54 protein-coding genes, 1 tRNA gene and 2 rRNA genes (2 of these 57 running past the window's edge) are annotated in these 57671 nt (G+C 44.6%); 45 read left to right on the top strand and 12 right to left on the bottom strand.

The window, feature by feature from the left end; all coding sequences use genetic code 11:
* The 6 genes from IGI82_RS16700 to IGI82_RS16675 form a co-directional block, all read left to right on the top strand.
* Positions 1-304: the 3' portion of an ROK family protein gene (locus IGI82_RS16700; protein WP_438842521.1), read on the top strand. 617 nt of this gene lie to the left of the window's left edge; 304 of the gene's 921 nt are visible here — the last part of the coding sequence; its start codon lies off the left edge, out of view; the stop codon is at positions 302-304.
* A gap of 249 nt (positions 305-553) precedes the next feature.
* The gene (locus IGI82_RS16695) at positions 554-994 is read left to right on the top strand and encodes a MarR family winged helix-turn-helix transcriptional regulator (RefSeq protein WP_438842520.1); all 441 of its coding nucleotides are present in this window, start codon (positions 554-556) and stop codon (positions 992-994) included.
* Entirely contained in the window at positions 991-2427 is a 1437-nt protein-coding gene (locus tag IGI82_RS16690) for an MDR family MFS transporter (RefSeq protein WP_438842519.1), read from the top strand. Before IGI82_RS16695 ends, IGI82_RS16690 begins: the two co-directional genes overlap by 4 nt.
* 156 nt (positions 2428-2583) lie before the next feature.
* Complete coding sequence (rarD, locus tag IGI82_RS16685) at positions 2584-3489, top strand: EamA family transporter RarD (protein ID WP_005230654.1); 906 nt, start codon at positions 2584-2586, stop codon at positions 3487-3489.
* Between the two features lie 278 nt (positions 3490-3767).
* Positions 3768-4610 carry a BglG family transcription antiterminator LicT gene (gene licT, locus IGI82_RS16680; RefSeq protein ID WP_016608476.1) on the top strand — a complete coding sequence of 281 codons (843 nt, stop codon included), beginning with the start codon at positions 3768-3770 and terminating at the stop codon, positions 4608-4610.
* Between the two features lie 138 nt (positions 4611-4748).
* A complete protein-coding gene (locus tag IGI82_RS16675; protein ID WP_115232915.1) occupies positions 4749-6620 on the top strand; it encodes a beta-glucoside-specific PTS transporter subunit IIABC in 1872 nt (623 codons plus the stop codon).
* 187 nt (positions 6621-6807) lie between these two features.
* On the opposite strand, the gene IGI82_RS16670 is transcribed toward IGI82_RS16675, so the two are convergent.
* On the bottom strand, positions 6808-7479 hold the full coding sequence (locus IGI82_RS16670; protein ID WP_115232914.1) for a cyclic nucleotide-binding domain-containing protein: 672 nt from the start codon (positions 7477-7479) through the stop codon (positions 6808-6810).
* A gap of 196 nt (positions 7480-7675) precedes the next feature.
* On the opposite strand from IGI82_RS16670, the gene IGI82_RS16665 reads away from it, so the two are divergent.
* The 5 genes from IGI82_RS16665 to IGI82_RS16645 all read left to right on the top strand — a co-directional run bounded on the left by IGI82_RS16665 (position 7676) and on the right by IGI82_RS16645 (position 11907).
* Complete coding sequence (locus IGI82_RS16665) at positions 7676-8608, top strand: phosphate/phosphite/phosphonate ABC transporter substrate-binding protein (protein ID WP_005230658.1); 933 nt, start codon at positions 7676-7678, stop codon at positions 8606-8608.
* A 160-nt stretch (positions 8609-8768) separates the two neighbouring features.
* Complete coding sequence (gene phnC, locus IGI82_RS16660; protein WP_005230661.1) at positions 8769-9560, top strand: phosphonate ABC transporter ATP-binding protein; 792 nt, start codon at positions 8769-8771, stop codon at positions 9558-9560.
* Positions 9532-10311 (top strand): phosphonate ABC transporter, permease protein PhnE, encoded by a 780-nt coding sequence (phnE, locus tag IGI82_RS16655; RefSeq protein WP_010748971.1) that lies wholly within the window; start codon positions 9532-9534, stop codon positions 10309-10311. Before phnC ends, phnE (IGI82_RS16655) begins: the two co-directional genes overlap by 29 nt.
* On the top strand, positions 10308-11090 hold the full coding sequence (phnE, locus tag IGI82_RS16650) for a phosphonate ABC transporter, permease protein PhnE (RefSeq protein ID WP_010748972.1): 783 nt from the start codon (positions 10308-10310) through the stop codon (positions 11088-11090). The genes phnE (IGI82_RS16655) and phnE (IGI82_RS16650) overlap by 4 nt, the downstream gene beginning before the upstream one ends.
* Positions 11091-11094: 4 nt before the next feature.
* The gene (locus tag IGI82_RS16645) at positions 11095-11907 is read left to right on the top strand and encodes a metallophosphoesterase family protein (protein ID WP_115232911.1); all 813 of its coding nucleotides are present in this window, start codon (positions 11095-11097) and stop codon (positions 11905-11907) included.
* A gap of 69 nt (positions 11908-11976) precedes the next feature.
* Here the strand turns inward: IGI82_RS16645 and IGI82_RS16640 are convergent, their stop codons facing one another.
* Together IGI82_RS16640 and IGI82_RS16635 are read right to left on the bottom strand one after the other, a co-directional pair.
* Positions 11977-12453: an ImmA/IrrE family metallo-endopeptidase gene (locus IGI82_RS16640; RefSeq protein WP_438842518.1), complete on the bottom strand. Its 477-nt coding sequence runs from the start codon at positions 12451-12453 to the stop codon at positions 11977-11979.
* Positions 12454-12458: 5 nt separating this feature from the next.
* On the bottom strand, positions 12459-12791 hold the full coding sequence (locus tag IGI82_RS16635; protein ID WP_015510522.1) for a helix-turn-helix domain-containing protein: 333 nt from the start codon (positions 12789-12791) through the stop codon (positions 12459-12461).
* 163 nt (positions 12792-12954) lie between these two features.
* Here IGI82_RS16635 and IGI82_RS16630 point away from each other — a divergent pair, with 163 nt between their 5' ends.
* Positions 12955-13320: a hypothetical protein gene (locus IGI82_RS16630; RefSeq protein ID WP_074934163.1), complete on the top strand. Its 366-nt coding sequence runs from the start codon at positions 12955-12957 to the stop codon at positions 13318-13320.
* A gap of 41 nt (positions 13321-13361) precedes the next feature.
* Here IGI82_RS16630 and IGI82_RS16625 read toward each other — a convergent pair whose 3' ends face one another.
* The gene (locus IGI82_RS16625; protein ID WP_438842517.1) at positions 13362-15113 is read right to left on the bottom strand and encodes an ABC transporter ATP-binding protein; all 1752 of its coding nucleotides are present in this window, start codon (positions 15111-15113) and stop codon (positions 13362-13364) included.
* A 59-nt stretch (positions 15114-15172) separates the two neighbouring features.
* Positions 15173-16036, bottom strand: coding sequence for a MarR family transcriptional regulator (locus IGI82_RS16620; RefSeq protein ID WP_438842516.1), 864 nt, complete (start codon positions 16034-16036; stop codon positions 15173-15175).
* A gap of 200 nt (positions 16037-16236) precedes the next feature.
* On the opposite strand from IGI82_RS16620, the gene IGI82_RS16615 reads away from it, so the two are divergent.
* From IGI82_RS16615 to IGI82_RS16575, 9 genes are all read left to right on the top strand, one after another.
* Positions 16237-16842, top strand: coding sequence for an NADPH-dependent FMN reductase (locus IGI82_RS16615; RefSeq protein WP_413129604.1), 606 nt, complete (start codon positions 16237-16239; stop codon positions 16840-16842).
* Between the two features lie 36 nt (positions 16843-16878).
* Positions 16879-17400 (top strand): NADPH-dependent FMN reductase, encoded by a 522-nt coding sequence (locus IGI82_RS16610; RefSeq protein WP_421757854.1) that lies wholly within the window; start codon positions 16879-16881, stop codon positions 17398-17400.
* A gap of 225 nt (positions 17401-17625) precedes the next feature.
* Positions 17626-18465: a glycosyltransferase family 8 protein gene (locus tag IGI82_RS16605; protein WP_438842515.1), complete on the top strand. Its 840-nt coding sequence runs from the start codon at positions 17626-17628 to the stop codon at positions 18463-18465.
* Positions 18466-18761: 296 nt separating this feature from the next.
* A complete protein-coding gene (locus IGI82_RS16600) occupies positions 18762-19079 on the top strand; it encodes a PTS cellobiose transporter subunit IIB (RefSeq protein ID WP_015510515.1) in 318 nt (105 codons plus the stop codon).
* A 54-nt stretch (positions 19080-19133) separates the two neighbouring features.
* On the top strand, positions 19134-21167 hold the full coding sequence (locus IGI82_RS16595) for a BglG family transcription antiterminator (protein ID WP_438842514.1): 2034 nt from the start codon (positions 19134-19136) through the stop codon (positions 21165-21167).
* 13 nt (positions 21168-21180) lie between these two features.
* On the top strand, positions 21181-21495 hold the full coding sequence (locus IGI82_RS16590) for a PTS cellobiose transporter subunit IIA (RefSeq protein ID WP_015510513.1): 315 nt from the start codon (positions 21181-21183) through the stop codon (positions 21493-21495).
* Positions 21496-21510: 15 nt separating this feature from the next.
* Complete coding sequence (locus IGI82_RS16585; protein ID WP_015510512.1) at positions 21511-22014, top strand: hypothetical protein; 504 nt, start codon at positions 21511-21513, stop codon at positions 22012-22014.
* 7 nt (positions 22015-22021) lie between these two features.
* Positions 22022-23377 carry a PTS cellobiose transporter subunit IIC gene (gene celB / locus IGI82_RS16580; protein WP_438842513.1) on the top strand — a complete coding sequence of 452 codons (1356 nt, stop codon included), beginning with the start codon at positions 22022-22024 and terminating at the stop codon, positions 23375-23377.
* Between the two features lie 126 nt (positions 23378-23503).
* Entirely contained in the window at positions 23504-23971 is a 468-nt protein-coding gene (locus IGI82_RS16575) for a TspO/MBR family protein (protein WP_005233316.1), read from the top strand.
* A gap of 47 nt (positions 23972-24018) precedes the next feature.
* On the opposite strand, the gene IGI82_RS16570 is transcribed toward IGI82_RS16575, so the two are convergent.
* Entirely contained in the window at positions 24019-25824 is a 1806-nt protein-coding gene (locus IGI82_RS16570) for a M3 family oligoendopeptidase (protein ID WP_422705067.1), read from the bottom strand.
* 399 nt (positions 25825-26223) lie between these two features.
* Between IGI82_RS16570 and arcA the strand changes: the two genes are divergently transcribed.
* From arcA to IGI82_RS16530, 8 genes are all read left to right on the top strand, one after another.
* Positions 26224-27447 (top strand): arginine deiminase, encoded by a 1224-nt coding sequence (arcA, locus tag IGI82_RS16565; RefSeq protein WP_438842512.1) that lies wholly within the window; start codon positions 26224-26226, stop codon positions 27445-27447.
* Positions 27448-27466: 19 nt separating this feature from the next.
* The gene (gene argF, locus IGI82_RS16560) at positions 27467-28486 is read left to right on the top strand and encodes an ornithine carbamoyltransferase (protein WP_016608459.1); all 1020 of its coding nucleotides are present in this window, start codon (positions 27467-27469) and stop codon (positions 28484-28486) included.
* A 17-nt stretch (positions 28487-28503) separates the two neighbouring features.
* Positions 28504-29439, top strand: coding sequence for a carbamate kinase (arcC, locus tag IGI82_RS16555; protein ID WP_438842511.1), 936 nt, complete (start codon positions 28504-28506; stop codon positions 29437-29439).
* 41 nt (positions 29440-29480) lie between these two features.
* Positions 29481-30170 carry a Crp/Fnr family transcriptional regulator gene (locus IGI82_RS16550; RefSeq protein WP_005230704.1) on the top strand — a complete coding sequence of 230 codons (690 nt, stop codon included), beginning with the start codon at positions 29481-29483 and terminating at the stop codon, positions 30168-30170.
* A 63-nt stretch (positions 30171-30233) separates the two neighbouring features.
* The gene (locus IGI82_RS16545; protein ID WP_010748979.1) at positions 30234-31685 is read left to right on the top strand and encodes a YfcC family protein; all 1452 of its coding nucleotides are present in this window, start codon (positions 30234-30236) and stop codon (positions 31683-31685) included.
* A gap of 77 nt (positions 31686-31762) precedes the next feature.
* A complete protein-coding gene (locus IGI82_RS16540) occupies positions 31763-32269 on the top strand; it encodes an arginine repressor (RefSeq protein WP_005230706.1) in 507 nt (168 codons plus the stop codon).
* Positions 32270-32483: 214 nt separating this feature from the next.
* Entirely contained in the window at positions 32484-32999 is a 516-nt protein-coding gene (locus IGI82_RS16535) for a VanZ family protein (protein WP_015510509.1), read from the top strand.
* A 63-nt stretch (positions 33000-33062) separates the two neighbouring features.
* On the top strand, positions 33063-33758 hold the full coding sequence (locus IGI82_RS16530) for a YoaK family protein (protein WP_375820144.1): 696 nt from the start codon (positions 33063-33065) through the stop codon (positions 33756-33758).
* Between the two features lie 33 nt (positions 33759-33791).
* On the opposite strand, the gene IGI82_RS16525 is transcribed toward IGI82_RS16530, so the two are convergent.
* From IGI82_RS16525 to IGI82_RS16515, 3 genes are all read right to left on the bottom strand, one after another.
* Positions 33792-34121: an SdpI family protein gene (locus IGI82_RS16525; RefSeq protein WP_016608455.1), complete on the bottom strand. Its 330-nt coding sequence runs from the start codon at positions 34119-34121 to the stop codon at positions 33792-33794.
* A 160-nt stretch (positions 34122-34281) separates the two neighbouring features.
* The gene (locus IGI82_RS16520) at positions 34282-34764 is read right to left on the bottom strand and encodes a VOC family protein (RefSeq protein WP_375820143.1); all 483 of its coding nucleotides are present in this window, start codon (positions 34762-34764) and stop codon (positions 34282-34284) included.
* Positions 34765-34803: 39 nt separating this feature from the next.
* Complete coding sequence (locus IGI82_RS16515; protein ID WP_438755115.1) at positions 34804-35682, bottom strand: aldo/keto reductase; 879 nt, start codon at positions 35680-35682, stop codon at positions 34804-34806.
* Between the two features lie 97 nt (positions 35683-35779).
* Here IGI82_RS16515 and IGI82_RS16510 point away from each other — a divergent pair, with 97 nt between their 5' ends.
* A complete protein-coding gene (locus IGI82_RS16510) occupies positions 35780-36148 on the top strand; it encodes a winged helix-turn-helix transcriptional regulator (RefSeq protein WP_016608452.1) in 369 nt (122 codons plus the stop codon).
* A 62-nt stretch (positions 36149-36210) separates the two neighbouring features.
* Here IGI82_RS16510 and IGI82_RS16505 read toward each other — a convergent pair whose 3' ends face one another.
* The 3 genes from IGI82_RS16505 to IGI82_RS16495 all read right to left on the bottom strand — a co-directional run bounded on the left by IGI82_RS16505 (position 36211) and on the right by IGI82_RS16495 (position 39332).
* Entirely contained in the window at positions 36211-36510 is a 300-nt protein-coding gene (locus tag IGI82_RS16505) for a hypothetical protein (protein WP_438842510.1), read from the bottom strand.
* Positions 36511-36665: 155 nt separating this feature from the next.
* Positions 36666-38063, bottom strand: a complete 1398-nt coding sequence (locus IGI82_RS16500; protein ID WP_074536490.1) for a L,D-transpeptidase family protein — start codon at positions 38061-38063, stop codon at positions 36666-36668.
* A 285-nt stretch (positions 38064-38348) separates the two neighbouring features.
* Entirely contained in the window at positions 38349-39332 is a 984-nt protein-coding gene (locus IGI82_RS16495; protein ID WP_005230720.1) for an L-lactate dehydrogenase, read from the bottom strand.
* A gap of 355 nt (positions 39333-39687) precedes the next feature.
* Here IGI82_RS16495 and pth point away from each other — a divergent pair, with 355 nt between their 5' ends.
* The 15 genes from pth to IGI82_RS16420 all read left to right on the top strand — a co-directional run.
* Positions 39688-40248 carry an aminoacyl-tRNA hydrolase gene (gene pth, locus IGI82_RS16490; RefSeq protein ID WP_015510502.1) on the top strand — a complete coding sequence of 187 codons (561 nt, stop codon included), beginning with the start codon at positions 39688-39690 and terminating at the stop codon, positions 40246-40248.
* A gap of 11 nt (positions 40249-40259) precedes the next feature.
* Positions 40260-43778 (top strand): transcription-repair coupling factor, encoded by a 3519-nt coding sequence (gene mfd / locus IGI82_RS16485; protein ID WP_438842509.1) that lies wholly within the window; start codon positions 40260-40262, stop codon positions 43776-43778.
* 15 nt (positions 43779-43793) lie between these two features.
* Complete coding sequence (locus IGI82_RS16480) at positions 43794-45425, top strand: polysaccharide biosynthesis protein (RefSeq protein ID WP_159161465.1); 1632 nt, start codon at positions 43794-43796, stop codon at positions 45423-45425.
* The gene (locus IGI82_RS16475; RefSeq protein ID WP_005230745.1) at positions 45412-45678 is read left to right on the top strand and encodes an RNA-binding S4 domain-containing protein; all 267 of its coding nucleotides are present in this window, start codon (positions 45412-45414) and stop codon (positions 45676-45678) included. Before IGI82_RS16480 ends, IGI82_RS16475 begins: the two co-directional genes overlap by 14 nt.
* A gap of 83 nt (positions 45679-45761) precedes the next feature.
* The gene (locus IGI82_RS16470) at positions 45762-46208 is read left to right on the top strand and encodes an FtsB family cell division protein (RefSeq protein ID WP_005230746.1); all 447 of its coding nucleotides are present in this window, start codon (positions 45762-45764) and stop codon (positions 46206-46208) included.
* A 74-nt stretch (positions 46209-46282) separates the two neighbouring features.
* Entirely contained in the window at positions 46283-46726 is a 444-nt protein-coding gene (locus tag IGI82_RS16465) for a S1 domain-containing RNA-binding protein (RefSeq protein WP_010748998.1), read from the top strand.
* Between the two features lie 100 nt (positions 46727-46826).
* Positions 46827-48227 carry a tRNA lysidine(34) synthetase TilS gene (gene tilS, locus IGI82_RS16460; protein WP_438842508.1) on the top strand — a complete coding sequence of 467 codons (1401 nt, stop codon included), beginning with the start codon at positions 46827-46829 and terminating at the stop codon, positions 48225-48227.
* A 19-nt stretch (positions 48228-48246) separates the two neighbouring features.
* The gene (hpt, locus tag IGI82_RS16455; RefSeq protein ID WP_005230750.1) at positions 48247-48792 is read left to right on the top strand and encodes a hypoxanthine phosphoribosyltransferase; all 546 of its coding nucleotides are present in this window, start codon (positions 48247-48249) and stop codon (positions 48790-48792) included.
* 73 nt (positions 48793-48865) lie between these two features.
* On the top strand, positions 48866-50974 hold the full coding sequence (gene ftsH, locus IGI82_RS16450) for an ATP-dependent zinc metalloprotease FtsH (RefSeq protein ID WP_010749000.1): 2109 nt from the start codon (positions 48866-48868) through the stop codon (positions 50972-50974).
* Positions 50975-51116: 142 nt separating this feature from the next.
* Positions 51117-51998, top strand: coding sequence for an Hsp33 family molecular chaperone HslO (hslO, locus tag IGI82_RS16445; RefSeq protein WP_005230756.1), 882 nt, complete (start codon positions 51117-51119; stop codon positions 51996-51998).
* Positions 51999-53012, top strand: a complete 1014-nt coding sequence (gene dusB / locus IGI82_RS16440; RefSeq protein ID WP_438842507.1) for a tRNA dihydrouridine synthase DusB — start codon at positions 51999-52001, stop codon at positions 53010-53012. It begins immediately after the preceding gene.
* Between the two features lie 96 nt (positions 53013-53108).
* Entirely contained in the window at positions 53109-54602 is a 1494-nt protein-coding gene (gene lysS / locus IGI82_RS16435) for a lysine--tRNA ligase (RefSeq protein WP_005230758.1), read from the top strand.
* Positions 54603-55263: 661 nt separating this feature from the next.
* Positions 55264-56823 (top strand): 16S ribosomal RNA (locus IGI82_RS16430).
* Positions 56824-56899: 76 nt separating this feature from the next.
* A tRNA-Ala gene (locus tag IGI82_RS16425) sits at positions 56900-56972 on the top strand.
* A gap of 179 nt (positions 56973-57151) precedes the next feature.
* Positions 57152-57671: ribosomal RNA gene (locus tag IGI82_RS16420) — 23S ribosomal RNA — on the top strand; it runs 2395 nt beyond the window's last position.
* Together the 16S and 23S rRNA genes with 1 tRNA gene alongside form the textbook arrangement of a ribosomal RNA operon.

Genomic DNA, 57671 nt, shown 5'->3' with positions numbered 1-57671 from the left:
TCCACGAATAAAAGAGCTATTTAAAAATTATTGTCGAGAAGTTGTTCATATTATTTTGACGTTGCAAGCTGTGCTAGACATTGAAAAAGTAGTGATTGGTGGAGGTATTAGTCAGCAACCGCAATTGATCAGGGAAATTAAAGTTCTTTACCAGAATGTCAAGAAGCAGTCTTCTTTGGTTGAGGAAACCATCACTTCTGTTGTTATCGAAAAATGTAAATTTGGTAATGAAGCCAATCTTCTAGGGGCGCTTTATTTGCTGCAATTAAAAATAAACGAGAAACAAAAAGATGTTCAACAATGACTAACGAGTGGAACCAAAGGCCTACAGGAGGAAATGTTCTTTCCTGTAGGTGTTTTTCTATGGGCAATTGTTTGTGAAGGATGAATGAAACGTGGTCTGTCGCTTGTTCTTTTTTTGTTTTTGGTTGCTGTACCCGCTCGCATTGTTAATCCTTTCTTGACAATAGATAGGTACCTATGTAAAATGGAGAGCGGACTTTTAACTAGGTACCTATCTAAATAGTGAAGAGGCGAAAGGAGCTGAAGGTCGATGGTTTCCGAACAAGAAATCGTGGAACGATTGTTTGAAGTGTATAAATTAAATCGGCGGTATGCGGAACAAAAATATGGGCGTTTTATGCCAGGTCGGGGACAGTTCAATTGCCTACTGGTATTGGACGAAAAAGGGACGTTGACCCAAAAAGATCTCGCCGCGTATTTAGCGATTCGCTCGACATCCACTGGCGAACTACTAAAAAAACTGGCTGAAAAAGGGCTGATCCAAAAAGAAGTCGATCCGAAAGATAAACGCAGCCATCTGATTTCGCTGACGGAAGCGGGCAAAAAAGAGGCACAGCGAATGAAAGAAAAACGCAGTAAGGCGCACCAAGAAATGCTGACCTATTTGACGGCAGAAGAAAAACAAGCCTTTGGTCAAGCCTTAGCAAAAATCGAACAGTTTTATCTTGAGAAGGAGGCGCACGTTGATTGAGTGAAACAGTCCAACGAACGGAACGTCAGCGGACGCTGATTTTTATTAATTTAATGATTACATGTATTGCCGTATCCATGTTGGCGACCGCCTTGACGACGGCTTTACCCGCCATCGTCACTGACCTGCAGATTTCCGTCACTACGGGACAATGGCTGACTAGCGGTTATTCCTTGGCGATGGCGATCGTTATGCCCTTGACGGCATATCTTATGAATCGTGTGCCAACCAAAAAGCTGTATCTCGCTGCCTTAGGAATTGCGTTGGTGGGCTTGCTGCTTTGTGCTGCAGCGCCCAATTTTCTAGTCATGATGCTTGCTCGTATTTTGCAGGCCGTAGGCAATGGAATCTTGACCGCAATGGCGCAAGTGATTCTCTTATCGATCTATCCGATCAATCGCATTGGTGTCGTGATGGGCTGGTATGGACTATCGATCACCGCGGCACCCGTGATCGCACCGACTCTTGCTGGGGTGATCGTGGACCGCTTGAACTGGCATGCGATTTTTTATATCGTTGCCGTGATTGTTTTGATTTCACTGATTTGGGCCATAAAGGTTTTTGATGATGTGTTGCCAGTAAGCAACAGCAAATTTGATCAGACCTCTTTTGTTTTGAGTGCCTTCGCCTTTGGTGGGATTACTTTAGGCTTTGGCAATATCGGCAGCTATGGCTTTCTCAGCTTCCCCGTTTTAGGAACCTTAGGGCTCGGTTTGGTAGCAGGGATCTTCTTTGTCTTCCGTCAGTTAAGAGCGGAAACTCCATTTTTGGATCTGCGGGTCTTAAAAACAAAAGAGTATGCCATCAGTGTCTTTGGCAGTATCATGCTTTACTTGGTCTTGATGGGTTCGGCGATGCTGATGCCGCTTTACGTGCAGTCGATTTTAGGCAAATCAGCGACGATCTCAGGATTAGTCGTTTTGCCAGGTTCCCTGGTCTCGGCTTTTTTAAGTCCCGTGGCTGGACGAATCTATGACAAAGTCGGCATCCGGCTGTTGACGATTTTCGGCGGCGGCTCACTGGTCTTGAGCAACATTGGCATGTACTTCATCCATATGCACACGGGCATTTGGGTAGCAGTGGTCTTGAACATGTTGCGTTGTGCCGCTACAGGCTGTTTGTTGATGCCCTTCGTGACATGGGGAAATAAAAATATTCCGCCGCAGCTGACGGCGCATGGAACAGCGTTATTGACTTCTTTGCGAACGGTGGCAGGCGCCATCGGGACAGCATTATTTGTCGGGATCATGAATAGTGTGGCGCAAAAAAGCACGACCTTAACAGGAACAAGTGCACTGCTTCATGGGATGAATGTTTCTTTCTTATTGATGACGATCGCTTCTGGACTGCTGTTTGCAACGGGGCTATTCTTGATTCGTGATCAGAAGCCAGAAGCCGTTTGGCTAGAAGGGGCAGAAGAACCACTGGAATAAAGAGGGGCACCTTTCTTTGAAGGGTGCTTTTCTTGATTTATTTCATGAAACTCTATGAAAAACCAAAAAATTCGATATAATAAGATAACTTATGGTTTAGGAGGAGTATTTTTTTTCATTAAAGGCTTGCTTTAATGGAAAAAAATCAGGGAGAAAATGAAGAATAAAGGCGTTTATTTTGGATTGTCTGCCTATGTCTTGTGGGGCTTGGTCACACTATATTGGAAAATAATCGTTGGGGTTTCGCCATTAGCAACGATGTGCTACCGAATCGTGTGGTCCTTTGTTTTTATGGTGTTGTTTATCGTGCTTTCTGGGAAGAAAACGCAATTTTTACAAGAAGCGCGTCTGCTGTGGAAGAACAAAGCATTTGCTGGACTGATCGTTTTAGCTTCTGTGCTGATCTCCATCAACTGGTTCACCTTTATCTTCGCGGTGAGTGCGGGCCACGTGATGCAAGCCAGCTTAGGCTATTACATCAATCCGCTAGTCAATGTCTTGTTAGCGACCGTTTTTTTGAAGGAACGTCTTAGTCGTACTGGCATGCTGGCGTGTCTGCTGGCAAGTATCGGGGTGATCTTATTATCGATCCAAACAGGAACGATTCCTTATGCCTCACTGATCATGGCCTTTTCCTTTAGTACGTATGGCTTGATCAAAAAAAGGATCCCCATTAGTTCGGTTACTGGGTTAACGATCGAAACGATGGTGATTTTCCCCTTTGCCCTCGTGTATATTTTAGGATTTTCAACCGTCGGCTTTATGAATTATCCCTTGCAAACCAATCTCTTATTGATGGGTGCTGGGATCGTGACGGCTATTCCGCTGCTGCTGTTTGCGGAAGCCGCGAAAAATGTTTCTTACATTACGCTTGGGTTTATTCAATACGTCAACCCGACGATCATGCTTTTGTTAGCCATCTTTTTGTTTCACGAAACCTATTCACTGGCCCAATTTTCCGCCTTTGCGTTTATTTGGCTGGGGATCGCGGTCTTCACCTATGGTACGTTAGGGACGGCGATGAAAGAGCGGCGCATGGGACAGCAAAGAAAGCAACTCTGATGCATCAGGAATGGCTGCAGCTGGGCCGTTCCTTTTTTTATTAAAAAACAAAATATTTTAGGTAGTGAAGGATGTTGCAAGGAGAACCCTTCAATGGTATAACAAAGGAAAAACCCGTTGTAGAAATTTTGTTTGAAAAGGGTTGCATCTGCCACAGGGGTGTGTTATTATTCTTTCAGTTACAAGGATTGTTACTGTTCGGCAGGCAAAACCAGAATTGACCGCAGCGCGCTAACGGGGAGATTCTAGGTTTTTTTATTTTGGAGTGAGGGAAAGCGATGATTATTGGAAAAATTTTAAATAATAATGTCGTCATCTCGACCAATGATGCCGGTCAGGAAGTGATCTATATGGGTCGCGGCATTGCGTTTAAGAAAAAAGTCGGCGATCCAGTGGATGAAGCCTTTGTCGAAAAAGAATTTGTGTTAAAGGATACCTTTACTGCAAATCAGTTTCAGCAATTGTTTTCAGACATTCCTGTGGAAGAAGTCGAAGCCGTCAAGCAAGTGGTGGATGATGCAGAAGCATCCTTGGGGATCGAGCTGTCGCCAAATATTTATTTGACCCTGACCGACCATATCCATTATGCGCTGGTTCGGGCACGTGAAGGCATTGAGCTGCCGAATCCATTGTTGTTTGAGACCCGCAAATTTTATCCGAAAGAGTATGCGGTTGCAGCAGATGCCGTTGCTTATTTTGAAAAAGTCTTCGGGATTACATTGCCAGAATCGGAGATCGGCTTTATCGCCTTTCATATCGTCAATAGCGAACAAGCCAATGGCACGATGGAAACCACGATGCAAGCGGTAGAAATCGTACGTGACGTACTGGCGATCATCAGTCGCTTTTATGGACGAGTCTTTAACCCAGATTCCTTGAATTATCAACGGATCACCACGCATTTGCAGTATTTTGCGCAGCGTTATTTAAGCGATGAACTTTCGGGGGAAAAAGATGAATTTTTATTTGCCCTTGTGCAATCGAAGTACCCTAAAGCGTTTCAAACGGTCCAACGGATCAACGAGTACTTGATCAAAACCTACGACAAATCGATCGGTGAATCAGAAATGATCTACTTAACGATCCACATCGAACGTGTCGTCAATGATCAAACCAATTAACATTCAATCATTAACGGATTGTTACTGTCAGGCAGGCAATACCCAGATTGAAAAGACAACAGTCAGCGAGGAAAAAACTCGTTAGACGGTCGTTTTTTCAATCTGGGTTTTTTTATTAAAAAAAGGAGTGTTGAAAAAATGAGTTCAAATAAAGATATTGCAGTTCGCGTCCTTGATGCGGTGGGCGGCAAAGAAAATGTCAACAGCGTGGTGCATTGTGCGACCCGCTTGCGTTTCAAATTAAAAGATGAGAACAAAGCGGATACGGCACGCTTGAATCAAGACGACGATGTGATCCAAGTCGTTCAAAGCGGCGGACAATACCAAGTGGTGATCGGCAGTCATGTCAGTGACGTTTACCGTGAATTGAATGGAGTAGCGAACTTTGATGGCGAAGCAGACAGCAAAGGCGACAAAGGCAATTTGTTGAATCAACTGGTGGATATTATTTCGTCGATCTTTACGCCATTTTTAGGCGCAATGGCAGGTGCCGGGGTCTTAAAAGGATTCTTGACGCTGGCAGTCACCTTGAATTGGTTAGCGGCTGAGTCTGGGGTCTACACCGTATTGTATGCGATTGCCGATGGGTTATTTACCTATTTACCAGTGATGTTGGCTTTTACTGCAGCGAAGAAGTTTCGTACCAATGAATTTCTAGCGGTTTCCTTAGCGATGGCGTTGGTTCATCCAGACATCACCGCTTTGGCTGGGCAAACGTTGAGTTTCTTAGGCCTTCCGGTCATTATTGGTGCGAGTGCTTATACGTCTTCCGTCATTCCGATTATTTTAGCGGTCTTTTTACAAAGCTATGTGGAGCGTTTCTTTAAAAAAGTCATTCCTAGCTTCTTACAGATCATCTGTGTGCCTTTAGCGGTCTTCTTGATCATGGCGCCATTGACCTTTATTGTCGTCGGTCCACTAGGAACGATTTTAGGAAACTTGTTAGGTAGTGCCTATGACAGCATTTACCACTTCAGCCCACTGATCGCTGGCGCTGTCATGGGTGGTTTATGGCAAGTCTTTGTGATGTTTGGCATGCACTGGGGCTTTGTACCGATCATCATGTTGAATCTCAGCCAAACTGGTGTCGATACCATGGTACCAATGCTATTGCCAGCTGTCCTTTCTCAAGGGGGTGCAGCGCTAGCAGTGTTCTTTATGACAAAAAATGTGAAATTGAAAGGCTTGGCCCTTTCTTCAACGATCACCTCAATTTTTGGGATCACAGAACCGACGGTGTACGGGGTGACTTTGCCATTGAAAAAACCATTTATCGCCGCGTGTATCAGTGGTGCCCTCGGTGGTGCCTTTATTGGCTTCAGCCAAGTCGAAAACTATACCTTTGGGTTAGTCAGCTTACTAAGTCTGCCGTCCTTTATCCCACAAGATACGAAAGATTTAAGTGGTCTGATCGCAGCTTCGATCGGCACGGCTATCGCTTTTGGCGCAGCGTTTGTCTTGACCTTCTTCTTACGTTTTGAAGATCAGCCAGCAACTGATGCCAGTGCAGCACCAGCAAAAGAGCCAGCAGTACCTACAGAGAGTTCGTCTAAAGAACGAGTGATCCTCAGTAGTCCGTTAGAAGGCAAAGTGGTTCCCTTAGCAGAAGTCAAAGACCAAGTCTTTTCTTCTGGTGCATTAGGAAAAGGTATCGCTATCGAACCGACCGTCGGGGCTTTATATGCGCCAGCAGATGGCACCATCACGACGCTCTTTCCTACTGGCCATGCCGTTGGTTTGACCACCACGGATGGAGCCGAAGTTCTGATGCATATTGGTATGGATACTGTGGAGCTAGACGGCAAAGGCTTTGAGGTCTTTGTTAAACAAGACGATCAAGTCAAACGCGGCGATTTGTTAGTGAAGTTTGATCTAGATACGATCAAAGCAGCTGGCTTATCCACGATCACACCGATCGTCGTGACGAACACCCCGCAATATTTAGATGTGATGGATATGAACCAAACCGATGTCTTGCAAGGAGAAGACTTCTTAGCCATCGTAAAATAAGCAAAAGAAACCCGATCCTCGACTGAATATCAGCAAGGATCGGGTTTTTTGTAAGAAAATAAGGCGCAGTTGCCCTTCTCGCTTGCCTTATTTGGTGGCAAACGCTTGTCACAGCGCTAGATAAGAGCAAGACCAACGTCCGAAACGAGTGCTAAGGGAAAACCCGAACATTATTCGGGACTGCTCCTTACACATGGCTTAAATTTTCGGCTAGTGACTCTAAAGCGGGGAAATCGAGAATCGTATAGCCTTGTTTTTGTTTTTCAATCAGCTTGTCTTCACGAAAGCTGGTAAAGGTTCGCAGCAGGTGGCGATAGCTGACATTCAAGATCGCGGCACAGGTGGTCAACTGAAAGGAAAAGTGTTGGTTTTCTTGATGGGCTAGAATAAATTTGGCCAACCGTGTCTCCACAGGTTCCGTCAATGAATTCGCCAAGTTGATCCCCGAATTCAAGCGGGAACTGAGCAACTGACAGATGGTTTGCAAAAAGCGGACGTCTTGTTGCAAGGTGCTACGGTAGCGATTCAAAGGGATGCAGACGCAGACGCAAGCAGAAGCGGCTTTGACACTGCTTTTCGGCAAGAGTTCCCATAAAGAGGAAGCTTCCCCTAAAGGTGCAGCCGGCTTGGCGTAATCAATACAAATCGTTTGGGTATCCGAAGAGAAGGAATAGACCATCACGGTTCCTTCCACGAGAAAATACAAGTATTCAGAAGGCGTGCCCGTTCGAATCAGGTGCTCTTCTTTTTCAAAGGAATGCAAAGTGGCCATCGCTAACAAATCATTGTCCATATAAGATTGCAGATCGTATGTGTCAATGTAATTACTGAGGCGTGCGGTATCATCGATTTTTTTCATGGAAATCAGCCACTCCTGAATGGTTTTCTTTAAGTATAGCTTAGTTCCCCTTTTGACTCAACACGAACGATAAATAAAATCTAATGTAAATTGTATGTAAAAATAAGGTAAAATAGGACATGTGTCACTTCATTTTGACGGGATACTTGGTATGATTTGAATGTAAGAAAGCTTCAAACCATTAGGAGGAGAAAAAATGCCATTGAAACGAATTGTTAAAGGAATGTTAGGAATTGCGTTAGTTGCCGCATTGACCGGCTGTGGGAATGGGAGCAGCAGCAGCGACAGCAGTGCCGCAGCCGAAAAAGAAAAGCTGGTGGTACAATTCGTACCGACCAATAATGACGGCTCGATGCAAGCCAAAGCAAAACCGTTTGCTGAGTATTTATCAAAAAAATTAGACCGTGAAGTAGAAGTAACGTTAGCAACGGATTATTCGACGATCGTAGAAGCGATGGCTTCTGGACAAGTTGATTTAGGGATCATGCCGCCAGCCGCTTATGTTCAAGCCAAAGACATGGATGCAGCTGAAGCGATTTTGACTTCTCAATTAGGTGCTTATGATCCAGAGACGGGCTTGCCATTAGAAGGGGAAAAAACCAATACCTTCAAAGGGGAAATCTTGGTCCGTGCGGATAGTGACATGACAGAATTGACGGACTTAAAAGGGAAAAAAATCGCCACATTGAGTCCAAACTCTGCCAGCGGCTATATTTACCCAGTTGCCGAGTTGAAAGATGCAGGAGTTGATCCAACGACGGATGCTACATTAACGACCGTGAATGATATTCCAAGTGAAATCACTGCAGTCTTGAATGGTCAGATGGATGCCGCCTTTGTGTTCCAAGGGGCACGAAATGTCTTTGCATCAAGCTTTCCAGACAACGATTTATTCAAAGACCTAAAAGTCCTTTACTTGACTGAAGGGGATATTCCAAATGACGCCATTGCCGTCCAACCATCAATGGATGCTGAACTAAAAGAGCAGATCAAAGAAGTATTCTTGAACATGGCAGATGATGAAGAGGGCGCCGAAGCAATGAGCTTGTGGGGACACCAAGGGTATGAAGAAGCAGCAGATTCTGCTTACGATACCATTCGCGATTATACACAACGAGCAGCAGAGTAAAAAATCAGGGATTGCGGTAGAAGGATAACGGGACACGGAGATGTGCAGCGATTTACTAGGGGAATAGGTGGAATACGCAGTATCAGTGCATTTTTTAGTGAGATAGACCGTGACCGATTGGGGAAACTTTGCCGCGGTCCCTACATAATGGAGAAAACAGATGATAACTTTTGAGAATGTATCCAAAGTCTACCCGAATGGGGTCAAAGGATTACAGAACATAGATGTAACGATTGAGCAAGGTGAATTTGTGGCCATCATTGGCTTGAGCGGTGCTGGTAAGAGTACCTTTTTGCGCTCGATCAATCGCTTAGTACCAATCACTGAAGGAGATATCCGAGTAGACGGCAAATCAGTCACGAAAGCCAATAAAAAAGAATTGCGCTTGATTCGTCGACAAATCGGATTGATCTCGCAAAGCTTCAATTTGGTCAAACGCAGTACCGTTCAAAAAAATGTTTTGTCTGGGCGTTTGGGGTATTACGGGACCTGGAAAAGTATTTTAGGGTTGTTTACGAAAGAAGACTACGAAAGAACGAAAGAAGCGCTAGCGACGGTCGGCTTGTCAGACAAACTGCAAACGAGAAGCGACCAGTTGAGTGGTGGGCAACAGCAGCGGGTATCCATCGCCCGTGCCTTGGTCCAACAAGCGCCGGTGATTTTAGCAGATGAACCTGTGGCATCACTAGATCCCATCACTACAGAGAAAGTGATGGAGGATCTGAAGAAGATCAATCAAGAAATGGGCAAAACGATTGTCATCAATCTGCATTCGATTCCCTTGGCTCGTCAGTATGCGACAAGGATCATTGCCTTAAAAGCAGGTGCGATCGTTTTTGACGGCAACGCAGCCGCTTTGACAGATCAGCGTTTAGAACAAATCTATGGCAAAGCAATTTTTGAAGAAAAGGCAGGAGAAATCGATGAAACTGAAAGAAACAGTTCATTTTAATTGGTACAAACACCTGCTGCTGGTTCTTTTATTGCTGCTCTTTTTTCAAAGCAGTGCCTGGATCACAGGGGCTGATTTTGCACAAGTGTGGTCGAATCGCAGCCAGATGACGGCTTTCATGGCTCGCTTTTTGCACCCAGACTTTAGTTATCTACCGCAACTGATGATGCCCTTGATCAAGACATTGCAGATGTCCTTTTTAGGCACCGTTTTAGGAGTAGTCGCAGCGATACCGGTGAGTCTGTTGGCGACAACAGTCGTGACAGAAAGCCGTTGGGTCTCGGTGCCAATGCGTTTTCTCTTAGGGCTGGTGCGGACGATCCCCAATCTATTGTTGGCGGCATTGTTCGTAGCGATTTTTGGGATCGGGGAAGCCACTGGTGTTTTGACCATCGCGGTCTTTACCTTTGGTATGGTTTCACAGCTGATGTTCCAAGCGATCGAAACCATTGATTTTGCGCCGATTGAAGCAGCAGCGGCGGTAGGAGCGAATAAATTTCAAGTGACCGTTTGGGCGATCATTCCCCAAGTCATCAGCCAGTTTGCCAGCTATACTTTTTATGCCTTTGAAGTCAATGTTCGAGCTTCGACGGTGTTAGGGTATGTGGGTGCCGGCGGGATCGGGGTCATCTTGAACGCCTCATTGGCATTGTTGAATTATGAGCGGGTCTCGATCATTATCTTGACGATTTTGCTGACGGTAGCGATCGTTGATTTTCTCAGTGAGCGGGTAAGGAGGTCTTTCCTATGATGATCAGAGAAGTGAAGAAAACGACTTGGCTGTTATGGGGACTCTTTGCTGTTTTACTAGTTTTATCCGCTGCGACACTGGATTATTCTGGATTAAGCACCTTTTCCTTAGCGATGGGAAGAGATGTCTTGCAAGGGCTGAGTCAGCCAGACTGGTCCTTCTTTTATGACGGCAGTGGGGAAGATCTGTGGAGCTTGTTGTTACTGACGATCGGGATCGCTTGTCTAGGAACGATGATCGCAACAGTCTGCGCGATTCCAGTGACCTTGCTGAGTGCCGCCAACCTTTGGACCTCGACACCCTGGGTCGCAAAAATCGGCAAAATGATCTGCAATATCTTGCGGGCATTTCCCGAGCTGGTTTATGCGATTATTTTTGTCCGTGTGGTAGGTCCAGGACCTTTTGCTGGAGTTATGGCGATCGGTGTCCACCAGATCGGTATGCTGGGCAAGTTGTTCACCGAAGAAATGGAAGCCATGGATGAGCGCTTGACGGAAGAGATGCAAGCCGTCGGTGCCAACTTTTGGCAGACGATGTTTTTCGTGCGGGTCCCTTACTTAGCGCCTATCTATAGTTCCTTTGCACTGAATCATTTTGAAATTGCGGTCCGCAGTGCGGCAACGTTAGGGTTAGTCGGTGCTGGCGGGATCGGTGCACCATTGATTTTTGCTATTCAAACCAGAACCTGGAGCAAGGTAAGTATTATTTTGTTGGGCGTCGTTGTGACCGTCTTCTTATTAGACCAGTTGACTGGAATCATCAGAAAGAAATTGAGATAAACCTATGAATGTATTGCATATATCAGATATCCATTTTCGAGAAAGTTACCTGCCTTGTGAAGAAGGGTATCAAGGAATGCTGGCAGCCATGCAAAATCCTTTGATTCCTCTTGAAGAGTGTATCCAAGATGCCAAGGCGCGAGCAGCGATCGATTTGGTGGTGATCAGCGGCGATTTGACCGAAGATGGCGCGCCTGCCGATTATGCCTCTTTGAAGCAATATTTAGAAAAAGCCTTTGGCTCAGTGCCCATCGTAGTAACGCTAGGTAATCATGATATCAAACGGCATTTTCGCCAAGGCTGGCAAGGCAAGTCAGTAGAAACCGCCAGTGATACACCTTTTAATCAAGTCTATGAAACGGAGACATTGGCGATCGTGACTTTCGATAATTCCTGCTATGGCTATGCCGACGGTATCGTAGATGAGCGACAGTTTGAATGGCTGCAAGCCACGCTGGCGCAGCTCAAAGAGAAAAAGATCGTTTTTGTGACGCACCATCATTTGTTGCCCGACCAAGCAAGCACGCGGGCATGGGCCGGTGCCAATCGTTTGGTGGCATTATTGCAGCAGTATCAAATCTCTTGTATTCTCAGTGGACATACCCATCATGCGTTTACGGGAACGATCGCAGGGATTCCTTACTATACTGTGGCAAGTATGTCGTTTGTCGGGGAAGATGAAGGCGATGGGATGGTCCGTTTTGAAGAACGCTATGGATACAATTTGTATCGTTTCGAGGAAGGTGCATTGGTTCATCAATCCTCAGAAAACTATCGACCGAACCGTGTATTGATGCGGGTCAACATGCAAGGATAAAAAACAGACGTTCCGTCAACGCTGCCTTTAGCAGCAGGAAAGGAACGTCTGTTTTTGTGTGAAAAAGGCTTAACTTTGTTTGCCAAAGGTTTTGACAACTTCAATCGTGCCGTCGATATGAAAAAACAAGGTATAATTTTCTTCGGTTTTGATGCCATCAAAACGGCGGGCATAATACGTGACCGCGTCTTTGAAGGTTTGTGGGGGAACCCCTAAAAAATCAGCGCATGCCGCCAATGTTTTGCAGCCTTCTTCAAAACAAGCGATGATATCATAGGGCGTGACCACGATCGCAGAACCAATGTCGCGGGCTTTGCGTTCTTGTTTGCGTTTTTCGTTGGTATCTTGGGCGGTAATGTCGCCAGCACTGGTTAGATAATGACCGATTTCTTCACCGATGGTGCTCAAGAGGTCTTCTTGTGATTGGTCAGGGTTCAAGTAAATATGGTGATCGATGTACAATCCTTGCTGACCATCAGGCATATTTTTATCGAAAATAAAGTGCAAGTCTGGGTAGGCGGCCATCAGTTCTTCTACTTTATCCATTTCCATCATTCCTTTTGGGCGTGCCGCTGTTTTATAAATTCAATATAGCTGAGGATATCTTCCATCTGCTCATCGGTGACGTCATCATCAATATGGGCCGCAACGGTTTGAACTTTTGCAGAGGGCTGCGTAAAGCCTGCCGGGACTTGTCTGCCTAACAAAAAATCGGTGGATACTTGAAAAATCTCCGCGAGTTTGACGATGGTCTCGCCATCGGGTTCGTTACGATCATTTTCGAAATGAGAATACGCTGCGCGGGTGATTCCCAGCTGATCTGCGATCTGCTGTTGGGTTTGATTGGTACGTAGTCTGAGTGTTCTTAGCCGTTCGCCAAGCATGAGTGATCGCCTCCTTTTTTGTAGTATAGCACGTTAGATATAATTTGTATCAATTTTTGTATTATTTGATATAAAAAATATCACATCAGTTGACGATACGAATCGTATCTTTTATACTGGAAACAGATGATATGAATCGTATCGAAAAGAATGGGGGAGGATCATGGATACATCGATCGTAACAGTTGTCTTGCCGTCACTCATTACTGGTGTACTTACTTATTTGGCTACCCGAGTATCCAGCAAAGCGAATTTGGAACAAACGAATATCGAAAATGCCCAGAAGCTTTACCTAAAATATGAACAGATCAATCAAGAATTGACCCATAAAATCGATCAGTTAGAAGAAGAAGTCCAAAAGACCACTAAAACCTACCAAGAAGAAGTCTTAGTTTATCAAGGAAAGCTTGCTACTGCCCAAAGCGAACGGGATTTTTTGCGGGCAGAAAATCAGGTGTTGAAAGAATTGCAGCGAGTAAATCAAGTGCCTGGGACGCGTGAAGAGAAGCAACATTCAGCCGTTGGTTAATAGAAAAAAACTGCTTATCCGTCAATAAGCAGTTTTTTCGATTAGTTGATCATTTGTTCATTGACATAGGTAGCATAAAGCGGGTGGTTGTTGATCAATTGTGCATGGGTACCTTGACCGGTAATGGTGCCTTTTTCTATAAAGTAGATTTGGTCGGCATCCACGATGGTCGATAAGCGATGAGCGATCACTAATGTCGTACGTCCTTCCATCAGATGATCCAACGCCCGCTGGACTTTTTCTTCTGACTGAGAATCTAGGCTGGCAGTCGCTTCATCCAGCATCAGCAGCTTGGGATCCCGCAAGAATGCTCGAGCGATGGCGATCCGTTGTTTTTGACCACCAGATAGTTTGACGCCGCGTTCACCGATTTGTGTTTCTAATTTTTCGGGGAACTCTTGGACGAACTGATCGGCATAAGCCAATGCCAGTCCTTGCCACAATTCCTCCTCTGACAGCGTCCGGCCCAATCCGTATTGCAAGTTTTCCCGAATCGTACCAGCAAAGACCGCACTGTCTTGGGAAACATAGCCGATCTGTGCCCGCCAGTTTTGCAGATCAATGTCAGCTATCGGCTGATCTCCAATCAGCAAGCGCCCGCTGGTGGGCTCATAAAAGCGTTCCAGTAAAGCAAAAATTGTGGATTTTCCGCCGCCGCTTGGTCCTGCAAAAGCAATCACGGTGTTGGGTTTGGCTTCAAAAGAAATGTTTTGCAAAATCGGCCGTTTGGGATCGTAACTGAAATCGATCTGTTCTGCCCGTAAGACTGCGCCATCGATGGCGGCTTTGGGTGCTGCTTGAATTGGTTCTAGCGGCGTATCCAAAATTTCTTGGATCCGTTCCGTAGCACCCATCGCTTTTTGGACTTGTGAAAAGAACATCGCAAACGTCGTTACAGGCGCAATAATATTAAAGAGATACAGTAGAAAAGCGATCAATGCGCCGCTCGTCAAGGTGCCGGCTTGCACACGGATCGCGCCATAACCGAGGATTCCTACGAGTAAGCCCAGCATGGCCGTCGTCATGATTGGCTGCAAAATCGCACTGACTTTCGCATCCTTGACCCCGAGGGTTAAAATTGCCCCAATGTTGCGCCGACCGTTTTCTTGTTCACTGGCTTCTCCGTTGCTGGCTTTGATCAAACGGATCTCTGAGAGCTTTTCGCTGGCATCCGCATTGAAATCGGCGGTCGCTGCTTGCAACTGGCGTCCCAGTTTTGACATGATCTTGCCGATTGGCCACATGATCAAGGTGATCAAAGGCACCGCACTGAACATGATCGCAGCCATCTTCCAGTCCATCAAAAACAAGATGACCATCGAACCGATCAATTGGATCAAGCCAGTGACAAAGCTGGGAAATTGCGAGGTGACTAGTTCTTTGATCACTGACGTATCATTGACGAGTCGCGAACTGCTTTCCCCCGACTTGTGGTCATCAAAATAGCTGACTGGCAAATGCAGCAGATGTTTCCAAAGACGTTCCCGCAACGTTTTCACAGCACTTTCTCCCACATAGCGCAAGAGAAAGCCGCCTAAAGTCCCTACGCCTAATTGCAGCACAAAGGCTAGGATCAAAACGACCAGCATGGAGGTGCTGAACGTGGGGGTGCCGCTGGCATCGACCAGTGTTTTCGTCAGCTGCGGCACGACCAAACTGGCGGCACTTGTGATCAGGCTAAAGAGCATCCCTAAAAGAAACAAGCCTTTCTTAGGATTGACACTGACGATCAGGTGGATAAAGTCTTTCATTTTAAATTTGTTTTTGTTCACTGTTGGTGTCGTTGTTTCCATTCGTTTTCCTCCGCAGCAAGCAAGATGGCTCACCGCTTTTTCTTTTTAATTAGGTGTTATTAGAAATCCTGCCAATCCTCCTCGGCTGCTTCGTCTTTAGAAGCGGAAGTCGGTCTTGCTTTGCGGTCTTGTCCAAACCCGTAGGCATCAAAAAAGTTGCCTTTTACCCATGTGTACCGTGGATCATTCGCCTCGCTATTATCAAACGGCCCAAACGGCCCAAACGGCCCAAACGGCTCAAATGGTCGATTGCCAACCATGCCGCGATGTCCAGGAAACGGCATTTGCCGCATGGCTTCCTTGATCTGTTTTTTCATTTTGCGTCGCTCATCAACGCCCATTTCTTGCCAAGTATCTTTCATTTGTTGCCTCATTTTTCGACGATCCTCATTCGACATTTCCTGCCAATTTCCGTCCCATTGCTTCATCATTTCTTCCCGAATCTCTTGCATGGCTTGCAAACGATCCATTGGGTCAATAAAGCGTTGTGCCTGCTGTTGGAAGTCCGTCTCCCACCCAGCGGCGATGTTTTCAAGCAGACGAGCAAATTCGGTTTGTTCCTCCTCTGAGAGCCCAGCAAAAAACGACTGACTGCTGGTGGCTTCTTTTTGTGCTAGTAATTTTTCCGCTTTTTTTCTTCCAGTTTCTGTCAGGTAGATTCGTTTGATCCGTTTGTCAGCAGCATCTTCTTTGCGATGAATATCGCCACTATTTTCCATTTTCTTCAATAGTTCCGCTAGAGAGCTTGGCCGTAGGTCTAAGACTTCTGCAAGATAACTTTGCACCAAGCCGTCTTCTAAATTTAAAACGGCCAGGACACGTTGCTGTCCCGAAAGGCGCTGGTTGTTTTGACTCATAAAGGCATTGCTGGCTTCGCTGATAAAACGAAGCTGTTTCATTAAGTGGTCGGTCATTGTACTCATGGTGTACACTCCTTTTGGTTTATCGTTCGGTACCTAACGATATCGATGAGTTGATTATAGTTCGGTACCGAACGAATGTCAATAAGAAGCAGCTGAGATTTTTTCTAACAAAAAGTAAGCAGAATGATTGACTTACTAAAAGTAAGTTTGGTATGCTGAGTCCATCGTTAAAGAAACCACAACAAAAGGAGTACAAAAGAATGGTCTTTGGATTTGGGAAAAAAGAACAAATAATTGAAAAAGAAGTAATGAAAGAGGTCTATCGCACCCCTGAAAAGAAAAAAGCGCAAAAAATCGGGATCATCGTTGGCAGTACGAGAGAAGGCCGCGTGAGTCCGCAAGTAGCCAATTATGTTTTACAAACAGCACGCGCGCATAGCGACCGCTCGTTTGAAATCATTGATATCAAAGACTATGACTTGCCATTTATGGGTACAGGTGAAGTGAACCAAGCGTGGAACGAAAAAATCGCTGAGTTAGACGGCTACCTCTTCATCGTACAAGAATACAATCATGGCATATCAGCTTCCTTGAAAAATGCGTTGGACAGCGCTCGCGAGGAATGGTTCAACAAAGCAGCAGCGATCGTCAGCTATGGTTCGGCAGGAGGGATTCGTGCCGCTGAGCAAGTTCGCTTGATTTTGGCGGAACAAAAAGTAGCCACGGTGCGCACCAATCCTGCCTTCAACTTATTTACTGATTTTGAAAACTTTACCACCTTTACCCCTGGCGAGCATATGACTGCAGGAATGAACGACATGTTGACGGAATTATTGGACTGGGCAGACACATTTGCCAATCGTTAAAAAAACAAACGAAAACAATCTTAGGAGGAACCTATCATGAAATTTGGTATTATTTTAGGCAGTACAAGAGAAGGACGCGTAAGTCCGCAAGTCGGAGCATATATTCAAGAAATTGCTAATCAACAGTCAGAGCATCAGTTCGAGATCGTTGATGTAAAGGCATTTGATTTACCGTTTATGGGAACGGCTGAGCCAAACCTAGCATGGAACAAAAAAATTTCTGAATTAGATGGCTATATCTTCATCGTGCAAGAATACAACCACGGTTTTGCAGCTTCCTTGAAAAATGCCGTAGATTCTGCTCGGGAAGAATGGTTTGATAAAGCTGCTGGGATCGTCAGCTACGGTTCTGGCGGTGGGATTCGGGCCGCTGAACAATTGCGCAACGTATTAGCTGAACAAAAAGTTGCCACCGTGCGGACCAACCCAGCCTTCAACTTATTTACTGATTTTGAAAATTTTAGTACCTTCAAACCCGGTGAGCACATGGCTGCGGGTGTCAATGATATGCTAGATGAATTGTTGTTGTGGTCAAAAGCTTTTGCAACGATCCGCTGATCTGTTTTTAAGACACAATCATTTATAAGCGATCCTTTGCTGTTTCATCCCATGGATGGAACAGCTTTTTTGGCGTCTGCCAAGCAAGGGTTCGATTGGCAAGGGTGTTTCACTGAAAGAAAGACCAAAAATCGGGTATACTAGAAGAACAGAAGCTGCGTGCAACAGCAATCGATTTTTTCCAAAAACCTGCACGCAGCCAGTAACAGAGGAGTGAACAAGAGCATGAATCTACTTTTTGCGATTGATGATCGATTCAGTGAACAATTAAAAACAACGTTATATTCAATCAAACGTCATACGACAGCAGCATCCTTTGATGTCTATGTCTTACAAGAAAAAGAATTGAGCCATGCTGCAGAGCTGGAGGCTTTTTGTCAAAAGCTGGCGATGACCTATCATCCCATCATCATCGGTTCTGGCTCGATTTTTAAAACCGCGCCAGTCAGTGATCGCTACCCTGAGTCGATCTACTATCGATTATTGGCACAAAATTACTTGCCGCAGCAAGTGGAAAAAATCCTGTATCTGGATGCGGATATTTTGTGCATCAATGATTTGCGCCCCTTGTATGAGCTGACGTTAGGGGATTTTCTGTATGCCGCCGCCAGCCATTCTAAGCTGACAGAAGTAACAACAGTCATCAATAAAGTCCGTTTGCGCAATTATGAGTCGGAAGGCTACTACAATTCAGGCGTTTTGCTGATGAATGTGCACCAGCTGCGGCAAGAGGTCAAAGAAGCAGAGATCGCAGCGTTCATTGAGAAAAATCATTTGAACCTCTTTTTGCCAGATCAAGACATTTTGAATGGGTTGTACGGCGATCGGGTGCTGGCGATTCCTGATCAGCTCTATAACTATGATGTACGGAAAAACCGTACGTATGAGACGATCAGCCTAGGGGAATGGAGTTTGGATTGGGTCATCGAACATACCGTTCTGCTGCATTTTTGCGGCAAAGAGAAACCATGGAAGAAAGGCTATCGCAGCCGCTACGGTTCGTTATACAAATATGTAGAAAATGAACGGCGGAAGTTTGAAGAGGAACAATCAAAGAGCGTATGATTAAAAAAGCTTTACTTGGACAAAAGACAAGTAAAGCTTTTTTTTCGATCATTTTTTGAAGGGAATTCTTGTAAAATCAAGTAGACGCATCTAGTTTGTTTCCGCATCGATAAGGAAACACCTTGTGTTCAAAAAGAAAGCGCTATCTATTATGATGACAGTATCAACCCATCGCAATGCTAAGTCAGTGAACAACTTTTTTATTCAGCGGAAGAATGGTCAGAACCACGCCATCATTTAGCAACTACTGAACATAGATAGTGAAATAGAGTGTCATCGTTAAGGAGGAAAACTATATGAAAAAAGCATTAATCATCTGTGCAGGCGGTATGTCTTCATCAGTCATTGCCAAAAAAACGACGGAATATTTTAAAGAGCGAGGAAAAGAAATTGAACTAGATGCAACGTCTGCCTCTCAAGGAGCAGCCACGATCGCCAAAGATGAATACGACTTATACTTAGTCAGCCCGCAAACCAAAATGTACTTTGCGAATCTTGAAAAAGCTGCCATCAAGTACCAACGACCCATCGTAAATATTCCGCCCCAAGCTTATGTGCCGATACCGATGGGCATTGAAAAATTAGCTGCTGTGGTGGAGCAAAATATACAATAGTCGTTCAAACAAAAAGCTTCATGAGAATAGGTTGATGAAAAAGGTTGATGAAAAATGTTGAGTAAAAAAGAGATCATCATGCTAAAAATGCTTTACCAAAATCGTAACACGTATACCAGTAGTAAACAGATCGCAAAGCAACTGGGGGTCTCAGATCGGACTGCGCGCAAGTATGTTCAAGGGTTGGGGCTTATCTTGAAGAACCATAAGCTTGGTCAGATTTGTGCCAAGCAAGGGCAGGGCTATCGGCTGATCATCACCGACCAGCGTTCCTTTGATCGTTTTTATACAGAGAAAACCAACACCAGACCAACAGCTGCCGACCTTACGACGATCAATGAAGCCAATGACCGCCAATATTTTGTGTTAAATCAATTGTTATTTGGGCAAAAGCCTGTTTTTGTTGATGACTTGGCGGCGGATCTATGTGTTTCTCGTTCAACGATTTCCAACGACATCGTTGAAATCAAGCAATTGTTAAAGCCTTATACGATCGAGTTGAAACATCGAACCAGTCAGGGGATCTACGTTGCAGGATCTGAAAATAGTCTACGGCATTTCATCATGAATTACTTTTTCATGAATCGCCTGCAAGACAATCTGTATGCCTTCTCCATGTACAAACATCTATTAGAGGGGATAGCGATCGAGGAAATCGTGATCATCGTTTTGGATACATGCCGCAAGTATTTTTTGAAACTTTCTGATTTTATGATCTATACGATCGTCCTTCATATTGGTCTAGCAATAAAACGGCTGCAGGCGGGCTTTGAGATCCAGCTGCATCCGCAAGAGGCAAACTTAGCGCAGGAAGTGGAATACCAATCAGCTTTAGAGATCGTCGAGAAGATCCGCCAACAGATGGGCATCGTCTTGCCACCGGAAGAGGCTTTCTATATCGCCATTCATTTAAAAAACAAACTAGTTTCTGAAACCATTCGTGAACAGATCGATTTAGACGATAACGAGGTCAAACAACAGCTGCTAGTCGTTTTACAAAAGATCGATCAAGAAACGGGCTTTTGCTTAGCCGAAGATCCCTTATTGATAGATGGGCTGATGATGCATATCACCCCCTTATTGCAACGATTGAATAACGGTACGAGTATGGAAAATCCTTTGTTAGAGACCATCAAAAAAGATTACAGCGACTTTTTTCAGCTAACGATTCGGCATTTTTCTGATGTTCCCTTCTTTGCCCCCTATAAAGTGACTGAAGGAGAGCTCGCCTACTTGACGATCCATTTGACTGCTGCGATGGAACGCTTAGCGAATCAGCAAAAAGCACGGGTCTTAGTGATCTGTGCAACAGGAATCGGTAGTTCACAAATGTTAAAAAATCGTTTGGAACACGAACTTGGTTCAAAACTCGTGATTGAAGAGATGATCAGCTATTACGAAATCAGTGAACAAAAACTAGCAGGGATTGATTTGATCATTTCATCTATCAAAGTACCAGATGTGGTTCTAAATATCCCCATCGTCACAGTCAGTGTTTTTTTAGATAAAAAAGATATCCAAAAAATCAATCGCCAATTGAAACAGTATAAAACGAAAAAACAGTACCGTAGCGTTCTGAAACAGCGACCGAAGACCTTGTCTGACAAAGAGCGGGAACTGATTGAGACTAGTTTTCGCCCAGAACTTTTTCTTTTGCTCGCCGAAGAGACCGATAAAGAGGCTGTTTTAGACCAGCTGCTGACGAGGATCGAAAGCGTGGAAAAGCGCGCGGTGAAAGAAGCGCTAGGCAAGCAGCTTGCTTTACGAGAAGCCTATAGCTCAGTAGCCTTTTCCGATCATTTGGCGGTGGCGCACCCTATTGAACCGATCACCAATGATGCTTATGCGGCCGTTGCTATACTAGAACAAGGCATAAAATGGGATGACGAGCATGACCAGATCCAGCTGATTTTCTTACTTTCCCCAGATCGATTGGGGCAAGTAGAATTGAACAAAATCAGCCAACTGTTAGTACCGATCATTGAAGATGAGTCATTTAAAGATGCACTCATAACAAGTGGTGATTTTGAACATTTTATGGAATGCTTTATCGGGTATCACCTAGGAACACATTTATCGCACATGTAAGGGAGAAAGAACAATGAAATCAGAAAAACTACAAGAGACAGCCTTTCAAATTATTCTTAGCAGCGGAGATGCTCGGACGATCGTTCATGAAGCATTCCAAGAGATGCGTCAAGGAACTTTTGAAGCAGCACAAGCAAAACTGGATCAAGCAAACGAAGCACTAGTAGAAGCCCACAAAGCACAGACGGGCTTATTACAAGAATACGCCAGCGGCGAAAAAATCGACATGGAGATCATCATGGTCCATGCACAAGATCATCTAATGACAACGATGACTTTGCGAGAAGTGGCGATTGAAATGCTGGCGTTATACCAGCGAGAGCGATAGAAAGGAAGGGATCAAATGACCAATCGAGAACAGCAGAAAAAAATGGCAGAAAAAACGTTTCGGTTTCACCGCTTTTTATTTCTAAGGTATGTATTAGCAGTCTTTTTCTTTGCAAATCTTTATTGGTTCTTAGCAGCGATGGTCAGCAATGCCGTACTCTTGATCCTCCCGCTGGCACTGCTGATTTTGGCCATTTCGGCGATCGGGGAATACGTGCGTCTTTATGGCAGCTATTCAGAGCAAATAGCTGGAAAACTGCGCTGGACGCGCTTGTTTTATCTTTGTCAACTGACGATGAATCTCCTGTTAATCGCCATCTGCTGCTTCTCTCATCTGTTTTCATTCGTTTTTCCTTTTCTTGAAAATACGCCGATCAATCGAGGCATTCTTACACTCTGGCTTAGTGTGGGGCTAATGTTAGCTGCGTTATGTTTGCAGCGTGTCAATAAGATCCGTCGCAAAAAAGATACGTATTATGGATATATTAAAGAATACCAAAAACTCATTGAAGGGAAGTAGTTACATTATGGAACAATCAAATAGCAAGTTGTTCGGTCTCTTAGAAACGGCCGTCATGGGACCGTTAGGAAAAGTGGCACAGTTCAAAATCGTACGTGCCATCATGGCTGCTGGGATGGCTTCGATTCCTTTTACAATCGTTGGCTCGATGTTTTTAGTTATCAATGTATTGCCGCAGACCTTTACCTTTTTAGAAGATTTCTTCAATAATACTTTTTTCAGAGTCAGTGATTTGTATATGCTGGCAAACAGCACGACAATGGGACTTTTGGCATTATATTTTTGTATCGTTCTCGGCTATGAATACACCAAGATCTATGCGGAAGAAGAAGAGTTGGATCTTGCGCCTATGAGTGGGGCGTTACTATCGATGTTTGCCTTTTTCATGTCGATCCCACAATTGATGATCGTGGATGGCAGCATGTCACGAATCACCGATCAAGAAAATGCCATCATCAATGGCTGGGCGATCGGTGGCGACGGGGTGGAGCGTTTAGGAACGACCGGGATATTTACCGGTATTATCATGGCGGTGTTGGCTGTTCAGTTGTACCGCTTGTGTGTAACGAAAAAATGGGTCATTAAAATGCCCGAAGAAGTACCATTGGGAGTCGCCCGTGCCTTTACAGCATTGATCCCTGCCTTTGTCGTCGCATTCACGGTCCTTATTATCAATGGGGCTTTGGTTGCAGCAGGAACGGATATTTTCCAAATCATTGCGGTACCTTTTGGGTTTGTTACCAATTTGACCAACAGTTGGTTAGGTTTGATGGTGATTTACTTTTTAGTCAGTGCATTATGGTTAGTAGGGATTCATGGCGCAAATATCATTTTCTCTGTATTGACGCCAATCACCTTAGGCAATTTGACAGCCAATGCTGAGGGCGCCAATTTTGCATTAGCTGGTGAGTTTAACAATGCGTATGTGACCGTCGGTGGTTCAGGGGCAACGCTAGGTCTCGCTTTATTCTTGGTTTATCTGGCGAAATCAAAACAATTAAGAGTGTTAGGAAAAGCTTCGATCATTCCAGCATTATTCAATATTAACGAGCCGTTGATTTTCGGGATTCCTTTGATTTATAATCCTTTCTTAGCGATTCCCTTTTTCTTAGCACCGATGGCATCCGCATCGATTGCCTATTTTGCGATCGAATTGGAAATCATTCGACCGATGATCGCCCAAATGCCATGGCCTTCTCCAATCGGCATCGGCGCATTTATTGGAAGTGGAGGTGATTGGAAAGCCGCAGTTTGTGCTTTCTTATGTGCAGGCGTTGCCTTTTTGATCTACTTCCCATTCGCTCGTTCTTATGACGCAGGCCTAGTCAAGCAAGAAGCCCAAGAAGGGGAACAAGCAGTATAAATCGAAAGGAATAAGAAAGAAACGTCCACACGGCCGTTTCTTTTTTTAAGCGTTCTATTCTGCTTTTTTTCGATTCGATGGTACGATGAAACTAGTGAGTTATGAAAAAAAGAAGGAGTGGAGAACATGAAATTTTTAATTTGGCTGGTCTGTGTGATCGGCATTGAAGCAACAGGAATCATCTCGAGTTTGTTTGCAGGGGACATTGCCGGAACGTATGCGCAAATGGAAAAACCCTTTTTAGCCCCTCCTGGCGGGATCATTGGGATCGTTTGGACGATTTTGTATGCCTTTATGGGAACGGCGTTGTATCTGTTGATCGTCGCCAAAGTCAATCCAGCGCTTAAAAAGAATGCCTACATCTTCTTTGCGATCCAGCAAGTATTAAACTTCTTTTGGAGTATCGTTTTCTTTGGCTGGAATGCTTACTGGGCAGGAACGGTCATTATTGTCTTGTTAGTGTTATCAGTGATTATTTGTATGATCCTCTTTGCTCGTATCGACAAAAAAGCGATGTACTTGTTTATTCCTTATTTGATTTGGTGTTTATACGCCGGCTACTTAACGATTGGCTTAACTTTATTGAATGCCTGATAGAAAAACCCTCTTCCAAGCGTCGTGTTGGAAGAGGGTTTTTTCTTTTAGATATAGTCTTCAGTCAATTCCATAAAGCTGGCAACATCTTTTAGGACCATGTCGATCCCTGCTTGCCAGAAGTCTGGTTTCGTTAAATCGACACCAAGGTGTTTTTGCGCCAGTTCTTCCGTCGTCATTGAAGCAGTATCTTGCAATAAAGCAATGTATTCTTCTTCAAAGCTAGACCCTTTTTCATTGGCATACGCGTAGATCCCCATACTAAAGAGGTAACCAAAGGTATAAGGGAAGTTGTAGAACGGCACATCGTCAATAAAGAAGTGCAATTTGGCTGCCCAGAAATGTGGGTGATAAGTCGCTAACCCATCCGCATAGCTTTCTTTTTGCGCCGCAGTCATCATTTCCGTGATTTGTTCCGCTGAAACCAAGCCCTTTTGACGAGCTTGATAGAAGCTGTTCTCAAAAATAAAACGTGCGTGGATGTTCATGAACATCGCGATCGCATTTTGCATTTTAGCATCCAATAGATTGATTTTTTCTTCTTTTGTCGTTGCTTCTTTGAGGGTTGCATCAGCAACGATCAATTCAGCAAAGGTACTTGCTGTTTCGGCAACGTTCATGGCATAGTTGCGGTTTAATTCTGGCAGCTCCCAAAGAACGCTGCTGTGAAACGCGTGACCTAGCTCATGGGCAAGCGTCGCTACTTCGTTGACTGAATTGCTGTAGGTCATGAAAATACGTGACTCTTTGGTTTCTGGCAAGCTGGTGCAATAGCCGCCAGGACGTTTGCCGGGACGATCTTCTGCTTCGATCCAGCTTTTTTCAAAAGCAACTTGGGCAAAGTCAGCCATTTTCGGACTGAACTTACGGAAGTTGGTCAAAATAAAGTCAGCTGCTTCATCAAAGGTGTAGGTTCTTTCTTCCATGTCCCCAAGGATGATTGGCGCATCTTGGTCTTGCCATTCCATTTTTTCTTTGCCGAAAAGCTGGGCTTTGCGGGTCAAGAAATCAACGATCGGCTGTTTGTTCTTTTGGATCGTGCCCCACATAGCATCCAATGTCGCTTTTTGCAGACGATTGTATTCTAATGGTTCTTTCAAGTAATCAGTGACCCCGTGAAGCTTGAAGGTAGAAAGGCGGAAGCCGTCTAAATGGTTCAAGGTATCTGCAAAGAGGTCTTCTTTTTCTGCCCAAGTCTTTTCCCAAGTGTCAAATAAACGTGCACGAACTTCTGGATCTGGATCACCCATCATTTTATTGAAGGCTTGACCAGCGGACAAGTTGATCGTCGTGCCGTCTTCTTGAAGGAAAGGAATTTCGATCGAGGCAACGATCGTATCGTAATGTTGGCTCCAAGCATTTAAGCCATCTAAATTTAACGTGTTGATGATGGTTTCTTCTGCTTCAGATAACAATTCTTTGCCGTCGCGACGAATCTCGCTTAGACGAAAAGCGATTGGTGCTAAGTTTTCCGCTGTAAGTAACGCAGTCCAATCATCCTCAGAAATTTCTGTCAATTTTTTCGAGAAAACGGTTTGTGCTGCTTGCAATGCTGGCAGTTTTGCGTAGAGGTCGCCTGTCAGGATTTTGGCTTTGCTGTCGTTGACATTCGCTGAAAGCAAGGCATTGATAAAGCTGCCACATTGTGAAAATCCCTGATTGATTGTGCCAGAAAGTTCGATTAATTCCTCTAATTTTGTCGCATTGTCTGTAGCGTTTGGTGCCCAAGCGTCAACTTTTTCACGGTAAGTTTTGATTTCTTCTTCCAGCTGGCTCATGCGTTCTTTTAATTGAACAGAATCACTGCCTCCTGGAAAAATTGTTTCTAGATCCCAATTGATTGAATAGGTCATTCCTATCAAACCCCTTTCTTTTCCTACGATCTTATTAAGTATAGCATAGCCACATTTAGTCGCAACCATCGGATTTTTTTAATCGAAAAAGGAAAGCTGTTGGTTGAAAAAGTTCTTTTCTTTCGTAAGCTTTGCCTGCATTGGTCGGGGACGTCAAAATCAAAGAAAAGAACAAAATCGATCATTTTATCATTCTCATCAAATTCTTATTTAAAAATTGCTGAATAAATATTACATAAAAAAAATAACAACGAGTAAAAAAACGCTCGCAAGAAGATATTCACTCTTTATTGCATAATGACAAATGCTTTGCATAATGAAGGCGAAATACGTCGCTTGGTAAGCGCATACATTCTTGTACTATGTAGGCGTAATCAAAACAAAGGAGGATGTAAAGAAATGTCAAATGCTATTCATGTTTTTTCAGAAATCGGCCGCTTGAAGCAAGTCATGCTCCATCGCCCTGGTCGAGAATTAGAAAACCTCGTGCCCGATCATTTAAATCGCTTGTTATTTGATGATATTCCCTTTTTGGAACAAGCAAGGGCTGAACATGATCAATTTGCCGATGTATTGCGTAATAATAATGTGGAGGTGTTGTATTTAGAAGATTTAGCAGCAGAAGCGTTAACTAGTCAAGAAATCAAAGAGCAGTTTATCAAGGAATATTTAGAAGAAACAACGTTACAAAGCCCAGAAATCATTGCTGAAATTACCGATTATTTCTTATCTTTTGAAGATAACCGTCAATTCATCGATAAAACGATGGCAGGTCTAGCGAAAAATGAATTGAAATTGCCCCATAGTCAAAGCTTAGCTGGTGCTGTGGATGACCAGTATCCGTTTTTGATCGATCCAATGCCGAATTTGTATTTCACTCGCGATCCGTTTGCGACGATCGGTAACGGGGTTTCCTTGAATCGCATGTATTCAGAAACAAGACGTCGTGAAACATTGTATGGCAAATACATTTTTGCTCATCATCCAATGTTCCAACAACAGCCACCACACTTGCTTTATGACCGTGATCAGCCAACACGAATTGAAGGTGGCGATGAATTGGTTCTGTCAAAACGAGTGTTAGCGATCGGGATCTCCCAAAGAACAGATGCCACTTCCATTGAACAGTTGGCTCGTAATGTGTTCCACCATGAACCAAGTTTTGAGTACGTCTTAGCTTTTGATATTGGTCAAGAACGCAAATTCATGCATTTAGATACGGTATTTACAATGGTTGATCATGACAAATTTACGATCCATCCAGAAATTGAAGGAGAACTGACCGTTTATTCAATCTCACGTGACGGGGATGGCGTAACCATCAAAGAAGAAAAAGATACGTTAGAAAACATTTTGTGCCGCTACTTAGAATTAGATGCAGTGGAATTGATTCGCTGTGGGGGGAACGATTTGGTCGCTGCAGCTCGGGAACAATGGAATGACGGTTCCAATACCTTGACGATCGCACCTGGTGAAGTCGTGGTCTATGACCGTAACACGATCACCAATCAAAAATTAACTGAAGCCGGCATCAAATTGCATAAAATATCCGGCAGTGAATTGGTTCGCGGCCGTGGGGGCCCTCGCTGCATGAGCATGCCATTTATCAGAGAAGATATTTAATCTAGAGGAGGAATTACTAATGAAACAAGTATTTAAAGGAAGAAGCTTCTTAGCAGAAAAAGATTTTACGAAAGCCGAGTTAGAATACCTTATTGATTTTTCCATCTATTTGAAACAGTTGAAAAAGCAAAATATTTCTCATCGCTATTTGGAAGGCAAGAACATCGCCCTCTTATTTGAAAAAACGTCGACTCGTACACGGGCGGCATTTACGACGGCTGCCATCGATCTTGGTGCCCATCCAGAATTTTTAGGTGCGAATGATATCCAGCTAGGCAAAAAAGAATCCGTTGAAGATACCGCCAGAGTTTTAGGCAGTATGTTTGATGGCATTGAGTTCCGCGGGTTCAGCCAACAAGTCGTTGAAGATTTAGCCAAATTCTCTGGCGTTCCTGTTTGGAATGGCTTAACCGATGAATGGCATCCAACCCAAATGATCGCTGACTTCATGACGATCAAAGAAAACTTCGGTACATTAGAAAACATTACGTTAGTCTATGTGGGCGATGGCCGAAACAATATGGCGAATAGTTTGTTAGTGACGGGGGCGATTTTAGGTGTCAATGTTCGCATCTGTGCACCAAAAGAACTTTTCCCAGCTGAAGAAGTGACAGACTATGCCAACAAATTTGCCAAAGAATCTGGCAGTCAGCTGATGGTAACAGACGATATTCAAAAAGGCGTCAAAGATGCCGATGTTCTGTATACCGATGTTTGGGTTTCAATGGGGGAAGAAGACCAGTTTGAAGAACGGGTGAAGCTGTTGAAAGATTACCAAATCAACCGCGAAATGGTAATGGCGACTGGAAAACAAGACGATGGCTTGATCGTGCTTCACTGCTTGCCAGCGTTCCATGATACGAATACGACGTATGGAAAAATGATCGAAGAAAAATTCGGCATTTCTGAAATGGAGATCACAGACGACATTTTCCGCAGTCAATGGGGCCGTCAATTTGAAGAGGCTGAAAACCGAATGCACTCGATAAAAGCAATCATGGCAGTAACCTTAGGCGATCTCTTTATTCCTAGAGTGTAAGAAGGAGCAGTGAGCAGATGAGTGAAAAGAAACCAACGATCGTTGTCGCCCTTGGCGGCAACGCTATCCTAGCAGATGATGCCAGTGCCAAAGGGCAAAAAGAACGGCTTAAACAGACCGTCGAGTATTTAATTCCCCTGATCCAAAAAGACGTTCATTTGATCATTACCCATGGGAACGGGCCTCAAGTGGGAAATTTGGTTTTGCAGCAACAAGCCAGTGATTCTAGCAAAAACCCAGCGATGCCTTTAGATACCTGTGTGGCAATGACGCAAGGCAGTATTGGCTATTGGTTACAAAATGAGCTGAGAATCCAGTTGAAAGAAGCCCAAATGGCTAAGCCGGTAGTGACAGTGGTGACGGAAATTACAGTCGATGCCCAAGATCCAGCATTTGCCCATCCGACCAAACCGATCGGTCCTTTCTTAACGGAAACAGCTGCCAAAGAAGCCATGGTGGCAACAGATGCCATCTATCGTGAAGATGCTGGTCGTGGTTGGCGGAAAGTCGTTGCCAGTCCAGCGCCACAAGCGATTCAAGAAGTTGCCAGCATCAAGGCGCTGATTGAACAAAACACGATCGTTATTTGCGCAGGCGGCGGGGGCATTCCCGTGTTAGATAATGGGCTGGGGGTTGAAGCCGTGATCGATAAAGATTTTGCTTCTGAAAAATTGGCTCGTTTAGTCGATGCGGATCAGCTGATCATTTTGACGGGCGTGGAAAAAATCGCTTTGAACTTTGGCAAGGAAAATGAGCAGTGGTTGGATCATGTGACCGCCGCTGAATTGGAAACCTATGTCGATGAAGGACATTTTTCACCGGGAAGCATGTTACCGAAAGTACAAGCAGCTTTGAATTTTGTCAAAATGGGCACGGAAAAACGGGCAGTGATTACTTCCTTAGATAAGCTGGCAGAAATTGAAGACGCTGGTACACAGATCACCTGGAAATAAGCGAAGTAGCAAAGCAAGTCCAAAACATTGGAGTGAGAGAAATGATCGACTACCAAATAAAAGATCCATCAACAAGAGCGAATAGCTTTCAATGGCTGGAAGAAGAAAATCAACAGCGATTGAAGGAGCATATTTACTGCCGTACGTACAAAAAAGGCCAAGTGCTTTTTTATGAAGGCGACGTAAGAGATCGGATATTCCATGTGATCGAAGGTCTCGTACGGATCGAAAAAACCGACGGAACTGATTCCTATTGTTATGTAGATTTTGTTGGGCCTGATCAGTTATTTCCTTTGATTGGCTTGTTTGAAAGAGACAACTATGATGTATCGGCATTCGCTGCAACAGACATTGTCGTGCAGTTTGCAGCGATGTCGCTGTTTGAACCGCTGGTTGTTTCATCTACAAGTCAGTTGCTGTGGCTGAATCAGCAAATGAGCCAGCAGTTGGAGAAGCAAAGACGCCGAGTGGAGTACTGTGTCACCTCTAGCGCGCAGACAAGAGTCGTCAATACGATCGGTCTCTTGATGATCGAGCACGGACAGTCACAAGGAGAGCAGATTCGCATTCCTTTTCCAGTTTTTATCAATGATATTGCTAAATACAGTGGAACGACGCGAGAGACGGTCAGTCAAACCATCAAGGCGCTCGTGCATAAAAGAAAGATTTATTATCGTTACAAAGAACTCATTATTTATGACAAAGATTATTTTTCCCATGTTGCGAATTGACCACAGACAGACTAGCTGTTGGCAATTTGCACCTAAGATTGATTCAATAGAGGAGGAACGAAGATGAAAAAAAAGCAAAAAGAAAAAAAGTCGCTGACATCGTTCAGTATCTTATTTCTGATCATTATTGCGTTGACGGTCGCTTCTTGGCTACTAGCCGGTCAGCCCTTTGCACCTTCATTACCAGCAGGCCAAGAAGAGATGGTCAGCCAAGTCGTCGGTGCCAAGTTTTCTGATTTCTTTATGGCGCCTTTTAACGGATTTCGTGATGCGATCGAGATCTGTGTGTTTATTCTTTGTTTGGGTGGCTTTTTGAATATTGTCACACGAACAGGCGCTTTAGAAGCTGGTATTCAGCATTTGGTCAAAAAACTCAAAGGCAACGAGTTGATTTTAATCCCGATTTTGATGGTGTTGTTTTCAATTGGTGGCTCAACTTATGGAATGGCGGAAGAAACGATTCCGTTCTATTCCTTATTAGCAATCACAATGGTGGCATCGGGCTTTGATACGATCGTCGCAGCAGGAACCGTCATGCTGGGGGCGGGTGCCGGTGTGATCGGCTCCACCGTTAACCCTTTCGCTACTGGGGTGGCAATGGATGCCTTACGAAGCATCGATATTGCTCCGAATAATGGCACGATCCTAGTAGTTGGCGCATTGCTTTGGCTAGTCACGACCGCGTATTGTATCTTTGTGGTGATGTCTTATGCCAAAAAAGTTAAAGCCGACAAAGGCTCCACGATCTTATCGCTGCAAGAGCAAAAAGAAATGGAAGAGCATTTTGTCAAAGACACGAACGAAGCCTTGGCGTTTACGCAAAAGCATCGCCTGATTTTGACGATTTTTGGCTTATCCTTTGTGATCATGGTGGTTTCCTTGATTCCTTGGGGCGACTTTGATATCCATGTGTTTGACGGTTGGACCGCCTTTTTGACCGGGAATAGCTTCGGTGAATGGTATTTTGGTGATTTGGCTATGTGGTTCTTCTACGTCAGTATCATCATTGCATTGATTCAAGGATTCTCAGAAAAAGAAATCGTGACCAACTTTATCGATGGGGTCAAAGACATTTTATCCGTTGTCTTGATCATCGTTGTGGCACGGGGGGCTTCCTACATTATGCAAACGACGTACTTGGATCTATTTATTTTGGATCGGGCTTCCCATCTTTTAGAAGGGTTATCACCTGTCCTGTTCGTAATTGGCGCCTATATTTTGTATCTGCTCTTATCGTTCTTGATTCCATCGACTTCAGGACTGGCATATGTATCGATCCCTATCATGGGTGCCTTGGCGCAAAGCATCGGACTCAATCCGAACGTCATGGTCATGATCTTTACTGCTGGTTGCGGATTAGTGAATTTGATCACACCAACTTCTGGCGTCGTGATGGGCGGATTGGAGCTGGCTCGGGTCAACTATTCTACTTGGACTCGCTTTATGCGCAAACCGTTACTGGTTATCGGAATTTCCAATCTTGCCATTTTAATCTTCTCGATGTTGTTCTTGTAAGCTACGTTTCAAGAAGTGAACGAGACGGATCAACTATTTCAGTAAGCGAGGCGACTTGAGAGGAGCGGATCAAGTAAATGAAAAAAAAAGAGCGACAAGCAATTATCAAAAAACTTTTTGTCCTACATCGGATTGAGTCTCAAGAAGAATTGATGAATTTATTAAAAAAAGAAAATGTTTCAGCTACCCAAGCCACGATTTCTAGAGACATGCGGGAAATGAACATCGCTAAAACGTATGCCAAAAATGGCCGACCGTATTATTCAATCTTTGAATCCAAAGAGCAGGATCTAGAAGACAGAATTGCGTTTTCGATGTATGAGTATCTAAAAAAGATTACGCAGATTGACTTTTTAGTTGTCGTTCATACGGCTGAAAATGGCGCCGATGTGATCGCCAATTATCTTGATGAAATGGAGCTGCCAGAAATTGTCGGCACGATTGCAGGGTTTGATATTTTATTGATCATCACGCCGTCACAAGAAGCGGCAGCAGAGGTCGTCGAGCGGTTGAATCATTATGTAGAAGGCTACGAGATGGGTTCGTCATTATTTACTGGAGAAAAAAACGCAAAACAGCCCTGAGAATCGTTGAGGAAGCTGAACGTCACAAGCCCAAAGATCTCACAACCAAACGGGGGACGGCTTTTCATACCGATGGCTATTTTTAAAAAGAAAGAGTGCTTCTAAACTTGACGGAAGCACTCTTTTTGTGTGTGCAATGTCTCCACGGTTTGCTGGAAAAACAGTTGCATCACCAAATGAAAATGGTAAGATAGGAAAATGAGGAGTGAAAACTATGAAAAAATTACTGAAAGAACCGAACTTTTACTTTTGTATCGCAATTGCGGTAATGGTCATCCTCTTTATCAGCTCTTCACAAACCTATGAGCAGCAATCTCAAATCGGGTTGCTTTCACGTATCTTAAAAAACGAACCATTGAAAGATTGGTTGGAGACGATCTCTTTTTCCTATGCTGGGTCGGAGATCAGTATTGCGGAAAAAGGCTATTTCTCATTTGTGGAATTTTTCATTCGCAAAGGTGCGCATTTCTTCACTTATTTTGTCTTAGGGGGCAGTTTGTTCTTCGTTCTCGTTTATCGCCGTACGCCCTATTGGCTAGCCGCTTTTTTTGCTTGGTTAGCAGCCACCGGATACGCTGGGATCGATGAATACCATCAAATGCTGACGGGAGGACGGACGCCGCTTTTTCAAGATGTCATGCTGGATTCAGCGGGAGCACTGACCGCCGTTCTTTTGGGGTGGTTGATTTGTCAGCTATCGAAAAAGTCACCTAAACGCCGCAAAACATAACGAGTTGTCGGCGTTTTTTAAGCAGTAAGCTGTCAGAAAGTATAAAAACAAGAGGCGAAACCAATGGGAAAAAGTTTGAGCAGTGTCAAAAGCAAATCGGAGTTTGTCGTGCATGAAAGTTTACCGGTGGGGATTCTTCTTGCTATGGCGGGCGGTTTTTTAGATGCATATACCTACTTGTTTCACGGGGAAGTGTTTGCAAGTATGCAGTCGGGGAATGTCATTTTGTTAGGGATCAATCTTTCAACGGGGCAGTTTGAACAAGCCTTTCGATATCTGCCGCCAATCTTCATGTTTTTAGTGGGGATCGTAGTGACGAATTATCTGCAGCATCATTTTCCGACAGGGGGCTGGATCGTTTGGCAAAATGCCGCATTGATCTTTGAAGCAATCGGTATTTTGGTTCTGGGCTTTTTTGCTCGATCATTACCCAATGTCCTGATCGATTCGGGGTTATCTTTTTTTGCAGCGATTCAATATGCCGCCTATCGTCGATTGGCAGGGATGCCCTATGCCACCACGATGACCACCGGCAACTTACGTTCACTGGCTGATTATGTGTACATGCGCTGGTTTAAAAAGGACCGATCAGTGACGCCCAAGATTATTTCTATTTCCTTAATCATCGGCGGCTTCTTTTTTGGTGCAGTCTTAAGCAGCTTGCTAGGGATTTTCTTATTCCACCGCACCATCTGGGTGGTTTCAGGGATTTTAGCCTTGGTGTTGGGGATCACGATCCATCATCAAAATAAACAATAGAAAAAAGACATTCGCTGGAATGTCTTTTTTGTCTTACTTTTTGGTGCTTGTGCGTGAATCTTTGAGATACAGTGCCGTTTCTACGAGTAGCGCTGCTAGAAGATAGCTGCCAAAAACGGCTACTTGGTAAAAAGCCTCTGCGATTAGCTCGTTGCGCTGCAATAAAACGACTCCGCCTAGAAAGAGCATCGCTAACAAGGAGAACCACTGCTGGGCAAAACGCCAATTGCTGACACTGGCTGTACTGCGCTTGGTGCGAAAGCCGAATACATAATTGGGTTCTTCTCGGTAAAAGCACCAGAAGACGATGAAAAAAATACCCGTAAAAATCAACAACAAAAGTCCAATATCGATCGAGATCACTACCTTTCACGTGCGATTTGTTGGATAAGTAAGTGAAGCCGCTAAAGATGAGTACATACTTATTGTATCCGCTATGAACGCTTCTATGAAGGGGAACAATCGAAAAATACGTGCTTCTAGCAAAAAAACGGATGGCGATTTGCAGCGCCATCCATTTTTTTTATCCCCGTTGAAAAGGGCCTTTTGGTGCAATCAATTCAAGATTGGTGCCGTCTGGATCTGTAAAGTAGGCGACGCCTGTCCCAAAGCCGCTTTTCAAGCCGTCTTGTGCTTCAAAAACGATGGGGGTGCCGTCAGGCTCAACGCCAATGGCTTTTAGACGAGCAACGGCTTCATCAATATTTTCGACTTCAAAACAAAGATGCATCGCGCTGATTTGCTCATTGGAATAGCTAGCTTTGTTGGATTTTGGTTCGACGTATTCTAAAAGATCGATGTTGAGATTGTCTAAATGAAGATTGGCATATTTGATCAGTGTATCTGCTAATCCTTGCGTTTGCGCCATGCGTTTGCCGCCAATTGTATCTTGATTGACGATTTTCTTTCCCGTTAATGCTTCATAAAATTGGATGGAATGTTCGAGATTGCTGACGGTGATTCCCACGTGGTTAACCATTGAAAAGCCTGTGTTTGTGTTTGTCATTATACTTCCTCCTAAGGTTTTGTTTAGTATATCGTTTGGTTAATGAAAATCGAATGTGTCTGGATCTGGACCCACTCGTAAGTCTTCATTTAATGCGTTTAAGCGGGCCATGTCAGCTTCTGATAAATGGAAATCAAAAATCGCTGCATTAGCGATCATTCGCTCGGGGTGTGTCGATTTGACATTGACTAAGATCCCTTGTTGAATAGCCCAGCGTAAAAGCACTTGTGCCGCTGATTTTTGCTGCGCGTCGGCGATCGCCAAGACGGTGTCATCTTTCAGCAGTTTGCCTTGCATCAATGGCGACCAAGCTTGGATCGCAATTGCTTTTTCGCCACAAAAAGCCCGCAGGTCTTGTTGCGTCAGTTTGGGGTGCAGCTCGATCTGATTGATAACAGGAACGACCTTAGCAATGGCCAATAATTGCTCCAGATGATGGATCTGGAAGTTGCTGACCCCGATCGCTTTGATTTTTCCTGCCGCATAGAGGTCTTCCAAGGCACGCCAGGACTCTTGAAATGCTTGATTTCCTGGCCAATGGATCAAGTACAAGTCGAGATACTCGAGGTTTAAGCGGGCCAGACTTTCATTGAAGGCGTGGATCGTTTCATCATAAGTTAAATGATCGTTCCAAAGTTTGGAAGTGACAAAGAGTTCTTCACGAGCCAACCCCGTTTCTTGTAAGCCTTGTTTGATTCCTGCCCCTGTTCCTGTTTCATTGCCGTAAATCGCTGCTGTATCAATCAGGCGATAGCCATTGATAATCGCTTGCTTCACGACCTCTGCTGTGTCAGCTTCAGGGATTTGAAAGACACCTAACCCCAACCCGGGGATTTCGCTGCCATTGTTCAGGGTAACGGTATCTGATAATTTTCCGATCATAAAAACATCTCCTTTATTTTTTTCTGGTATCATCATATAATGAGGTGGTAATACTGTATAGTACGTACTTTTTTGTTTGATACCCACCTTTTGGTAACCTTTGTGTGGTATCAAGCATAATGAGGTGAAAAAAATGGCAGAAAAAATTTATAATATCGGTGTTGAAGCAACCATGGATGTCATCGGCGGGAAGTGGAAACCCATCATTCTTTGTAATTTGCGCCATGGGGCATTACGTCCCAGTGATTTACGGCGGAAGATCCCTGGCATCAGTCAAAAAATGTTGACCCAGCAATTGCGGGAATTAGAAGAATCTGACATCGTTACTCGCAAGTCCTATAATCAAGTACCACCCAAAGTTGAGTATTCCTTGAGTGAATATGGAGAAACCTTAGGCGGCTTATTGGATACTCTTTGCCAGTGGGGCACGATGCACGTTGCTGCACTGCAAGACAAAGGAGAGCAAGTTACTTTGTTAGAACAAGAAGAAGCGATTGTCTAACAAAGGGGAAGTGGCATGAGAAAAGGCGGCAGAAACCATTGGTTTCCGTCCGCCTTTTTAGGTTATGCTTGTTGGATCAATTCTAGAATGGCTTCAGTATTCATCCCGCTGTAATGATTGACGGGAAACGAAAGGCGCTTGATGCGTGGTGGGATGGCGTGCTCGATCATCGGATCTGTTAAAGAAAGCAAGGGATCGACCAAAACGAGTTTTTCTTGCGCAAAACGATAATTCGCCAGACGTTCTGGTGGCAGAACAGTTACACTGATTTGATCCTCGGACAGCAGTTGGATGTTGCGGGCGAAAATTTTAATCAGACTTCCAGCTAAAGTAGAACGATCAATAAAGTCAACTTTTTCCAAAGTGATTCTCCTTTTTAATTAATATGATTAATTAAGTATATTAATTAAATGGCGCTTTGTAAACAGGAACATTTGGGAGACAACAAAAAAGCCGCAAAAGATCTTTCTTTTGCAGCTTTTGGTTCGTCTATAAAAAGGTTTGATTCTTTTTTTGATTAAATCACGATCACGGGTGTACCGACTTCGGCTTTGCTGTACAATTCTTTCATCACGCCTGGCGGAGTATTGATACAGCCGTGAGAACCACGGGTTTTCCAAAGATCGCCACCGTATTCCGTCTGCCAATCAGAATCATGGATACCGACACCGGTCCAATCGATGGGCATCCAGTAATCAACAGGGGACGCATAATCTTCACCAGTCAAGGTTGCATCTTCTTCTTTGTTCCAGACATAGAAGACGCCAGTTGGTGTTGGTGTGGCTGGTTTCCCAGAGATAATTTTCGTATCCAACACTAACTCGCCATCTTTGTAATACCACATGTGTTGGTTTTTTAGATCAACTTCGATATAGGTGTTGCCAAACAGCGGGCTGCCTGCATCGGTGCTTCCTTGAGCGATCGGTGTGCGGGTGAAGTCTTCGCCTGCTTTTAACGCCTCGATCAATGCTTCTGTTTCCGCATCGGTTTGGATCGTCCAGCTAAGAGTACCAGCTGGGACTGTCACTTCACCTTGCTTGGTACTTTGGAAGGTCGAAGAGTTGGTGCTAGTATTGTATTGTTCGCCGATCGATGTGACATAGCTTCGTACTTTGTCTTCGTCGATCGTTGTGTTGCCGTCTTTATAAGAGAGCCAATCCATGATCGTTTCTCTTGGGATTTGAAACGTATTTCCGTTGATCGTATAATTGCCGGTTACTTTGGCGATTTTATTCAACGAATCCATTTCTTTCGTTAAGTCTGGATCATCGGCGGTCACACTTGGTTTTGTGACATAATCAACGAGATTCAATTCTTTTTCGCCGCTGACGATGGCTTCTTGCAAGTCTGCCACTGCTTTGTCAACATCGATGGCATCGCCGTCAACTTCTGGTTTGATAGAAAAGCCGTCTTCGCCTTTTTCCAACGTGGCATCAGCCGATTTGGTACGATCTTCATTTAAGGTTTCGAGTTCTTTTTGGATCGTGTTGGTCTCGCTAGTCAAGGTGTCTTGGTCTACTGAGAGATTGTCTAGCTTCTTTTCTTCGGCAGCCGAAACGTAAGCCATTCCCCAGCTCCACTGATTTTGTTCATCTTTTAATGATTGCAGCTCATCGGTGAAATCCGTCTGCAAACCAAATTGAGCAAGGTTGACTGTTTTCCATTCGCTATCACCATCTTTGATGGTAAAGTCTTCTTGTGAATAGCGATCATGCAGCAGGTCGTTGGCCTCGGCAACGGTTTTGTTGCTGATGTCGATCCCATCGATTTCAGTCTTTGGTAGAAAACGGTTTGCATAATATGTACTTCGGTAGGTATAGCCGCCAGCGATCACTACGAGTAAAGCAGCCACAACGATCAGAACAATTTTCTTCGTATTATTCTTGGCGTCAGTATGTTTGTTTGAACGAGTCATTCAACTACTCCTTTTTTTCTAATGGCATAATAGATAATAACGCTTAAATCATACCATATTCCCACGGGAAAGCGAATATGGCAAATGAAACTTCCATGAAAAATAGAAAATTCTTAAACTATCTTTAGGCAAGCTGTAGAAACGCATTTCTTACGATAAAAAAACTGAACGAATCGGCAGCAAGCCATCTTGATCAAAGGGTTCTGAAAAAGAGTGAGCTGGAGGATTCGTTCAGTCGCATAATTGACTAACTAAAATTGACTATTTAACACGAGGGAAAAGAAATTATTGATTGTCTTCCGCATCTAATTTTGCAAAAGCTTCATCAAGAATATCTTTTAATTGTTTTGCCGAAGCGGCCATCCGGTCTTTTTCACCATCTGTTAATGGGATCTCAATTACTTTTTGAATCCCTTGGGCATTGATGACTGCAGGCGCACCGATGTACAAGTCGTTTAAGCCGTATTCGCCGTTCATGTACACAGATAATGGGAGAACAGCATTTTCATCGTCTAAGATCGCACGAGTGATCCGTGCTAAGGCTACCGCGATCCCGTAGAAGGTCGCACCTTTTTTCTCGATGATGGTGTAGGCTGCATCACGAACACTGAAGAAAATGTTGACCATTGCTTCTTCATCGATGTCTGGGTTGTTTTTGACCCATTCATAGATTTGTAGGCCAGCTACGTTGGCATGAGACCAAACAGGGAATTCTGAATCGCCGTGTTCCCCTAAGATATAGGCATGGACGTTACGGGCATCGACATCGACCAATTCAGCCAAGGCTTGACGGAAACGGGCAGAGTCTAATGAGGTACCTGAACCGATAACGCGTTCTTTCGGGAAGCCTGAGAATTTCCAAGTAGAATAAGTCAAAATATCGACTGGGTTTGCTGCAACTAAGAAAATTCCGTTAAAGCCTGAATCAACGATTTGGGTAACTACTTCACGGTTGATTTTCAAGTTTTTATGAACTAAGTCTAAACGGGTTTCGCCTGGTTTTTGAGGCGCACCAGCAGTAATAACGACTAAATCAGCATCATGTGCATCTTCATAAGAAGCGGCATAGATTTTTTTAGGGGAAGTAAATGCCAAAGCATGGGACAAGTCAATTGCGTCGCCTTCTGTTTTTGCTGTATTTATATCAATGATTCCGACTTCTTGCGCAATGTTTTGGGTCACCAGCGCAAACGCGTAACTAGAACCAACCGCACCGTCTCCAACAAGAATTACCTTTTGGTGATCTTTTTTGTTCGTTTTTGCAGTCATCTGTGTATCATTCCTTCCGCATAATTGTTTTACTCGCTATCATCCTACCATTTTCAAGTATGTTTGTCATGTGATTTGCACAACAATATTACACAAAATATCGCTGTTTCAGTTGTAAATGCTTTCTTTGTTATTACGTCAAAAAGAAGATATATCAAGGTTTTATTAAGATTCGTTAAGAAAGATAAAAACTGAGCAAGAGGGTGCCACCATAACAGTCCATTTCGTGTTATAATTACCTAAGCAAAAGAACTGGGCGCATTTGTGTGCCCAGTATTTTGTGTTTGGATAAGAAAACCGATAAAATAGATGAAGAATCAGCTTGAAACTAGAAATAATGGAGCGTAAATAAAAAATGAAAATGATTGTAGGCTTGGGAAATCCTGGCAAAAAATATGAAAAAACCAAACATAATGTTGGCTTTATGGTAGTGGATGCGTTGGCACAAAAGTACCAAGCAACCTTTAAAAAGTCGGCTTTTGAAGCAGAGGTGGCAGAGTTTTTCTTGAAGGGTGAAAAAATCCTTTTGGTCAAACCACAAACCTTCATGAATGAATCCGGTCGTGCGGTAGGCCCGTTGATGACCTATTTTGGTATCTACCAAGAAGAACTAGTGGTGGTCTATGATGACCTCGATTTAGCATTAGGGAAAATTCGTTTGCGCCAAAAAGGCAGTGCAGGTGGCCACAATGGGATCAAGAGTTTGATCGCTCATTTGGATTCAACAGTCTTTGACCGTATCAAAATCGGGATCGATCGTCCACGTCCAGGACAAACCGTGGTCAATCATGTCCTGAGTCCTTTTGCAAAAGACGATCTGCCCATCGTTTTACAAAGTATTGATAAAGCGGTCGAGGCAAGTAGTGATTACTTGACCAACGGCGACTTTCTTGCCACAATGAATCGATTTAACTAAGGAGGGCCGAGATGGATTTAATTGAATTAATAAATAAAGTGCCGACAGTGGCGGCTTGGCATACAGGTTTACGTGAACAGGCCCCCCGGCAATTACTGACCGGTCTAGCTGGATCGGCAAAAACATTAGCGATCACTGGTGTGTATCAGGCATTTCAAAAACAAGTGATCGTCGTGACACCTAATCTCTATTATACAAATCAACTAGCCGAAGATCTGCGCAATGTGACGGAAGATGTCTACGTTTTTCCAGTGGATGAAGTGTTGTCAGCCGAAATGGCTTTTTCTTCACCAGAAGCCAGAGAAGAACGCGTGGCAGCGCTGAATGCTGTTTCTAAAGGGAAAACGGGGATCTATGTGTTGCCGGTGGCGGCTTTGCGAAAGTATTTGCCTGAAAAGAAAACCTGGTTAGCCAATCAATTTCAATGGCAGATCGGCGATGAGATCGATTTAGAGCGTTTGCCGCAACAATTGATTTTGATGGGCTACGAACGTCAGTCAATGATTGGCAAACCTGGCGAATTCAGTATTCGTGGGAGCATCCTCGATATTTATCCATTAAACGCCGAATATCCCGTACGGATCGAGTTATTCGATGTAGAAATCGACTCGATGCGTTCTTTCAACGTGGAAACGCAACGCTCAGTGGAAACGCTGCAGCAAGTGGCTATTTTACCCACTACCGAATTGGTTTTCTCAGCGGAAGATTTAGCTGCGGGGCAAAAGCAGCTGCAAGAATTATTGAACAAACGGTTGGCAGTCACCAAAGAAGCAACCGATCGCGCCTTTTTAGAAGATTATTTTGGCCAGTTGGCTTCTCAATGGCAAGCGGGGATTCCTGGTGAAAGTGCCCGTTATTACACGGATTTACTGTATCGTCAGCAAACGAGTGTCTTAGATTATTTTGCTGAAGATGCCTTTTTGATGATCGATGATTATGCTCGGATCATGGAGACCAATCGTGAGATCGAACGGGAAGAGGCGGAGTGGCATACCCAAAAATTAGCGGAGCTGCGGGTCTTTTCTGAACAGCAATTCGGGATCGATGTCCATCAGCTGCTGCAAAAAGAAACCTTTGTGACCAGCTTCTTTTCTTTATTCCAAAAAGGAATGGGGAACATTCGCTTCCAAGCGATCCATCAATTCCAATACCGGCCGATGCAGCAGTTTTTCAGCCAAATGGGTCTCTTGAAAGTTGAAATCGATCGCTGGGAGAAGCAGCAGCAGACGGTGATTTTTCTGGTCAGTGACCAAGAGCGGGCCAAGAAGTTAGAGCAAGATCTGCGAGATCATGATATCTATGCCGTGCAGACGCAACAAGACCGCCTGTTTACAGGACGCACCCAAATCGTGGTGGAACGTTTGCAAAGCGGCTTTGAAATGCCGCAAGACAAGCTAGTGGTGGTTACGGAAAAAGAAATTTTCCAAAAGATGAACAAAAAAAGAGCCCGCAGGCAAAATGTCACCAATGCGGAACGGCTCAAAAGCTACAATGAGTTAAAAGCGGGCGATTATGTCGTCCATGCGAATCATGGGATCGGGAAGTACATCGGCATGGAAACCTTAGAAGTCGATGGCGTCCACCAAGATTACATGACGATCTTGTACCAAAACGAAGACAAGCTCTTTATTCCAGTCACCCAACTGAATTTGATTCAAAAATATGTGGCTTCCGAATCGAAAACACCGAAAATCAATAAATTAGGTGGCAGCGAGTGGGCGAAGACCAAGCGCAAAGTGACGGCTAAAATTGAAGACATCGCAGATGATTTGATTTTATTGTATGCCAAACGCGAATCAGAAAAAGGCTATGCTTTTCAACCAGACGATGCCTATCAAAAAGAATTTGAAGATGCCTTTCCGTATTCGGAAACCGATGATCAGCTGCGCAGTACGGCAGAGATCAAGCGGGATATGGAAAAAGAAAAGCCGATGGACCGCTTGTTAGTCGGGGATGTTGGTTTTGGGAAAACAGAAGTGGCGCTGCGGGCTGCTTTTAAAGCGATCAAAGAAAGCAAACAAGTGGCTTTCTTAGTACCGACAACGATCTTGGCGCAGCAGCACTATGAAACGATGGTCGATCGTTTTGAAGGATTCCCCGTCAATGTTGGGGTACTGAGTCGTTTTCGGACGAAAAAACAGCAGAATGAAACGATCGAGCAAGTGCGCAAAGGGCAAGTAGATATTTTGGTGGGGACCCACCGATTATTGTCAAAAGATGTCGAGTTTGCTGATTTGGGCTTGTTGGTGATCGATGAAGAACAACGGTTTGGGGTTAAACACAAAGAGCGCTTGAAACAACTGCGTTCGCAAGTCGATGTGTTGACGTTGACGGCAACGCCGATCCCACGAACATTGCATATGTCGATGCTGGGGGTACGGGACCTATCTGTGATCGAAACACCACCAGAAAATCGTTACCCGATCCAAACCTATGTGATGGAGATGAATCCAGGAGCGGTGCGAGAAGCGATCCAACGGGAGATGGCACGGGGAGGTCAAGTGTTTTATCTCTATAATCGTGTCGATACGATCGAGCGAAAAGTCGAAGAACTGCAGGCGTTAGTGCCAGACGCACGAATCGCTTATGCCCACGGGCAAATGACCGAGATCCAATTGGAAAACACCTTATTTGACTTTATTGAAGGTCAATACGATGTGTTGGTGACGACGACGATCATTGAAACCGGTGTGGATATTCCCAATGCCAATACGTTGTTTGTGGAAAATGCCGATTACATGGGACTTTCGACGTTGTATCAGCTGCGTGGCCGTGTCGGTCGAAGCAATCGGGTCGCCTATGCGTATTTCATGTATGAACAGCAAAAAGTGTTGAATGAAGTCAGTGAAAAACGGCTGCAAGCCATTAAGGACTTTACCGAGTTGGGGTCAGGTTTCAAAATCGCGATGCGAGATCTTTCGATTCGTGGAGCGGGTAATCTATTGGGGGCGCAGCAGCACGGCTTTATCGATGCAGTCGGGTTTGACATGTACTCGCAAATGCTGTCTGAAGCAGTCACTCGGAAACAAGGGAAAAATACCCAAACAGAAAAAACGACCGTCGAGATCGATCTGGGGATCGATGCCTACTTACCGACTTCGTATATTGAAGACGAACGGCAAAAAATCGAGATCTACAAACGAATTCGTGAGCTGGAATCCCAAGAAGCAGTTGATGAACTTCAAGATGATCTGTTAGACCGTTTCGGTGAATACCCTGTAGAAGTGGCACATCTCTTAACGGTGGGCGAGATCAAAATGAACGGCGATCGTGCCTTGTTAGAAACTATCCGCAAGCAGCAGCAGACGGTGTCGTTTACTTTGAGTAAAGTCGGCACGAAAAATTATTCGGTGGAGCAGCTGTTTGAAGCATTGAAAGCTACTAAATTAAAAGCCACGATGGGTGTCGATCATGAGCAAATGACCATCAAATTACAGATTCCGCCAGTGATGAAGGAAAGCACCTGGCTATTAGAAATCCAAGATTTTGTCAAAGCGTTACGGGAACAAAAATACGCCAGCCAAGGCTAGAAAGGAACCAGCGGGATGCCGAAATCACAATTGAAGCGTACGATGGAAGGGGCGTTTATTTTAACGATCGCTTCCTTTATCGCAAAAATCTTAAGTGCCGTTTATCGGGTCCCTTTTCAGAACCTGGTAGGGGACGAAGGGTTTTATGTGTATCAACAAGTCTATCCGATTTATGGATTGGCGATGACGTTAGCGTTGTCAGGGTTGCCACAGTTTATCTCCCGCATCGTCGCTGAAGAACCCGATCCTTTGAAAAGCAAGGAACGGCTGCAAGCGTTGACGCCTTTCGTACTTTGGTCTGCGATCGGTTTATGGGCGGTGACCTTTTTATTTGCTGGTCCGATCGCACAAGTGATGGGGGACCACCAACTGGCGGGCTTGATTCGTGTCGTTTCTTTTACCTTCTTATTTGTCCCGCCTTTGACCTTTTATCGAGGAATGTTTCAAGGAAATTTGCAAATGGTGCCGACAGCAGTTTCCCAAGTCGTAGAGCAGCTGCTTAGAGTTGGTGTGATTTTAGGTGCTGCGGCAGCTTTCCAGCAATTGGGCTGGACGATTTATCAAACGGGGACTGTCGCCATGATGGGTGCCTTAGTCGGGGGCCTTGCGGCGTGGTGGATCTTAAGTTATTATAGCCGACAAATCAACGGCAAACGCCTGTCGCTATGGCACAAACCGGTCACCAGTACAGGAGAAAATCCCGCTGGTTTATCCGCCTCGTTGAAGAAACGGTTCTTCTTAGAAGGCGGTCTGTTGACGATTTATAGCGGCTATTTGATCTTGTTCCAGTTAGCGGATTCGTTTTTATTGACCAATGCGCTAGAAGCGGGGGGGATGACGGCACAAGCAGCCCGAATTTCAAAAGGGATCTATGATCGCGGACAACCCCTCGTCCAACTAGGTCTTGTGGTGGCGATGGCGTTAAGCTCGACGTTTTTGCCAACGTTGACCAAGTATTTGACGGTAAAAAATCAGCAGCTGTTTGAAAAGTCGGCAAAAATGTATTTGCGCCTGACGATCGGGATTGCTTCGGCTTCCGCCGTGGGCTTAGCGATTTTGCTGCCTTATATTAACTTTGCCTTATTCAAAGACGGTTCTGGCAATGCGGCGCTGGTATTGTTTGTCTTTTCTATCGCTCTGATGGCGACGATCCAAGCCTATCAAAGCATTCAACAAAGTCGCAATACCTATACCTTCGGCTTGCTCGCTGCGGGGATCGGTCTTTTGATCAAATGTCTATCGATGTGGCCGCTGACTGCTTCTTATGGGACTGCAGGAGCGAGTATCAGTACACTGTTGGGGTTAGGCGCGACCTTATGCTGTTTTGTGGTTTCCGAACAGCGTCGAGCACAAAGCAGCATCAATCACTTTTGGCATGAAGGAAATTATGGAAAAAAACTATTTATTTGTTTAGGGATCATGGCAAGCGTGCTATTCTTATATTATAGCTTCGTTGCGATCTTATTGAACGGTCCTTTGACCCATCGACTACAGGCACTGCTTTTTTGCCTAGGCGGTGTAGGTCTGGGAGGCGCAGCCTTTATCGGGGCAGCGATCAAAATCAAATTGTTAACGATTCGCGAATGGCTGTTAGTTCCATTTGGAAAGAAACTATTAAGAAGAGGTGAAAAACATGAGATTAGATAAATTTCTTAAAATCTCCCGTATCATCAAGCGTCGCTCTGTGGCCAAAGAAGTGGCAGACAAGGGACGCATTCAGATCAACGGCAAATTAGCCAAGTCAAGCAGTGACGTCAAAGTAGGCGATACCATGCGCATTCAATTCGGGAATAAGGTCTTGGAAGTAAAAGTCAATGAATTGCATGAATCGACGAAAAAAGAAGACGCTGCAAAAATGTATGAGATCGTTTCAGAGGAAAGAATCTCAGAAAATGCTTGATTTTTACGGCATTTTCAGTTAGACAAGCTTTGCGGATGTTGGTATAATGTAAAAAACAAAGACAGCGACGGGAGCGAGTTCAGGTGGCAAAAGAATCAAATAAAAAAATAGAACTATTGCAGACCGATTATGCGAAAGAGCAATTTGCCAAGTTTGAAAAAGAGCGGCGGCAAGTCGTGTTTCGCCGACGTCGGCTGGTGGCGTTTTTCGTGGCGGCATTAGCGATATTTGCGATCGTAGGGATTCAAATGTTCAACGATCAAATGCGCCTGCAAAAGCTAAAGGAATATAAGGCGGAAACAGTTGCCGAACAAAAAGAGGCAGAACAAAAGGTGGCTTCACTGGAGCGAGACGTTGCCTTGCTGCAAGACGATGAGTATGTGGCAAAATTGGCCCGCAGCAGATTCTTCTACTCAAAAGATGGCGAAAAAATCTATCCAGTCTTGCCAGACGGGACGGATTCTCAAAACACCAATGAGCGTTCTTCGCAAAGCGGACAAGAATCATCATCCACAGAGTCACAAGATTAAGCAATGTCATACCTACTCAGCGTAGTAGTTTGAATTATTTTAAATGGGTAAAAATTAGGAGGAACATTTTTTATATGTCAATCGAAGTTGGAGCGAAACTAAAGGGCAAAGTGTCTGGTATTACAAATTTTGGTGCGTTCATTGATCTTGGTGAAGGGAAAACTGGTTTGGTGCATATCAGTGAAGTATCAAACGGATTCGTCAAAGACATTCACGACGTGTTGTCTGTTGGGGATGAAGTGACAGTACTTGTTACGGCAATCGGCAACGATGGAAAAATCGGCCTATCGATCCGCAAAGCAGAAGATAAACCGGAAGAAAAACGTGAATACCCGAAAAAAGAATTCAATCGACCAAATCCGAAAAAATCTTTTTCACGCAATCAAAATACGAATGTAAATAAACAAGACTTCGATTCATTGATGAGTTCTTTTCTAAAAGATAGTGATGATCGTCTTTCGTCATTACGTCGAAATACAGAAGGAAAACGCGGTGGCCGCGGCGGACGCCGTAACTAAACATGAATAGCAAGTTGGAAAAAGCTGGAACAAAACTGTTGGTTCGTTTTGTTTCAGCTTTCTTTCTTGTGGGATTACCAAATGAAAAGGAGGTCAAACGATGGTCATTCAAACCGTTCGAGGGCAACTCACTGCCATCGATCCTGAAAAAAAACGCCGCTTTTTGCTTGCGGTATCGACGGGCGTCGATTCGATGGTCTTGTTGCAGATCTTTTGTCAGTTGTTTCCTGAAATGCAAAAAGAGCCATGTTTTGGTGTGGCACATGTGAACCATCAATTGCGTCCAGCATCTGCCAAGGAAGCGGCTTTTTTACGGCAGTACTGCCAAGAACGCGGCATTCCTTTTTATGAACGGTGCTGGGAAAATCCGCCAGAAACCGGCGTAGAAGCTAGCGCTCGAAACTTTCGCTATACATTTTTTGCCGACGTCATGTCTCAAGAAGGCTATGATGTTTTGCTGACTGCTCACCACAGTGATGACCAAGTAGAAACGATGTTGATGAAGATGATGCGAGAAGGTCGCTTGCGATCGGCTGGCGGGATGAAACAGCAGCAGCCTTTTCACACAGGGATCTTGTTGCGTCCACTGCTTACTGTCAGTAAGGCAGCGATTTACGACTATGCGCAAGCACAGCAGATTCCCTACTTTGAAGACGAAAGCAATCACGAACCGCTGTATTTGCGAAACCGACTACGCCAGCAAGTAGTGCCAGCCTTAAAAGCGGAAAATCCGCAGCTGCTGCCGCATTTTCAACAGCTTTCTGAAGAAGTACAGTTCGCCAATCAGCTGATCCAACAAGAGCAGCAGCAATTGTTGTCTGCGTTCGTTCAACAGCAAGCTGCTCGCTTAGTGATCAATCTGCAGCAGCTGCCGACGTTTTCGCCAGCGCAACGCTATTTTTTCTATGCGGGTTTTTTACAGCAAGCAGAGGCTTTTACGAAACAGCCCCTCAATCAAAAACAGCTGCCGCAGTTATTGCGTCTGCTAGATGAAAAGAAAGGGCAATGGCAATTGGCGTTGCACAAACAGTGGCAGCTACGGCGCAGTTATGACCAATTGTTATTGGAACCTGTTACTGTTCCCCAAAAGCCTGCAGCGCCGTTGACAGAAGTCAGTCAGCGACTGGTTTTAGGGGAGGGGATCTATCTTTCTGAAAAGGAATGGATTGGGTATTTTCCGATAAATGAACAGCATATTCCCAAAAAAATCACAAATTGGTCAGAGTTTTCCCAAGATTTACCGCTAAACTATTCCTCTGAGCTGGTGGTGCGTAAGCGCCAGCCGGGAGACCGAATCCGCTTGGCGCGTGGTCTGACCAAAAAGATCAGTCGTTTTTTTATCGATTCAAAAATTCCTAATGAAGTGCGAGAAAAAAGTTGGGTCGTCACAAACCTTGAAAAAGAGGTGATTGCCTTACTACCTCATACATTTTCCTATTTGAGTATTGCGCCAGAAACTGATAAAATACACTACATACTTCTTTATAAATACCAGGAGTAAGAGTTGGAAGGAGAACTTTATGCTAGATAAAGATATTGAGAAAATTTTGATTTCCCGTGACGAAATCAAAAATCGTTGTGTGGAACTTGGTCAAGAATTAACGGCGGCTTATGCGGATAAAAATCCTCTAGTCGTTGGTGTGCTGAAAGGTGCCGTTCCTTTCATGGCAGACATCGTTCGTGAGATGGATTGTTACTTGGAGTTAGACTTCATGGATGTCTCAAGTTATGGCAATGCCATGATTTCATCTGGGGAAGTCAAGATCATCAAAGATTTAGATACAAATGTTGAGGGCCGTGATCTCTTGATCGTTGAAGACATCATTGACAGCGGTCGCACATTGGCTTATCTGGTGGATCTATTCAAATACCGTAAAGCGAAATCAGTGAAAATCGTAACGTTATTAGATAAGCCAGAAGGTCGTGTCGTTGAGATCGATGCAGATTATGTCGGCTTCGATGTGCCAAATGAGTTTGTTGTTGGATATGGACTGGACTATGCAGAGCAATATCGAAACTTACCTTACGTTGGCGTCTTAAAACCTAGTGTTTATCAGTCAAATTAGTGACTGTTCTAAATCAATTGTGATACAATTAAATGGTCAGGATTGATAAAACAAAATAGCCAGGGAGGTACGCATGAATAAGAAAAATAACGGTATGGTAAAAAATACCTTATATTATGTACTTGTCTTGTTGGCGATGGTCATGGTCGTATATTTCATTTTTGGAAATGGCAATCAGCAGACCCCAACGATCGAGTACTCCACGTTTACAGAGCAGCTGAAAGACGGGAAGATCAAACAGTTTACTGTTCAACCCGCTAACGGTGTGTATCGAATCGTGGGTGAATACAATGAAGAACAAACCGTCAGCAATGACAACAGCTTGTCTGTTTTAGGTAATACACAGGCGAGTTCGACCCGCTTTTCAACGATCATTTTACCGAATGATTCCACACTAAGCGAAGTCACCAGTTTGGCCTCGGCAGAAGGGGTCAAAACCACGATCGAAGAAGAATCCAACAGCGGCATTTGGTTATCGCTTTTGGTTAGCTTCTTACCACTTGTGATCATCATTTTCTTCTTCTACATGATGATGAGCCAACAAGGTGGCGGCGGTGGCGGTGGCGGCCGTGTGATGAACTTTGGCAAATCAAAAGCCAAAGAAGCGGATAAAAAAGCCAACCGCGTGCGTTTTTCAGACGTAGCCGGTGCAGAAGAAGAAAAACAAGAGCTTGTCGAAGTCGTGGAATTCTTGAAAGATCCTCGACGCTTCGTTGAATTAGGTGCTCGTATCCCAGCAGGTGTCTTACTTGAGGGGCCTCCAGGAACCGGGAAAACGTTACTAGCCAAAGCCGTTGCTGGTGAAGCTGGCGTACCGTTTTACTCGATCTCTGGTTCAGATTTCGTTGAAATGTTTGTCGGTGTCGGTGCAAGCCGGGTGCGTGACTTATTTGAAACAGCGAAGAAAAATGCACCAGCCATCATCTTTATCGATGAAATCGATGCAGTCGGTCGCCAACGTGGTGCCGGTATGGGTGGCGGACATGATGAGCGGGAACAAACATTGAACCAGTTGTTGGTTGAAATGGATGGTTTTGATGGGAATGAAGGCGTGATCGTCATTGCCGCAACGAACCGTTCGGATGTTTTAGATCCAGCGTTGCTACGTCCAGGTCGTTTTGACCGTCAGATTTTGGTTGGTCGTCCAGACGTGAAAGGTCGTGAAGCGATCCTCCGTGTCCATGCCCGCAACAAACCTTTATCAGATGATGTTGATTTGAAAGTCGTTGCCCAACAAACACCAGGCTTTGCTGGTGCGGATCTGGAAAACGTCTTGAACGAAGCGGCATTAGTTGCTGCTCGTCGTAACAAGAAAAAAATCGATGCTTCAGATATCGATGAAGCAGAAGATCGCGTGATCGCTGGTCCAGCGAAGAAAGATCGGGTCATCAACAAACGCGAACGTGAAATGGTTGCTTACCATGAAGCAGGACATACCATTGTTGGGTTAGTCTTGAGTCGTGCCCGTGTGGTACACAAAGTAACGATCATTCCTCGGGGACGTGCGGGTGGTTACATGATCGCCTTGCCGAAAGAAGATCAATTCTTGATGACCAAAGAAGATATGTTTGAACAAATCGTTGGGTTGCTTGGTGGTCGTACGGCTGAAGAAATCATCTTCGGTGTACAATCAACGGGTGCTTCCAATGACTTTGAACAAGCAACTGCGCTTGCAAGAAGCATGGTGACAGAATATGGAATGAGTGACAAGTTAGGTCCAGTTCAATATGAAGGAAACCATCAAGTCTTTGTTGGTCGTGATTATGGTCAAACAAAAGCTTACTCTGAACAAGTTGCCTTTGAAATCGATCAAGAAGTTCGCAAGATTTTAATGGATGCTCATCAAAAAGCCCATGAAATCATTGAAGAACACCGTGCACAGCACAAATTGATCGCTGAAAAACTGCTTGAACATGAAACATTAGATGCCAAAGCAATCAAATCCTTGTTTGAAGAAGGCAAAATGCCTGAAGGAACCGAAAGCTCTGAGTATCCTAGTGAAAAAGCTCAAACGTTTGAAGAAGCGAAACGTGCGCTGGAAGAAAAAGATGCAGAGAAGCAAGCTGCAGAAAAACACAGCGAAGATGCACCATCAAACGATTTTGATCAACAATTGGAAGACGTTCGCCGCAATAGCGAAAGCCAACCGACTGATCAAGAAAACAAAGATGATAACGCCTAAAACAAGACGTATCAAGGCACCGAGGAAACTCGGTGCCTTTTTGTTTCTATTTAAGAAGACTTTCCTTAAATTCAAACACATTCAGTTGAAAAAAGCGGCGCTTCCTAGTATGATTCATTAATGAATAAAAAGGAGAATCAAGATGAAGGATTATTTAGTAAAAGCACTAGCATATGACGGCTTCGTCCGAGCATATGCAGTATCGGCAACAGAAACGATCGCCGAAGCACAACGACGCCATGAAACATGGAATACGGCATCCGCTGCTTTAGGGCGAGCGATGGTGGGAAGTTTGTTATTAGGCAGTACCTTAAAAGGGGAAGACAAATTGACCGTCAAAATTCAAGGAAATGGTCCTGCTGGGGCAATCGTCGTAGACAGCAATGGCCGTGGGGACGTAAAAGGATACATAAAAAATCCGCAGATCAGTCTGCCGTTGAACCCTCAAGGAAAATTGGACGTTCGGGGCGCAGTGGGTGACCAAGGGATCTTTACCGTGATCAAAGACTTAGGGCTAAAAGAACCCTTCTCTGGACAAACACCGATCGTCTCTGGGGAGCTTGGGGAAGACTTTACTTATTATTTAGCAGTGTCAGAACAGATTCCTTCTGCTGTTGGTCTGAGTGTATTAGTAGAAACCGATGATTCGATTCGGGCAGCCGGTGGCTTTATGCTGCAGATCATGCCTGGTGCCAGTGAAGAGATCATTGATGCCATCGAAAAACGTTTGGGAGAATTGCCTCGAGTATCAACCTTGATCGATGAAGGACAATCACCAGAAGAGATCTTAGCGACATTGTTGCCAGACACGACGATCGAAGTACTAGAAAAAATGCCAGTCCAGTTCCATTGTGATTGCACGAAAGAAAAATTTGCGACGGCGATCATTACCTTGGGGGCTGATGAGATCCAAGCGATGATCGATGAAGACCACGGGGCAGAGGCAGTCTGCTCGTTTTGTGGCAACAAGTATCATTTTGATGAAACGGAATTGGCGGCATTGAAGAAAGAGGCGGAAGCGTAAGTGAAAGATAGACAAACATGGCAGATCGGGTCGGTTGAGATTCCTAATCGCGTCGTCGTTGCGCCAATGGCAGGGATCACCAATTCTGCGTTTCGTGTGACAGTCAAAGAATTTGGCGCGGGTTTAGTCGTCTGTGAGATGATCAGTGATCGAGGGATTCAACTGCGGAACAAGAAGACCCTTGAGATGCTATTTATTGACGAGACCGAGCATCCTCTTAGTATTCAGATTTTTGGTGGGAATAAAGCATCCTTAGTAGAAGCAGCGCAATTTGTCGCAGAAAACACAACTGCCGATATCATTGATATCAACATGGGGTGTCCTGTAAACAAAATCATCAAAGCAGAAGCTGGTGCGAAGTGGCTTTTAGATCCCGACAAGGTTTATGAAATGGTCCATGCTGTTTCCAGTGCGATCGACAAGCCCGTTACCGTAAAAATGCGGATCGGCTGGGATGAGCAGCACATCTTTGCGGTTGAAAATGCCCAAGCCGCAGAAGCAGCGGGTGCCGCAGCGATCGGTATGCATGGCAGAACCCGTGTACAGATGTATGAAGGATCGGCAGATTGGGACGTGTTGAAACAAGTGAAGCAAAGTATCACGATTCCCTTTATGGGCAACGGCGATGTCAAAACCCCTGAAGATGCCAAGCGAATGTTGGAAGAAGTCGGTGCAGATGCAGTGATGATCGGACGGGCAGCGTTAGGCAATCCATGGATGATCCACCGCACCAAGCAATACTTGGAGACAGGCGAGTTATTGCCAGAACCAACACCGCGAGAAAAAATTTCGACAGCGAAACTTCATTTACAACGTTTGGCTGATCTAAAAGGGGAAAAAATCGCTTCGCGAGAATTTCGTCAACATGCTGCGTACTACTTAAAAGGTATTTCGCGGGCAGCCAAAGTGAAGGCAGCTATCAACCAAGCGGAAGATAAGCAGACGATTTTTGATTTATTAGATGCATTTGTGGAAAAGACCGAAAAACAGCCACTAGCAACTCTTAAGGAATAAGAAACAAATCAAGTCGATTCGAAAGTTCGGCTTGATTTTTTGCGTCATCATTGGCATTATAAGAAGGAAACCCAAGTTAAGAATGGAGGAAAACTCGTGACAGAGGAACGACAAACACAAGAAGAATTGAATGATCAAATGTTGGTTCGCCGTGAAAAGATGGAAAAACTACGGGAAGAAGGCATTGATCCTTTTGGCAAGCGATTCGAACGCACCCATAATTCTGCCGAGTTACATGAGTTATTTGATCAAAGAACCAAAGAAGAATTAGCCGAAATGAATCTTTCAGCAAGCATTGCAGGAAGAATCGTTACAAAACGTGGAAAAGGTAAGGCTGGTTTTGCACATTTACAAGACCGCGAAGGCCGTATTCAAATATATGTACGTAAAGACCAAGTAGGGGATGAACCTTACGAAGTATTCAAACACGCAGACTTAGGTGATTTCTTCGGCGTATCTGGTGAAATCATGAAGACCGATACCGGTGAAGTGACCATCAAAGCCAAAGAAATCGTGATCTTATCAAAAGCATTGCGTCCATTGCCTGACAAATACCATGGCTTGACGAACGTAGAACAACGCTACCGTCAACGTTACTTGGATTTGATCAGTAATAAAGAAAGCTTTGATCGTTTCATGAAACGAAGCCAAATCATCAGCGAAATTCGTCGTTACCTTGACGGTCATGGGTATATCGAAGTCGAAACGCCAGTATTGCATAATCAAGCAGGTGGTGCAGCGGCTCGTCCCTTCATTACCCACCACAATGCCTTAGACATGGATCTGTATTTACGGATCGCTCTTGAGCTTCACTTAAAACGATTGATCGTGGGCGGCATGGAAAAAGTCTATGAGATCGGCCGCGTTTTCCGAAATGAAGGGATCGATACGACCCATAATCCTGAGTTTACAATGCTAGAAGCGTATACGGCATATACAGATTTCAAAGATGTAATGGATCTGACCGAAGGCATTATCCGTAATGCTGCTGAAAAAGTCTTGCACACAGCAACGATCCAATACGATGGACAAGAAGTCGATCTAGCTAGCGACTTTGCGCGAATCCATATGGTCGATGCAATCAAAAATCAAACAGGTGTTGATTTCTGGCAACCAATGTCCGTTGAAGAAGCCCGCAGCTTAGCGAAAGAACATCATGTTGAAATCACTGATGCCATGACTGTTGGCCATATCATCAATGAATTCTTTGAGACATTTGTTGAAGAAACGTTACAGCAGCCAACCTTTGTCTTCGGTCATCCAGTGGAAGTTTCGCCATTAGCGAAAAAGAATCCAGAAGATGAACGCTTTACCGACCGCTTTGAATTATTTATCGTTGGTCGTGAATTTGCGAATGCCTTCACGGAACTAAATGATCCAATCGATCAAAGAGAACGTTTTGAAGGGCAAGAAAAAGAGCGCGAAGCAGGAAATGATGAAGCCCATGGGGTGGATGAAGATTTCTTAGAAGCACTTGAATACGGTATGCCGCCAACTGGTGGATTAGGGATCGGGATCGATCGCTTAGTGATGCTGTTGACAGATGCGCAATCGATTCGCGACGTTTTATTATTCCCAACAATGAGATAAAAAACTCCGTCCACTCGCAAGAGATGGGCGGCTTTTTTTCTTGTCTGCTGGATCAGGGAGAAAAACAGCGAGGAATTAGAGGAAAAAACGCCACGATAGTCGCCAGAAAACGGATTAAATGCGAACGATAAAAGCTGGATCCAATGCGATTAGACGGGTTTGTAAAAATTGAAAAAAGCCATAGAAAATGATTGACCGCAAGGGATTTAGTTGGTATATTATTACATGTGCCAAATGACTAAATGAATTCCTAAAAAGAATTGAAAAAAGTAGTTGACGCATAGCTCGACAGATGATATTATAACGAAGTCGCAATTTTAAAACAGTTAATTGATGTTGATACATCAACAAAATTAATTGAAAAAAGTTGTTGACAAATAACGAATCATTTGTTATCCTAATTAAGTCGCTGAGACAGCCGCTACGAAGTTGAAAAACAACGAGCGAAAAAAACTTTTGAAAAAAGAGTTGACAAACAAACGTCGCTCTGATATGATATAAAAGTTGCTAACACAGCACGGTAGACCTTTGAAAACTGAACAAAGCAAGCAAACGAACCAATGTGTAGGACGTTTCAATTTATTGAAACAAATACATGCAAGCAATAGCTAGCAAAGTTAATTTTTATGAGCTTAATGACCGTATGGTCATTCAAACAAATCATTATGAGAGTTTGATCCTGGCTCAGGACGAACGCTGGCGGCGTGCCTAATACATGCAAGTCGAACGCTTTTTCTTTCACCGGAGCTTGCTCCACCGAAAGAAAAAGAGTGGCGAACGGGTGAGTAACACGTGGGTAACCTGCCCATCAGAAGGGGATAACACTTGGAAACAGGTGCTAATACCGTATAACACTATTTTCCGCATGGAAGAAAGTTGAAAGGCGCTTTTGCGTCACTGATGGATGGACCCGCGGTGCATTAGCTAGTTGGTGAGGTAACGGCTCACCAAGGCAACGATGCATAGCCGACCTGAGAGGGTGATCGGCCACACTGGGACTGAGACACGGCCCAGACTCCTACGGGAGGCAGCAGTAGGGAATCTTCGGCAATGGACGAAAGTCTGACCGAGCAACGCCGCGTGAGTGAAGAAGGTTTTCGGATCGTAAAACTCTGTTGTTAGAGAAGAACAAGGATGAGAGTAAAATGTTCATCCCTTGACGGTATCTAACCAGAAAGCCACGGCTAACTACGTGCCAGCAGCCGCGGTAATACGTAGGTGGCAAGCGTTGTCCGGATTTATTGGGCGTAAAGCGAGCGCAGGCGGTTTCTTAAGTCTGATGTGAAAGCCCCCGGCTCAACCGGGGAGGGTCATTGGAAACTGGGAGACTTGAGTGCAGAAGAGGAGAGTGGAATTCCATGTGTAGCGGTGAAATGCGTAGATATATGGAGGAACACCAGTGGCGAAGGCGGCTCTCTGGTCTGTAACTGACGCTGAGGCTCGAAAGCGTGGGGAGCGAACAGGATTAGATACCCTGGTAGTCCACGCCGTAAACGATGAGTGCTAAGTGTTGGAGGGTTTCCGCCCTTCAGTGCTGCAGCAAACGCATTAAGCACTCCGCCTGGGGAGTACGACCGCAAGGTTGAAACTCAAAGGAATTGACGGGGGCCCGCACAAGCGGTGGAGCATGTGGTTTAATTCGAAGCAACGCGAAGAACCTTACCAGGTCTTGACATCCTTTGACCACTCTAGAGATAGAGCTTCCCCTTCGGGGGCAAAGTGACAGGTGGTGCATGGTTGTCGTCAGCTCGTGTCGTGAGATGTTGGGTTAAGTCCCGCAACGAGCGCAACCCTTATTGTTAGTTGCCATCATTTAGTTGGGCACTCTAGCGAGACTGCCGGTGACAAACCGGAGGAAGGTGGGGATGACGTCAAATCATCATGCCCCTTATGACCTGGGCTACACACGTGCTACAATGGGAAGTACAACGAGTTGCGAAGTCGCGAGGCTAAGCTAATCTCTTAAAGCTTCTCTCAGTTCGGATTGTAGGCTGCAACTCGCCTACATGAAGCCGGAATCGCTAGTAATCGCGGATCAGCACGCCGCGGTGAATACGTTCCCGGGCCTTGTACACACCGCCCGTCACACCACGAGAGTTTGTAACACCCGAAGTCGGTGAGGTAACCTTTTTGGAGCCAGCCGCCTAAGGTGGGATAGATGATTGGGGTGAAGTCGTAACAAGGTAGCCGTATCGGAAGGTGCGGCTGGATCACCTCCTTTCTAAGGAATATTTCGGAAGACTACACATCGTTTGCCTTTGTTCAGTTTTGAGAGGTCTACTCTCAAGTAAATACCCGGGGCCTTAGCTCAGCTGGGAGAGCGCCTGCTTTGCACGCAGGAGGTCAGCGGTTCGATCCCGCTAGGCTCCATTAACGACAATGGTCGTTAAGCTTTGTTCATTGAAAACTGGATATCGAAGAAATAATCAAAACAAGTAACACACACCGAGTTGAAATGTTAAAAGAGTTTTTTAATAAGTTCAACGCTTATTTTCTTGAGCAACCTTCTATCGCTAGAAGAAGTACTCAAAACCGACCGTAAGGTCAAAGGTTAAGTGAATAAGGGCGCACGGTGGATGCCTTGGCACTAGGAGCCGATGAAGGACGGGACTAACACCGATATGCTTTGGGGAGCTGTAAGTAAGCTATGATCCAGAGATTTCCGAATGGGGGAACCCAGCATCTTTTATAGGATGTTACGTCTGCGTGAATACATAGCGCAGTCGAGGTAGACGCAGAGAACTGAAACATCTAAGTACCTGCAGGAAGAGAAAGAAAATTCGATTCCCTGAGTAGCGGCGAGCGAAACGGGAAAAGCCCAAACCAACAAGCTTGCTTGTTGGGGTTGTAGGACTCCGATATGGTAGTCTATTCAGATAGTCGAAATACTTGGAAAAGTATGTCAAAGAGGGTAAAAACCCCGTAGACGAAATTTGGATAACACCTAGGAGGATCCTGAGTACGGCGGAACACGAGGAATTCCGTCGGAATCCGGGAGGACCATCTCCCAAGGCTAAATACTCCCTAGTGACCGATAGTGAACCAGTACCGTGAGGGAAAGGTGAAAAG

The organism is Enterococcus sp. AZ067 (assembly GCF_051715005.1).
GTDB lineage: Bacteria > Bacillota > Bacilli > Lactobacillales > Enterococcaceae > Enterococcus_D > Enterococcus_D casseliflavus.
This window is presented reverse-complemented; position numbering and strand designations above follow the sequence as displayed.

Coding starts and splice junctions, on each gene's coding strand:
- IGI82_RS16495 (WP_005230720.1), bottom strand. CDS start 39,332: ATGACTGCAAAAACGAACAAAAAAGATCACCAAAAGGTAATTCTTGTT.
- IGI82_RS16530 (WP_375820144.1), top strand. CDS start 33,063: ATGGGAAAAAGTTTGAGCAGTGTCAAAAGCAAATCGGAGTTTGTCGTG.
- IGI82_RS16670 (WP_115232914.1), bottom strand. CDS start 7,479: ATGAAAAAAATCGATGATACCGCACGCCTCAGTAATTACATTGACACA.
- IGI82_RS16595 (WP_438842514.1), top strand. CDS start 19,134: ATGTTGAGTAAAAAAGAGATCATCATGCTAAAAATGCTTTACCAAAAT.
- IGI82_RS16625 (WP_438842517.1), bottom strand. CDS start 15,113: ATGGAAACAACGACACCAACAGTGAACAAAAACAAATTTAAAATGAAA.
- phnC (WP_005230661.1), top strand. CDS start 8,769: ATGATAACTTTTGAGAATGTATCCAAAGTCTACCCGAATGGGGTCAAA.
- arcA (WP_438842512.1), top strand. CDS start 26,224: ATGTCAAATGCTATTCATGTTTTTTCAGAAATCGGCCGCTTGAAGCAA.
- IGI82_RS16570 (WP_422705067.1), bottom strand. CDS start 25,824: ATGACCTATTCAATCAATTGGGATCTAGAAACAATTTTTCCAGGAGGC.
- IGI82_RS16695 (WP_438842520.1), top strand. CDS start 554: ATGGTTTCCGAACAAGAAATCGTGGAACGATTGTTTGAAGTGTATAAA.
- IGI82_RS16575 (WP_005233316.1), top strand. CDS start 23,504: ATGAAATTTTTAATTTGGCTGGTCTGTGTGATCGGCATTGAAGCAACA.
- ftsH (WP_010749000.1), top strand. CDS start 48,866: ATGAATAAGAAAAATAACGGTATGGTAAAAAATACCTTATATTATGTA.
- IGI82_RS16665 (WP_005230658.1), top strand. CDS start 7,676: ATGCCATTGAAACGAATTGTTAAAGGAATGTTAGGAATTGCGTTAGTT.
- IGI82_RS16590 (WP_015510513.1), top strand. CDS start 21,181: ATGAAATCAGAAAAACTACAAGAGACAGCCTTTCAAATTATTCTTAGC.
- IGI82_RS16545 (WP_010748979.1), top strand. CDS start 30,234: ATGAAAAAAAAGCAAAAAGAAAAAAAGTCGCTGACATCGTTCAGTATC.
- phnE (WP_010748972.1), top strand. CDS start 10,308: ATGATGATCAGAGAAGTGAAGAAAACGACTTGGCTGTTATGGGGACTC.
- IGI82_RS16615 (WP_413129604.1), top strand. CDS start 16,237: ATGGTCTTTGGATTTGGGAAAAAAGAACAAATAATTGAAAAAGAAGTA.
- IGI82_RS16540 (WP_005230706.1), top strand. CDS start 31,763: ATGAAAAAAAAAGAGCGACAAGCAATTATCAAAAAACTTTTTGTCCTA.
- licT (WP_016608476.1), top strand. CDS start 3,768: ATGATTATTGGAAAAATTTTAAATAATAATGTCGTCATCTCGACCAAT.
- IGI82_RS16605 (WP_438842515.1), top strand. CDS start 17,626: ATGAATCTACTTTTTGCGATTGATGATCGATTCAGTGAACAATTAAAA.
- IGI82_RS16465 (WP_010748998.1), top strand. CDS start 46,283: ATGTCAATCGAAGTTGGAGCGAAACTAAAGGGCAAAGTGTCTGGTATT.
- IGI82_RS16475 (WP_005230745.1), top strand. CDS start 45,412: ATGAGATTAGATAAATTTCTTAAAATCTCCCGTATCATCAAGCGTCGC.
- IGI82_RS16480 (WP_159161465.1), top strand. CDS start 43,794: ATGCCGAAATCACAATTGAAGCGTACGATGGAAGGGGCGTTTATTTTA.
- IGI82_RS16640 (WP_438842518.1), bottom strand. CDS start 12,453: ATGGATAAAGTAGAAGAACTGATGGCCGCCTACCCAGACTTGCACTTT.
- argF (WP_016608459.1), top strand. CDS start 27,467: ATGAAACAAGTATTTAAAGGAAGAAGCTTCTTAGCAGAAAAAGATTTT.
- IGI82_RS16620 (WP_438842516.1), bottom strand. CDS start 16,036: ATGAGTACAATGACCGACCACTTAATGAAACAGCTTCGTTTTATCAGC.
- IGI82_RS16550 (WP_005230704.1), top strand. CDS start 29,481: ATGATCGACTACCAAATAAAAGATCCATCAACAAGAGCGAATAGCTTT.
- IGI82_RS16500 (WP_074536490.1), bottom strand. CDS start 38,063: ATGACTCGTTCAAACAAACATACTGACGCCAAGAATAATACGAAGAAA.
- phnE (WP_010748971.1), top strand. CDS start 9,532: ATGAAACTGAAAGAAACAGTTCATTTTAATTGGTACAAACACCTGCTG.
- tilS (WP_438842508.1), top strand. CDS start 46,827: ATGGTCATTCAAACCGTTCGAGGGCAACTCACTGCCATCGATCCTGAA.
- IGI82_RS16510 (WP_016608452.1), top strand. CDS start 35,780: ATGGCAGAAAAAATTTATAATATCGGTGTTGAAGCAACCATGGATGTC.
- mfd (WP_438842509.1), top strand. CDS start 40,260: ATGGATTTAATTGAATTAATAAATAAAGTGCCGACAGTGGCGGCTTGG.
- IGI82_RS16585 (WP_015510512.1), top strand. CDS start 21,511: ATGACCAATCGAGAACAGCAGAAAAAAATGGCAGAAAAAACGTTTCGG.
- IGI82_RS16630 (WP_074934163.1), top strand. CDS start 12,955: ATGGATACATCGATCGTAACAGTTGTCTTGCCGTCACTCATTACTGGT.
- IGI82_RS16610 (WP_421757854.1), top strand. CDS start 16,879: ATGAAATTTGGTATTATTTTAGGCAGTACAAGAGAAGGACGCGTAAGT.
- hpt (WP_005230750.1), top strand. CDS start 48,247: ATGCTAGATAAAGATATTGAGAAAATTTTGATTTCCCGTGACGAAATC.
- IGI82_RS16515 (WP_438755115.1), bottom strand. CDS start 35,682: ATGATGATACCAGAAAAAAATAAAGGAGATGTTTTTATGATCGGAAAA.
- celB (WP_438842513.1), top strand. CDS start 22,022: ATGGAACAATCAAATAGCAAGTTGTTCGGTCTCTTAGAAACGGCCGTC.
- IGI82_RS16600 (WP_015510515.1), top strand. CDS start 18,762: ATGAAAAAAGCATTAATCATCTGTGCAGGCGGTATGTCTTCATCAGTC.
- hslO (WP_005230756.1), top strand. CDS start 51,117: ATGAAGGATTATTTAGTAAAAGCACTAGCATATGACGGCTTCGTCCGA.
- pth (WP_015510502.1), top strand. CDS start 39,688: ATGAAAATGATTGTAGGCTTGGGAAATCCTGGCAAAAAATATGAAAAA.
- IGI82_RS16635 (WP_015510522.1), bottom strand. CDS start 12,791: ATGCTTGGCGAACGGCTAAGAACACTCAGACTACGTACCAATCAAACC.
- IGI82_RS16535 (WP_015510509.1), top strand. CDS start 32,484: ATGAAAAAATTACTGAAAGAACCGAACTTTTACTTTTGTATCGCAATT.
- IGI82_RS16675 (WP_115232915.1), top strand. CDS start 4,749: ATGAGTTCAAATAAAGATATTGCAGTTCGCGTCCTTGATGCGGTGGGC.
- arcC (WP_438842511.1), top strand. CDS start 28,504: ATGAGTGAAAAGAAACCAACGATCGTTGTCGCCCTTGGCGGCAACGCT.
- IGI82_RS16520 (WP_375820143.1), bottom strand. CDS start 34,764: ATGACAAACACAAACACAGGCTTTTCAATGGTTAACCACGTGGGAATC.
- rarD (WP_005230654.1), top strand. CDS start 2,584: ATGAAGAATAAAGGCGTTTATTTTGGATTGTCTGCCTATGTCTTGTGG.
- IGI82_RS16645 (WP_115232911.1), top strand. CDS start 11,095: ATGAATGTATTGCATATATCAGATATCCATTTTCGAGAAAGTTACCTG.